Below are 57,671 nucleotides of genomic sequence, written 5' to 3' on the forward strand. Positions count from 1 at the left end.
TGGGGGCGAGTACCCAGCATCCGCTGGCGTCGTCGATGATCACCGATACCCATGAGGCCGGCGGTGGCGTCAAGCAGGCGTTGGCGCAGTACAACTTTTCCGGCGATATCGGCAAGACCCTGATTCCGGGGCTGGTGGGCCTGTTGCTGACGGTGCTCAGTTGGCGCGCCAGTGTGACCCTGATGGGGCTGCTCGGGCTGGCGGCCGCCGGGTTGCTGTGGTGGTTGATTCCGGCGCAGGCGGCGGAGTCGTCCAAGCCTGAGAAGAGCGCCAAGGTAGTCAGCGGAAAAGGCTCGGCCAGCGGGCTGCGGGCACTGATTGTCACCGGCACGCTGGACAGCGCGGTGCGCATGGGTTTCCTGACCTTCTTGCCGTTTCTGCTGAAAGCCAAGGGCGCCGGCACGGCGGGTATCGGCCTGGCGTTGACGATGCTGTTTGTCGGCGGGGCCTTCGGCAAGTTGCTGTGCGGTTACCTGGGCGCGCGCATCGGCATGATGAAAACCGTGTGGCTCACGGAGTTCACCACGGCGCTGTTGATCGTGCTGGCGGTGTACTTGCCCTATCTGGGCCTGATGGTGGTCTTGCCGCTGCTGGGGCTGGCGTTGAACGGCACCTCGTCGGTGCTCTATGGCGCGGTGCCGGACCTGGCGGGGGCGGGCAAGCGCGAGCAGGCGTTCGCGGTCTTCTATACCGGCACCATCGGCGGCGGGGCGCTGGCGCCGGTGCTGTTCGGAAGCCTGGGGGACGTCACTGGCGTCCCCGTCGCGGTGATGGTGCTGGCGGCTACCTTGCTGCTGACGTTGCCGCTGTCCTGGTTCGTGCAGCGCGGCCTGGACGCGGATGCCCGGCTGGCCTGAGCCGGCTCAGGCTTCGCGTCCGTGGGCTGTTGCGGCCAGTTGCTCGGTATCGACCCGCACAAAGATCGAGTCGCCAACCGCCGTCAGCACATCGCCAGCGTAGACCTCGCAGATCACCCGGCTCTTGCGGCCGAGTTCGCCTTCGACCTTGGCGCGCAAGGTCAGGGGTACACCCATCGGCGTCGGCTTGATGAATTTGATGCCGAGGTTGCCGGTCACGCAGTTGATCCGCGGCAGGCTGTCCAGGGCGCGTTTTTCGGCGCGGTAGTGGTAGGCCATGGCGGTCCAGTTCGAGTGGCAGTCCACCAGCATGGCGATCAGGCCGCCGTACACCAGTTCGGGCCAGCCGCAGTATTGGCTGTCCGGCAGGTGCTCGGCCATCACATGCACCCCATCCTCATGCCAGTGGCTCTTGATGTGCAGGCCATGGGGGTTGCTGCTGCCGCAACCAAAACAAACGCCGTCCGGCGCGGTGCTGTCTTGCAGGGAGAGTGGGTGCATGTGTCTTTACCTTTTTTATTGTTGGAGAGGGCCCTGGCGAAGCTCTCAGGCCGCCGCTTGTGCCTGTATCTGCAGCTCGCCGTCGACATCCTTGACCAGCCCGCTGGCCAGCAGCAGCGGCAGCAGGCGCTTGTGCAACTGCGGCTCGACGAACTCCTTGACGGTGTCCAGCGCCAGGTTGCCGCTGGCTTCCAGCTCGGCCTTGGTGTAGGACAACCAGGCCTTCTTCAGCACCAGCAGCACGTCGCTGCCGGCGGTGGTGGCGAAGCGGCGGTGGGTCACCCGGCCGTCGAAGTCGAAGCTGTGCTGGTAGGCATAACCGCTCTCGTCACCCGCGCTGGCGACACAACGACCGCAGGTGCATGCGCCGTCGCCGAAGGCCGTGCGCAGGTAGGTGTTGAAGTCCACCACGGGCTTGAGCCCCAGGCGCTTGTCGACTTCGAACAGATCCCCGGTCATTTTTGCTTCACTGCTCAAGGTCATTTTCCTCATGTTCAGGTGGTGTATTACGTCAGGGGCGCACCTTAACAGCCAGATCGGCGGACGGGTACTTTTCTGCCGCCATCAGGGCCGGATTGCCATCTGCTAGGATTCTCAGCGCGCTGCCCCGGGCGCGCTGCCTGCACCTTGTCCACCGCTGATTCCTGCGAGGAGAAAGTATGTCGATCTATGCCATGACCGTCCCCTGTTTCGCCCAGATGCTGCGGGCGTTGAACAGCTTCTTGAACAAGGGCGAGGAACATGCCCGCGAACGGCACTTCGACCCGCAGGTCCTGCTGCAGGCGCGCCTGGCGCCGGACATGTATGACCTGGCGGCGCAGGTACGCTTTAGCTGCACCCAGGCCCGGGAAGCGGTCCAGCGCCTCAGCGGCCTGCCGGTGACCGGGTTGCCGGCGCCGGCCAGCATGGCCGAGGCCAAGGCACTGATCGAGCAGACCCTGGCGTTCCTCGCCGAGGCGGATCGAGCACTGATCGAGAGCAGCGGCCAGCGCGCCGTGGCCATCGAGCTGCCCAACGCCATCGCCTTCGACATGACCGGCGAAGAATACGCCCGCAACTGGGCGACGCCGCAGTTCTATTTCCACCTGGTCACGGCCTACGACATCCTGCGGCATAACGGTGTGCCGCTGGGCAAGGCCGAGTACGCGCAGCATATGTTTGCCTATCTGCGCCAGCCACAGGGCTAGCGCCGGCTACCGGCCTAGATATCCCTGCCGAGAAAACTGTCGACCGAATATCGCGGCGCTGCACCAGTGGTTGCTGCCCGAGGCCGGCCGCGGCGCGAGCCGTGAACAAGTGGCCATTAAAAGAGCGGCACATTGCCTTCTCCGACACGGCATCGTGCTGGCCCCGCAAGCGCCGAATCACCGCCAAAATCACTTTAATTTCAGGTGGTTAGGTAGATCGAAAAATGCGCAATGTGTGGATGACGCTGACCTCGTTCGCCTTGGTCAGCATGGCTGTCGCGGCCGAGGGCAAGGAGTTGCCGGCCAATGACCGGTATGTGTGCAGTTGGGGCGCGGGGACGGCGGCGCGGGCGCAGGAGCTGAAACTGTCTGGGGTTTCGCTGTATGCCGCGCGGCAGAAGCTGCAGACCTACAAGTTCAGCAAGGGCTGGATGCGCATGCTGGCCCTGGGCATTACCGAACAGACCTACGACAGCCCCTCGCGGGCCAAGCCGGCGACGGTGCGGCAGAGCTTTTACGACGACTGCGTGCGCTACAAGCTGGCGCGCAAATAACCCGAGGGGAAGGCGTGCGGGGTGGCCGGTTGCCCGGGCTGCCATGCTGGTACGGGCGCCGGCGATCCTGGGGCGAGGCACGTCGGCCTTGTCTCATGCCCCCGGAGCTTTGGCCCATGGGCCGACAGAACCCGCCGCCATCTGATCCGTATTTTTCTTCGTCACCTGCGTCTGTATCGGGATCAGATCTGGCCTGACAATAACGCACCCCTCAGGCGCACCGGCCTGCCAGCTGGAGCCTGAGGCGGCGTTCTGCTTTTCGCGTTGGCGAAAACCTATTGTTCAGGAGGCCTTTATGGCGAAGATGGCGATTTTCTTGTTTGGATTCTTGGCGCTGACCATTGCGATTGGTCTGCTGGCGACCATCTCCCCGGTCTGAGGGGATACCTCAGGCCCGCCCAATCTTTTTAAGGGCAGGCCAAACCGCTATTTCGAAAACTTCCTCGCCCCGGCCACACACAAAATCACTGCCACGGTCACTCCCAGCATGCCCAGGCTGACCTGTTCATGCAGCAGGGTGGCGGCCAGGGCCAGGCCAAAGAACGGTTGCAGCAATTGTAACTGGCCGACGGCGGCGATCCCTCCCTGGGCCAGCCCGCGGTACCAGAAGACAAAGCCGATCAGCATGCTGAACAGCGCGACATACGCCAGGCTCAGCCAGGCGGGCAGGGTGATGCCGCTAAACGAAGATGGGGCACGCAACAGCGTCAGCACCGCCATCACCGGCAGCGCCAGCACCAAAGCCCAGGAGATCACCTGCCAACCGCCCAGGGTCCGGGAGAGCTTGGCGCCTTCCGCGTAACCCAGGCCGCAGACCAGAATCGCCAGCAGCATCAGGATGTCTCCGGCCGGCGCGGCGTTCAGCCCCTGGGACAGGGCAAACCCCACCACCAGCAGGCTGCCCAGCACCGAGAACAGCCAGAACACCGGCCGCGGCCGCTCGCCGCCGCGCAGCACGCCGAACACCGCGGTGGCCAGGGGCAGCAGGCCGAGGAAGACGATGGAGTGGGCGGAGGTCACGTACTGCAAGGCCAGCGCGGTCAGCAGCGGAAAGCCCAGAACCACGCCCAGGGCGACTATCGCCAGGGGCCACAGCTGGCTTCTACTCGGGCGCTTTTCCTTGAACAGCAGCAACAGGCACAAGGCCAGGACGCCGGCGATGCTGGCGCGGGCCACGGTCAGGAACAGCGGGTCGAACTCCAGCACGGCCACCCGGGTGGCCGGCAGCGAGCCGCTGAAAATCAGCACGCCGATAAAGCCGTTGAGCCAGCCGCTCGCGGCTTTTTGTGTGCTGGGGTGTGGCAGGGGCGATGTCCGTTCCATTCAGGGGCTCAGCTCTGTTCAAGGGTAGGCGCCGCGCTTCAGGGCGAGATTGCGCCTGGGCTGTTCAGGCCCCATCCTAGGAGTGCCAAGCAATACAATCAAAATATTGTCATGGATACATTGCCCTATGGCCCGTGCCCGCTACAAACAACTGGTCGATGGTTTTGCCGCCGATATTCGTGGCGGTGCATTGCCGCCGGGCACCCGCCTGCCGACCCACCGCGAACTGGCCGCCAGGGAAGGGCTGGCCCTGGTGACCGCCTCACGGGTGTATGCCGAGCTGGAGGCCATGGGCCTGATCAGTGGCGAAACCGGGCGCGGCACTTTTGTCCGCGAGACGGCGTTGCCGCCGGGGCAGGGCGTCGACCAGCAGGCGACCGCGGCGGGCACCCTGGATCTCAATTTCAACTACCCGGCGTTGCCCGGGCAGGCCGAAGTGCTGCGCGGTGGCCTGCGCCAGTTGGCGGCTGCCGGTGACCTGGAGGCGCTGCTGCGCTACCAGCCCCACAGTGGCCGCAGCCACGAGCGGGCCACCGTGGCCGGCATCTGGCGTGTCGCGGGTTGCAGGTGGAAGCGGACCAGGTGTCGATCGTCAGCGGCGCCCAGCACGGCCTGGCGACCACGGTGATGGCGCTGCTCAAGCCCGGCGATGTGGTGGCCACCGATGCCTTGACCTACCCGGGGTTCAAGGTGGTGGCCGAGGCCCACGGCGTGGAACTGGTGTCGATTGCCCTGACCGAGCACGGCCCCGACCTGCAGGCTTTCGAGCGGTTGTGCCGCAGCCGGCGGGTGCGGGCGGTGTATGCCATGCCGACCCTGCACAACCCCATGGGCTGGGTGCTGGACCTGGCGTGGCGCGAGCATTTGGTACGGATCGCCCGGCAGCATCGGCTGCTGATTATCGAGGACGCCGCTTATGCCTTCCTCGCCGAGAATCCACCCGCGCCTCTGGCGGCCCTGGCGCCGGAGCTGACGGTGTATGTGTCGGGGTTTTCCAAGAATGTCGCCACCGGGCTGCGGGTCGGCTTTGTGGTCGCGCCGCTGGCCTGGGTGCCGCCGATCGAACGGGTGATCCGCGCGACCACCTGGAACACTCCCGGGGTGATGACAGCGCTGGTCTGCAACTGGATCGACGACGGCACGGTGCAGCGCCTGGAAGCCGAGAAACGCCAGGACGCGACCGCCCGCCAGGCCCTGGCCAGGGAGGTGCTGGCCGGCCTGGCGTACATCGGGCATCCGGCGTCCTATTTTCTCTGGTTGCCGCTGCCCGAGGAGGTGCGCGCCGATCAGGTGGCGATGGCCTTGCTGCGGGAGAAGGTCTCGGTGTCCACCGCCGAGCCCTTTGTCAGCGCCGCGCCGGTGCCCCACGCCATCCGCCTGGCCCTGGGCTCGGTCGAGCTGGATCAGTTGCGGGTGGCATTGGAAAGGGTGCGGCAGGTGATTGGCCAATACGCCTATTGAAGGCTCCCGCGCGGCAAGGCGCGGGAGCCTGCGGCCGTCAGACCTTGAACTGAGTCACCAGGCCGTTGAGTTCCACCGCCAGGCGTGACAGGTCCTGGCTGGCGGCGTTGCTCTGGTTGGCCCCGGCCGAGGTCTGGGTCGCCAGGTCGCGGATGTTCACCAGGTTGCGGTCGACCTCGCGGGCGACCTGGGCCTGCTCTTCGCTGGCGCTGGCGATCACCAGGTTGCGTTCGTTGATCGAGGTGATGGCCTGGGTGATCTGGTCCAGGGCCAGGCCCGAGGCGCGGGCGGCTTCCAGGGTCAGGTGGGCGCGTTCGTTGCTGTGGCGCATGGCGCTCACCGCACCTTCGGTGCCTTCTTCGATGGTGTTGATCATGCTTTCGATTTCCTGGGTCGACTGCTGGGTGCGATGGGCGAGGGCCCGCACCTCATCGGCGACCACGGCGAAACCGCGTCCGGCATCGCCGGCCCGGGCCGCCTCGATGGCCGCGTTGAGGGCCAGCAGGTTGGTCTGCTCGGCGATCGAGCGGATCACCTCCAGGACCTGGCCGATATTGCGCACATCCACCGCCAGGTGTTCGACCTGCTCGCAGGTGCGGGTCACCTCGTCGGCCAGGTCGCCGATGGAGTCGACGGTGTGTTGCACCTGCTGCCGGCCGTGGTGGGCGGTGGCGTCGGTTTCCCGGGACGCCTCGGAGGTGCTGACGGCGTTGCGCGCCACTTCTTCCACGGCCGCGGTCATCTCGTTGACCGCGGTGGCGGCTTGTTCCAGCTCGTTGCTCTGCTGGTGCAGGGTCTTGCTGGAGTCTTCGGTCACCGCATGCAATTCCTCGGCGGCCGAAGCCAGCTGGCTGGAGGAATCGGCGATCTTCTGCAGGGTGCCGCGCAGGCTGTTCTGCATGCGTTGCAGGGCGTGCAGCAGGCGCGCCGGCTCGTCGTTGCCGGTCACGCTGATGGCATGGCACAGGTCGCCGCTGGCGATGGTCTCGGCGACTTCCACGGCCTGGCCCAGCGGCCGCACGATGCTGCGGGTCAGTACGATGGCCAGGCCGACAGTCAGCACCAGCACGATGGCCAGGATCGCCAGCACCAGGCCGACGGCGCTGTGGAACACTTCGTTGCTGCGCGCGGCCGCCGCTTCACCGCCGTGGGTGTTGACCTCGACCACGGTCAGCAACTCCTTGAGCATGGCGTCGGCATTGGCCAGGAACGGCCCGCCGTCGACGATCGCGATCGCTTCGTCCTTGCGGCCCTGGCGCGCCAGGTCGAGGACGCGCTGCTGGTCCTTGAGGTACAGCGCCTTGACGCCCAGGTAGCGCGCGTACGCGGCCTTTTCCTCGGGGGCGATACTGAGTTTTTCGTAGACCAGCTGCTGGGCCGACAATTGCTCCTCGAGCTGATTGATCCGGTCCAGCAGGGCCTCGACGTCGCTTCTGTCGCGCACCACCAGCTGGCGCAGGGTCAGGGTACGGATCTGGGTGCTGGTCAGGGCCATGGCGTTGGCTGCGACGATCGAGGGCAGCCAGTTCCTGTCGACCTCGAGCGACTGCTCGTTCATGCGGCGCATTTCCAGCAGGGAGAAGGTTCCGAGCGCAACCGCCAGCAGCGCGATCAGGGCAAAACTGAGGCCTGCACGGCGGGAAATGTTCATCGATCGTAAAAGCATGACTGTGTTCCTTGTGGCGGCAAAAGGCACAACCTGCGCGGCATCCGGCAGGTTCGCAGCAAAGCGGCGCGCGCTCGGAAAGGCTCCGGGGCGTCGTCGGTTCTTGCAGGCAAGGCAGGCGGGAGGCGCATCGTGGCGCCTTCTTTATGGGGGCTTCCGGTGTGGACGGGGTTGCACGGGCCCTGGCCGGAAAGGTGGCGATGATATCACAATGATGTCGCTGTTTTGACCGGAGCCCCCCGTGCTCGGCCGATGAAAAAAGGCGAGCTGCGGCTCGCCTTCTATTTTTCAGGTATTTGCGGGGGCTGTCGTCAGTCGTCCTCGGCTTCATCCAGGAGCGAGACGTAGCTCTTGATGTCGAAGCGGCTGTCTCTGTTGAAGGAAAGCCAATTGGAGAGGCTGCACAGAAACGCGAAAACCGCGCTGTCCCCGGATGCCTCGAAGTTTCCAGAGGGTTCAAAGCTGAAAAAGTAAGCGGGTTCCAGGCAGAGGATTCCTGTGGGGTAATGCTGATTTTTCTCTCTGCATTCTTCAAACAGCCACTTGGCAATGGTGTCTTTGTCCGGTCCTTTGAAAGCAATGATGTAGGACGGGACCAGGTATTCATTTCTGAAAATGAACTTCTCTTTCGACTTTTTCCGTTGTAGCTGTTGGACCGCATGGCTTTGTGCGAATGCCTCGACCTTCTGCTTCCGCAGGTCGGACTTCACTTCGATGGCGGCCGCCACGGTATCGGCAAAGTACAGCCGTTGCTTGCCGGAGGTGATGGGCAGGCTGAAGCTTTGCTCGCACTCGAGGACGATATCGATCTGGCCCGTGGTTTTTCCGTAGCCGTCCATGATGACGCCGGAGCCATAGCGGATGTTGTGCGGCAGAACCCGAGCCAGCAGGCTTTCGATGATGAGTTCCCTTTCGTTGCCGATGACCGTCGAAGGGTACTTTTGCGATTGCTTGTGCCCAAGCATCAAGTTTTCTTTCAGTGTCTCGATGCTGTTGAGCAACAGGTCTTTCCCTGACATGACTCACTCCGTCTATGCAATGTATGGGGCAAACAGCCCCGCTTGAGGCCGAGGCTGCCCGACAGTAAGGAAACGGGGCGGGGGTGTAAAGGCGTTTGTGGAGCGCCGCAAGGCCCCTGCAGGCGGCTCCGTAGGCCCGATCTCAGCCGTGCTGGATGCCCGCGCGTTTGAGCAACTGCTTGCAGCGCTCGGACAGGTGCGTCACCCGCAGGTGCTTGCCGGCCTTGCCGTAGCGTTCGCGCAGGGTTTTCAGGGCGGCGATGGCCGAGTAGTCGACGAAGCTCAGGTGGCGGCAGTCGAGGGTCACCTGGGCCGGGTCGCCCGCCGGGTCGAAGTGGTTGAGGAAGGAGGTGGTCGAGGCGAAGAACAGGGTGCCGTGGACCCGGTACAGCTTGCTGCCGTCGGCTTCCTCGTGGCTGTCGGCGTAGAGCTCGCGCGAATGCTGCCAGGCGAAGTTGAGGGCGGCGATGACGATGCCGCACAGCACCGCGATGGCGAGGTCGGTGAAGACCGTAATGATGGTCACCGCGACTATCACCAGCATGTCGTTCAGCGGCACTTTGTGCAGCACCCGCAGCGAGCCCCAGGCGAAGGTCTGCTGGGCCACCACGAACATCACCCCGACCAGCGCCGCCAGCGGAATGCGCTCGATCAAGGGCGAGAGGAACAGCACGAACAGCAGGATCATCGTCCCGGCGACCACCCCGGACAGCCGGCCACGGCCGCCGGAGCTGAGGTTGATCACGGTCTGGCCGATCATCGCGCAACCGCCCATGCCGCCGAACAGGCCGGAGGCGATATTGGCCGCGCCCAGGGCCACGCATTCGCGGTCCGGGAAGCTGCGGCTCTCGGTGATTTCGTCGGTGAGGTTGAGGGTCAGCAGGGTTTCCAGCAGGCCGACCATGGCCATCAGGAAGGCGTAGGGGGCAATGATGCCCAAGGTCTCCAGGTTCCACTGGATATCCGGCAACGCCAGGCGCGGCAGGCCGCCGGCGATATGGGCCATGTCGCCCAGGATGCGGGTCGGCAGGCCCAGCAGGTAGACCAGCAGGCCGACCCCGAGGATCGCCACCAGCGCCGGCGGCACCGCGCGGCTCAGGCGCGGCAGCAGGTAGACGATGGCCATGGTCAGCGCCACCAGCCCGAGCATCAGCCACAGGGACGTACCGCTGAGCCAGCGCTCGTCGGCCTTGAAGTGTTCCAGCTGGGCCAGGGCGATGATGATCGCCAGGCCGTTGACGAAGCCGAGCATCACCGGATACGGCACGATCCGCACCAGCTTGCCCAGGCGCAGCAGGCCGAAGGCGATCATGACCAGGCCGCCCAGCAGCACCGTGGCCAGCAGGTACTGCACGCCGTGTTGCACCACCAGCGCGACGATCACCACCGCCATCGACCCGGCGGCGCCGGAAATCATCCCTGGGCGGCCGCCGAACAGCGCGGTCAGGGTGCAGATGATAAAGGCGCCATACAGGCCCATCAGCGGATTGAGGTGGGCGACCAGGGCGAAGGCGATGCACTCGGGCACCAGCGCGAAAGAGGTGGTGAGTCCGGCCAGGACGTCGGCGCGAAGGCGAGCGGGTTTCATGGTTTACCTGAGAGGGCGGCCAGGAGAGCGGCCGGGGTTGCGAGGGAATGTCGAAAGGCGGCGAATGTTACGGAATAACCTCTGCGCCGGCCACCCGGGGCTTGTATTGCCGGGCGCTGGCGGCAAGACTGCGCAGCCGCACAGCCCCGGCGATCGATGCCGGGCCGCCAAGGAGCCTCCATGCCATCAAGCAAACGCGAGCAGGCGCGTCTCGAACGCCGCCTGGTCGCCAGCCTCACCGACGCCTGCGAAACCGCCAAGGCGGAAATCGTCGGGTTTTCCTGGCTGACCCATGTGGCCGATCACGCGGCGTTTCCCGCCAGCCTGAGGGTGGTCTGGGTCTTCGACACCCAGGCCAGCAAGACCCGGGCCCTGGCCTGCGGGCAGGGCGAACGCATGCTCGAACTGACAGCCATGGCCCTGCATGACGCCGGCCTGGAGTTGCAGGCGCTGGCGGCCCACGTGCGGTACGACAGCGAAGAACAATGCCAGCGCATCAACGGCGGCAACTGGCAAAAGCGCCTGGCACGGCTCGGCTGAGAGCCGCTGGAAAGCGCGGCTAAACGCCGCACCCGACCATGGTCGCACACAACCTGTCATCCATTTGGCAGGAAGCGGGGCGTCGCGTTTTGCTACCATGCGTGGCTTTTACGGATGAGCCGCCCGGCGGGTCGTCTGGATTTTCGGCTCCTCAAAGGGCGGTAACGAATGAGTGTTTTGTTGAGTCGCCGCGAGGTGATTGCAGGTATGGGGGTGTTGGGTCTCGGTCTTCTGGCCGGCTGCGATACCCGGGGCCAGCTGTCGTACAAATATGGCAAGGATCTGAGCGACAAGATCATGGGCCGTACCTTCAAGCTCAAGGACACCGAGGGCAACGTCAGGACGCTCTCAAGCTATAGCGGCCTGATGCCGATGGTGTTCTTCGGTTTCACCCAGTGCCCGGCCATCTGCCCCACGACGCTGGCGCGCGCGGCCCAGGCCAAGAAACTGATGGGCCGCGACGGCGACCGCCTGCAGGTGATCTTCATCACCCTGGATCCCGAGCGGGATACCCCGGAAGTCCTCGACGCCTACGTCAAGGCCTTCGACCCGTCGTTCGTCGCGCTGTACGGCACGCTGGAGCAGACCGCGGCCACGGCCAAGGAATTCGACGTGTTCTACGAGAAGATCCCCAGCGGTTCGACCTACACCCTGTCCCACACCGCCACCAGTTTTGTCTACGACTCCCGGGGCACGTTGCGCCTTGGCTTGTCCCAATCGCTTACCGCGCAAGAGTGCGCGGAAGATCTACTGACCGTCATGGAGGTCTGCTGATGTACCCGGCCCTGAATAAAACCGCTATCGCCCAACGCGCCAAGCGCATGCTGATCGGCCTGTCCCTGCTGGGCCTGGCTGGCCAGGCCGCGGCCCAGACCCAGGTCGATGACGCCTGGGTACGCGCCACCGTCGCCGGGCAGCAAGCGACCGGGGCCTTCATGACCCTGACCGCCAGCGACGACAGCAAGCTGCTCAGCGTCGAGTCGCCAGTGGCCAAGATCGTGCAGATTCACCAGTCGAGCATGCACAACGATGTGATGAGCATGCGCCCGGCGGACTTCGTCGCCTTGCCGGCCGGCAAGGCCGTGGCCCTGGATCCCCATGGTTATCACGTGATGCTGATCGACCTGGTGGCCCAGGTGAAGGAAGGCGACAAGGTGCCGCTGACCCTGGTGGTGGAAAACGCCAAGGGCGAGAAACAGTCGATCAAGGTCGAGGCCCAGGCCCGCGCGCTGAACATGGCCGACCACAGCAAGATGCAGCATTGATGGTTCGCGGCACTTGCGACGACCGGCAGCCAGGCTGAAGCATGGCCAAGGAAATCGACAACCCCTGCATCGCCGTTTGCCAGTTGAGCGGCGACCTGTGCCTGAGTTGCGGGCGCAGCAAGGACGACATCCGCCAATGGAAGCGCATGAAGCGCCCGGAAAAGATGGCGGCGGTGCAGCGGGCGAGCCAGCGCTTGAAGGCGCTGCGCAAGAAAGGCGGCGGTGCCAGCCGCTGATTTTCCCCAGCCGGCCATTGCGTGCCGGCCTTCAGACTCCCGGCGTTTGCGCCGCACACTCCTGCAACCAGGCGATACAGGCCGAGACCCGGCGCGGCAGGGCCTCCAGGGTCGGATGGACGATGTAGTAGTCGTATTCGCCGCTGCGGGTAAACCCGGTGAACGGCAGCACCAGCCGGCCTTGCCCGATGGCCTCGCTGACCAGATGCTCGCGCCCGATCGCCACGCCGGCATGGTGGATGGCGGCGGTGACACACAGGTCCGAGCGATCGAAGGTTACCCCGCGTTTCGGCATGGACACACCACCGCCGTGCTGGCGAATCCACAGCGCCCATTCGGAGTCGAAGGTGGCGTGGTCCCAGGCCAGCGAATCATGCAGCAGGGTGCACTGCTGTAATTGTTCGACTGCCCCGGTCAATCCATGGCGTTCGGCGTATTGCGGGCTGCACACCGGCGCGACCCGTTCCTGCATCAGCTTGTGCGCCACCAGCCCATGGAACTCGCCATTGCCGTAATACAGCGCCAGGTCGATCTGCCGGGTGCGGAAGTCGATGCGGTCGTTGCCTACGCGCAGGTCAAGCCGGACCCCGGGAAAGCGCAGGCCGAACTCGGCCAGGCGCGGCACCAGCCAGGAATGGGCGATGGACGGATGGGCGTAGAGGGTCAGCGGCCCGGCCAGGTCGGCGTCGACCGGCTGGGCCAGGACTTCGGACAGGTCGCCCAGGGTCTGCTGGAGAATCGCAAAAATACGCTCGCCGGCCTCGGTCAGTTCAACCCGCCGGGTCAGCCGGCGGAACAGCTGGATCGACAGCTCCGCCTCCAGCCGGGCGATGCGATGGCTGACCGCGCTGGCGGTCAGGCACAACTCATCGGCGGCCTTGCTGAAGCTCAGGTGACGGGCCGCGACCTGGAAGGTGAACAGGTTCGAGAACTGGCTGCTGTTGAGCTTGGCGTCCAGTCGGGGCGGTAGGTTGTACAAGCCGGCGCTTCTCCTGTCGGTCTGTTATGAGCCTTGCAGCACCCGGGCACCTTGCGCCAGATAAGCCTGCATCTCGGTGTCCGGGACCATGCTGCCGCCCGTGGCCCAGACCAGGTGAGTGGCCCGGGCGTACGCCTCGGCGCTCATGCCGCTGCGCCGCAGGTACTGCTCGCGCTGCGCCTGCACGCGGGCGATGCCCGGGACACCGGCCACCGCCGAGGGCTCCAGGTGCAGCTGTTGGTGCTTGGCCATCAGCCAGACCAGGGCATGCAGTTCGTCGTCGCTGACCGTGTAGTAACCCTCGATCAGCCGCTGCATGGCGCGGCCGACAAACCCCGAGGCGCGGCCGACGGCCAGGCCGTCGGCGGCGGTGAGGTTGTCGATGCCGAAGTCCTGCACCGACACCTCGTCATGCAGCCCGGTGTGCACCCCGAGCAGCATGCACGGCGAATGGGTGGGCTCGGCAAATATACAGTGAACGGCGTCGCCGAACGCCAGCTTCAAGCCGAACGCCACGCCGCCAGGGCCGCCGCCGACGCCGCAGGGCAGGTAGACGAACAGCGGATGCTGGGCATCGACCCGGACCCCGGCCTGTTGCAGTTGCCGGCTCAGGCGCTCGGCGGCCACGGCGTAGCCGAGGAACAGGTCGGTGGAGTTCTCGTCATCGACGAAATGGCAGGCCGGATCGGCGCTGGCCTGCTGGCGCCCCTGGGCCACGGCGATGCTGTAGTCGCTTTCGTACTCCATGACACTCACCCCGTGGGCGCGCAGCTTGTCCTTCTTCCATTGGCGGGCGTCGGCGGACATGTGCACCGTGACCAGGAACCCCAGCCGGGCGCCCATCAGGCCGATGGACAAGCCCAGGTTGCCGGTGGAACCCACGGCGATCCGGTAGTGGCTGAAGAGCGCCCGGGCCTCGGGCGAGTCGAGCACGCTGTAGTCCTGGTCCAGGCGCAGCAGGCCGGCCTCCAGGGCCAGGTGTTCGGCGTGCTTGAGTACTTCATAGATACCGCCGCGCGCCTTGATCGACCCGGAGATCGGCAGGTGGCTGTCCTGCTTGATCCATAGCGCGCCGGGCAGGGCCTGGCCATAGCGGCCGGCCAGCACCGCCTGCAAGGCTGGCAGTGGCTGGATCGGCGATTCGAGAATGCCGTTGTTGGCCAGGGTCTCGGGAAAGGCCACGCGAAAATAGGCGGCGAAACGCTCGAGGCGCGCGCTGGCATCGGCCACGTCGGCGGTGCTCAGCGCCAGGTCGCTCAGGCCATCGGCCAGGGGCGCGCGGGTGGGGGTGAACCAGGTGGTTTCGCGCAACGCCATCAGCTCTTCGAGCAGCGGGTAGCGGCGGGTCCAGGTAGCGAGTGGCTGGCCTGCGATCATGGGGATGACTCCTGTGACAAAGGTTTTAAATGAAATGAGCGAGGCTCAGGGTCAGCAGCAGGGCCACCACTGAGGCCAGGACCGTGGCGCTGGTGAAGGTCTTGAGCGCGTCGGCCAGCGACACCCCGAGGTATTCCTTGACCACCCAGAAGGCCGAGTCGGTGACGTGGGTCCAGCCGATGGCCCCGGCGCCGATGGCGACCACGATGATCTCCTTGCTGTAGCCGGAGTCGACGCCCAGGGTCGGCAGCACGATGGCGGCGGCGCTCATCATGGCCACGGTCGCCGAGCCCACCGCGAAGTGCATCAGGCCCGCCACCAGCCAGGCCAGCACCACCGGGTTGATGTCCAGCCGGGTCAGGGAGTCGGCCAGCACCTTGCCCACGCCACTGTCGATCAGGATGCCGTTGAAGGCGCCGCCGGCACCGATGATCAGCAGGATGCTGGCCAGTGGCGGCAGGCTTTTCTGGGTGTGCCCCAGCAGGTCCAACATCGACAGGCCACGGCGCAGGCCCAGGGACCAGTAGGCGAAGACCACGGCGATCACCAGCGCCACCAGCGGGTTGCCGAAGAACGACAGCAGCACGGACAGGGTCGAGCCGGCGGGCAGGGCGCTGGCGAAGGTCTTGCCGATCATCAGCAGCAGCGGCAGCAAAATGGTCAGCAGGGTCAGCCAGAAGCCCGGCAGCACTCGCGCGCCACGGGCCTGGCAACGCTCCTCGAGGAAGGCTGCTTGCCAGGGTTCGGCCTGGCGGCGCGCCACCAGGCGGATCCATAGCGGCCCGGCGATCATGGCGGTGGGCAGGCCGACGATCAGGCCGTAGAGGATCACCTTGCCGACGTCGGCCCCCAGCAAGTGGGTAATGGCCATGGCCGCGGGGTGGGGCGGCAGCATGCAGTGCACGCACATCAGCGACACCGCCAGCGGCACGCCGAGGTACAGCAGGTTGAGCCGGGTTTCCTTGGCCACCACGTACACCAGCGGAATCAGCAGGATATAGCCGACCTCGAAGAACACCGGGATACCGGCGATGAACCCCACCAGCATCATCACCCAGGACGCGCGCTGCTCGCCCAGGGTGTTGAGCAGGGTCTGGGCGATGCGTTCGGCGCCGCCCGATTCCTCGAGCATCTTGCCCAGGATGCTGCCCAGCCCGATGATCGCGGCGAGAAACCCCAGGGTATCGCCCAGGCCCTTCTGGAAGGATTCGAGCATGCCGTTCAAGGGCATCCCCGAGCCCACTCCGACCAGGCCGCAGGCGGCGATCAGCGCCAGAAAGGCATGCACCCTGAACCTGACAATCAACACCACGATCATCACGATCGCGGCCAACAACACCCACAGCAACGCGCCACTGCTTTGCATCGGCCAACCCTCTTATTGATTTTGTGACGGGGTCCGTCAAAGGACTTCGCGGGGCGAGAGTTAACTATCGGGCGCGCGGGGCTGACAAAAGATCATTGGTCAGCAGATGGGTGATGCTGGGTCAGGCGTGGGCACGGGTGTGGGAATGGGAGGGGCAAGGCCGATCTGTCCGGCCGTGGAAGCCCGGGTCACGGACGCGACCCGGTCGAGGGTTGTGAATCAGCCGGCGGTGCTTTCCGGCAATTTGGCGATGACCTTGATCTCGAAGTCGAAGCCATACAGCCAGGTCACGCCCACGGCGGTCAGCGTCGGGTGCGGTGCTTTCCCCCAGAACTCCGGCACCACCTTCCAGATGGTTTCGAAGCGGGTTTCGGGATCGACGATAAACACGGTGACGTCGATCACCTCGTCGAAGGAGCTGCCGGCGGCGGCCAGGATTGCGTTGAGGTTAGTGAACGCGAGGCGCACCTGGGCCTCAAGGTCCGGCTCGGGCGAGCCATCGGCACTGCTGCCGACCTGGCCCGAAACGAACAGAAAGCCATTGGAGCGGATCGCCGGTGAGTAGCGGTTGCGCTGGTAAAGCGCCTGGCGTCCGGGCGGAAAAACCGCGTCGCGCTGAGTCATGTGTTGCCTCCATCGATAAGGGTCGAAGCCGACCTGGAATGAACGATGAAGCCGACTCTAGGCACTTGCGCCTGGCCGATAAACGAGCAACCGTAGCCATCACTGTTTGTGGAATCCAAACAATCCAATGGTTAGCCGGGGTGGAAATGGACCGTTTTGATGCGATGCAGGCCTTTGCCCGGGTGGTGGAAGCGGGCAGCTTCACCAAGGCCGCCGACACGCTGCACATGAGCAAGACCAGCGTGACGCAACTGGTGCAGCAGCTGGAGGCACGCTTGCGGGTCAAGTTGCTCAACCGCACCACGCGCCGGGTCCACCTGACGGCCGACGGCGCGGTGTATTACGAACGCGTGGTGCGCCTGCTGGCCGACCTCGACGATGCCGAGACCAGCCTGTCCAGTGCCTCGGCGGTGCCCAGGGGACGCTTGCGGGTGGATGTGCCCAGCCCGCTGGCGAGCATGATCCTGGTGCCGGCGCTGCCCGGGTTCCACGCCCGCTACCCGGACATCCAGATCGACCTGGGCGTCAGCGACCGCATCGTCGATGTGCTCGGCGAGAATGTGGATTGCGTGGTGCGCGGTGGCGAGCTGACGGACCAGTCACTGATGGCGCGGCGGATCGGCGATCTCCAGTTGGGGGTGTATGCGGCGCCCAGCTACCTGGAGCGTCTCGGCACCCCCGTGCATCCGCAAGAGCTGGAGGATTCCTTGCATCGCATCGTCGGTTTTCTCTGGGCGCGCACCGGCAAGGCCTTGCCGTATGCCATGCGCAACCACAACGAAAGTCTGCAGATCAAGGGCCGCTACGTGCTGGCGGTCGACGATGGCAATGCCTACCTCGCCGCCGGCCTGGCGGGCCTGGGCATACTCTGGCTGCCGGACTACATGGCCAGGGCGCACCAGGAACGGGGCGAACTGGTGCGTCTGTTCGAGGATTGGCAGCTCGATCCGATGCCGATCTACGTGGCGTTTCCGCCCAACCGGCATATCAGCATCAAGCTGCGGGTGTTTATCGACTGGGTCGCCGAACTGATGGCCCGGCACGCGCCGGTCGCCAGCCGAGCGGGGGCGTGAGGCGGTCGGCTCTATAAATTTCTGCCGGCCCCCCGAAACCCGCCGGAGCAGCTTTACTTGTCCAGGCAAGTCGCGCCTGTAGATGGCCGTTCGGCCGCCGCATTCTGCCCGGGACCGGCATGGCGAGAAGGACACGGAGTGTCGTTCAACCCCGTACACAACCCTTGTCGCCTCCCTGACATGAACGCCTGCTGGAGCCGTCGTTTGCTGGCCAGTACCTCAACGCAGTCTGGTCGCGCCCGCGCCATCGCCGCCCGGGCGCCGCCTCTTTAAAGGAGTAAAGAAATGACTCAGTACGACAAACAACTCAGCAACCCCAAACAGCCTTCGCGGCAGGCGCGCCTGGAAAGCACCGGCGCCGAGCGCCTCACGCTGGCCAACGCCGGACCGATCCAGATGGGCTTCTGGGTGCCCAACCGGGTGTGGGCCACGGCCAGGTTCCTGGTGCCGCTGCGCGACCTGATCGCCGAGAAGAAAAAGGCCGGCACCCTGACGCCGATGCGCGCGGAAATCATCGAGTTCAAGACCTGGGTTACCCACAACAGCGTGTACCGCATGTGGATCAACTCGATGATCGAACAGTCGAACGACTACGTGGCGACCCTGGACGAGGCGACCAAGGAGCAGATCAAGGACTCGGACGGCGATGCGCTGTGGATCGCCGGCTATGACAGCTTCTTCGAGATCCTCAACGAGATCATCAGCACCTCATCGTCGTTCAACGCCACGGCCCAGGTCGGCACGCCGATGAACGCCTTCCTGGCGGTGTCGATGGGCACCGAGGCGGGCGTCGCGCTGTTCCATGACACGACCTTCAACCAGCAGTTCAAGAAGGTGCTCAACGCCTGGAACAGCTTCCTCAAGAGCAGCGCGTCCCTCGACAAGCTGGATATCAACGACCCGGAAAAAGCAGGCTCGTGGATCTCCAAGGCGGCCCACGAGGCCGGGGTCTGGACGCAGATGGAGCATGATCCGAACCTGCCCGGCTACGGCTTCGATTCCTGGAATGCGTTCTTCATCCGCAAGTTCGTGCCTGGCGCGCGGCCGTTCCAGGGCAACGCGCTCACCCAGGTCAATATCGGCTGCGAGACCACGCCCTGGCAGTACGAAAACAACGTGGCGTTCGAGACCGAATTCTGGATCAAGGACGTCAATTATTCGCTGCTCGACCTGTTCGGCGGCCAGGAGCAGTGGGCCGCTCCGTTCCAGGGTGGGCAGGCGTACCAGGGCTTCCTCTCGGCGACCCATTATCACCGCTGGAACGCGCCGCTCGACGGCAAGCTGGTGCGCTCCTGGGTACAGCCGGGCACCTATTTCGCCCAGCGTCCGGCCCAGGGCGAAGGCGAGGGCACCTGGGAGGGCACCGAGTCGCAGCCGTATCTGGGGCATGTCGCCGCCCGGGCGATCTTTGTCTTTGAGCACCCGACCTGCGGGTATGTCGCGCTGATCTGCATCGGCATGGTCGAGGTCTCGACCTGCGTGATCGAACCCCAGTTCATCGTTGACCAAGGCGCCGCCCCGGTGAACATCACCCGCGGCACCGAGATCGGGCATTTCGAGTTCGGCGGTTCGACCCACATGATGATCTTCCAGAAGGACCGGGTGCAGCTGGAAGCCTGGGCGTTGAATGCGGTGCAGCACCAGAACGATCCGCAACCGACGCCCATGGGCACGGTGATCGCCACGGCGTTGCTGAAGGAGTGAGCTGCTGAGTGCAGGCGACGGCGCGCTCGCGCCGTCGTCTTTAAATGCTGTCAGCCGTTGGCCTAAACCAGGTATTTGCGAAACCACGCCAGCGTCCGGTCCCAGGCCAGGGTGGCGGCTGCCTCGTCGTAGCGCGGGGTCGAGTCGTTGTGAAAACCGTGGTTCACCCCGGGATAGATATAAGCCTCGTAAGTCTTGCCCGCGGCTTTCAGCGCCTGCTCGTAGGCCGGCCAGCCTTCGTTGATGCGCGTGTCCAGTTCGGCGTAGTGCAGCAGCAGTGGCGCCTGGATTCGGTCGACCTCCGCGCTGTCCGGCTGGCGTCCGTAAAAGGGCACGGCTGCCGCCAGTTCGGGATAGGCCACGGCCGCGGCATTGGCCACCCCGCCGCCATAGCAGAAGCCGGTGATGCCGACCTTGCCGGTGCTGGCGTCGTGCTCGAGCAGCCACTGGATGGCGGCGAAAAAGTCGTTCATCAGCTTTTCCGGATTGACCTTCTGTTGCAGTTCGCGGCCCTTGTCGTCGTTGCCCGGGTAGCCGCCAACCGACGTCAGGCCGTCGGGGGCCAGGGCGATGAAACCGGCCTTGGCCAGGCGCCGCGCGACGTCCTCGATATAGGGGTTGAGCCCGCGGTTTTCATGGGCCACCACCACCGCCGGCAACTTGCCTTCGGCATTTGCCGGGCGCACCAGGTAACCCCGGACCTGTTCGTGGCCCTTGGGCGAGGGGTAGGTGATGTATTCGGCGACGATCTGCGGGTCGGTGAACGACACCTGTTCGGCCAGGGCGTAGTTCGGCGTCAGGGCGGCGAGGGTGGCGCTGGCGGTCAGCCCGACCAGGGTGAAGGCCGCCGCCCGGTCGAGGAACTCGCGGCGGCTGATCTTGCCGTGGGCGTAGTAGTCGTAGAGTTCGAGCAACTCGGGGGCGAAGTCTTTGGCACTGAGACGTTCCATCGCGCGCTACCTCTTCAATCATGGGGGACGTCCTGGTGCCGCACGGCTTGTAGGCGGGACAGGTTCGACCTGGGATTGAATCAGTAAAGCAAGCCTGGGCCCCGGCGGCCAATGCGCAGGGTGAGCATTGTGTTTGGGCGGGGCCTTGGCTAATCTCGCATAAACACGCAAAAGCAGGCATAAGCATGCAAAACCAGCATTCAGTCGCCGAGCTGCCCCATGTGCGCCGGCAGAAGATCCTGTTGCTGCTCGAGCGCGACGGCAAGGTCATGGCCTCCGAGCTTGGCCAGCATTTCGCGGTCTCGGAGGACACCATCCGCCGCGACCTGGCGGAGCTGGCCGATGCCGGGCTGCTGCAGCGGGTGCATGGCGGCGCGCTGCCACGACCCAAGGACACCGGCAAGGATGTGTTCACCCGCCTGGGCGAAAGCAGCGAGGTCAAGCGCCACCTGGCCAGGCTCGGCGCGCAGCGGGTGCAGGAAGGGCAGATCGTGATGTTCGACTCGGGCTCGACCACGCTGCTGATCGCCCAGTCGCTACCTGCCGATATCGGCATCACCGCGGTCACCGCTTCGCCGCTGATCGCCATCGCCCTGGCCGAGTACCCGCGCAGCCAGGTGATCCTCGCCGGTGGCCGGCTCAACCCGGCGACCCTGTCTTCCGGTGGCCATGAGGCGGTACGCCTGATCCAGGGCATCCGCGCCGATCTGCTGTTCACCGGAGTGTGCGCGATTCATCCGGAAGTCGGCATCACCTCGCTGCACTTCGACGAGGTGCCGGTGAAACAGGCCCTGCTCGACAGCGCATCCCAGGTGGTCGCGGTGACCACCGCCGACAAGCTCGGCGCGGTGGAACCCTTTGCCGTGGCGCCGTGCAATCGCCTGCATACGCTGATCACCGAGCAGCACCTGGCCTCGGGCAGCATCGAGGACTACCGGCGCCTGGGCATCGAGGTGGTGCAGGCGCCGGTGTGACGGCAGCGTGAGGTGCCGGGCTTTATGGCCTGGCATCCGCGCATTCATCACGACGCGGCCCAGGCCTGGGGCGGTGGATTGCGAGTGCGGACTTACGGCAAGTCAGACCTGAGATGCTGCGCGCTTATTCGACCCGGCGGAACACCAGGGCCTTCAGGCCGCTTTCGATATCGGTATCGGGAAACTCCGGCGGGTTGTCCAGGCGTTGTTCGAAGCGCAGTCCCGGGGCTTCGCGGGTAACGCTGTCGATCAGGAAGTCCGAGGCGACGGCCGGGTCGTTCATACAGGCCAGCACGCAGCCGTCGGCGGTGAGCAATTCCGGCAAGCGCCGCAGTACCCGGGCGTAGTCCTTGGTCAGCAGGAAACTGCCTTTCTGGAACGAAGGCGGGTCGATGATCACCAGGTCGTAGGGGCCGGCGTTCTTCACCTTGCTCCAGGACTTGAACAGGTCGTGGCCGAGAAAGGTTACCTGGCTCAGGTCGTGGCTATTGAGCCGGTGATTGTCGCGGCCTCGGCTCAGGGCCGGGCGCGACATGTCGAGGTTGACCACATGGGTCGCGCCGCCTTCGATGGCCGCCACCGAGAAGCCGCAGGTGTAGGCGAACAGGTTCAGCACGCGCTTGCCCCGGGCATTGGCGCGCACCCAGTTGCGACCGTAGCGCATGTCGAGAAACAGGCCGTTGTTCTGCTTCTTGCCCAGGTCCACCCGATACCGCAGGCCTTCCTCGACCAGGGTCCATTCCTCGATAGGTTCGCCCACCAGCCAGTCCACCGGGCTTTGCAGCTGATAGCGGTGTTGCAGCAGCAGGGTATGGGCGCCACAGGCCTGCCACTGCGGCGAGGTGCTGATCGCCAGCAGCAACTGCTTGAGCGCCTCCAGCTGTTCCGGCTCCGGCTCCTTGAACAGCGCCACCAGCACCACGCCCTGCAGCCAGTCGACGGTCACCTGCTCCAGCCCCGGCCAGCAACGACCGCGGCCATGGAACAGGCGCCGGGTTTCCGCGGGAGCGGACGCCAGGGCTGTCAGCAGGTGATGGTGCAGGATGGAGAGGGCTTCGGAGTTCATCGAAGGAGGGCCGGCAATAAAAGGGCGGGCATTTTAAACACAAATGCCACGTGGGGAACGCGGCAAGTCAGTGGCCTGCACCCTTGCCGATGGCCGGGTGCCATGTCGAGCGGGGCTACCGATCAGGTGTGGAACAGGGCGATGGCAAAGGAAACCACGATCATGCAGGCGACCGCAAAATTGATATTCATGACGTACTTGTCCGACGGTATTGAAGGTGGCGCCATTCTGAAGGCATCGGCGGAAAATAAAAAATCCGCTTTCATGATTTGAATGATCGACGGCAGTGATGATTGGCGGCGTCGTGCCCGGCAGGCCGTAAAACGGGGAGCGAGTGGATATCTGCGCGAAGCTGATTATTCAGGCTTCGCGCAATCCAATGAGATCGTCGAGGGCCTGCCTCCAGTTCGCCATGCCATGGCTGTTCAGTTCTGCTGGACGATCTGGATAAGGTTACCGCAGGTGTCGTCGAAGACCGCCAGGGTCACCGGGCCGGCGACCGTCGGCGGTCGGGTGAACTGCACGCCCAGGGCACTCAACCGGGCATATTCGGCGTGTATGTCCTCGACCCCGAAGAAGGTGAAGGGAATGCCATCGCGTTTCAGCGCCGAGGTGAACGGCTTGGCGGCCGGGTGGGCGTCGGGCTCCAGCAGCAACTCGACGCCGTCGGGGTCGCCGGGTGAGGTCAGCGTCAGCCAGCGGTGCTCGCCCATGGCGATGTCGTGCTTGAGCTGAAAACCCAGCACATCCCGGTAGAAGGCCAGGGCCTTGGCCTGGTCGTCGACGACCACGCTGGTGATCACGATCTTCATGGGTTGGTTCTCCGTATTGATGCGCGAATGGCCAGCAGGATATCGAGGGCCTGTCGGCGATAAATGCCTGGCAGGGATAATAGTCGGGCGGCAGCGTCGCCAGCGCCCCGGAGTGTTACAGGCTGCCACCGGGCGAGGAGGGAAGGCCGGGTTTTCCAGCCGATTCCCGCACGACCCGGCGCCGGGGCTGTAAACTGGCGCGCCAAAGCCGTTGCCCAGCAAGGCGCCGGCCATCCTTTATGACCCCCGAACAAGAGAGCCCCATGGCCAACCACGATATCGACTTCATTCCCGATCCCGACGCGGACTCCATCTCTTCCGACGTCGCCGGCTTCGCTGGCATCCTGGTTTCCACCCAGATCCCCACCCGCGCCGACGGCAGCCTGGAACTGGGCGGCATCACCGCGCAGAGCGAGTGCACCCTGCAGGCGCTCAAGGTGGCCCTGGAAAAGGCCGGCAGCTCCATGGACCGGGTCCTGCACCTGACCATCTACCTCACCGACATGGCCGACCGCGCCGCGTTCAACGAGGTCTACCAGCGCTTCTTCGCCAAGCCCTGGCCGGTGCGCGCCGCCGTTGGCGTGGCGTCCCTGGCGGTCGAAGGCATGCGCGTGGAAGTCACCGCGATGGCGGCCAAGGCCTGAGTTCCAGCCTTTGGCCGGTGGCGCCGCTCGGCGAGTGCGCGCCATCGGGCAGTACACGGGTGCCGGTCAGGCGTTTCGCCGCTACAATGCGCGCCTCGACCGTGACAAGCCTGACTAAAAAAATATGTCCTTGCCCAAGCATCACCTGGAATTGCTCAGCCCTGCCCGCGATGTAGCCATCGCCCGCGAGGCCATCCTGCATGGCGCCGACGCCGTGTACATCGGCGGCCCGAGCTTCGGCGCGCGCCACAACGCCTGCAACGAGGTGAGTGAAATCGCCGAGCTGGTGGAGTTCGCCCGGCGCTACCATGCGCGGATTTTCACCACCCTCAACACCATCCTCCACGACAACGAGCTGGAGCCGGCGCGCAAGCTGATCCACCAGCTGTACGACGCCGGCGTCGATGCGTTGATCGTCCAGGACCTGGGCGTGATGGAGCTGGACATTCCGCCGATCGAGCTGCACGCCAGCACCCAGACCGATATCCGCACCCTGGCGCGGGCCAAGTTCCTCGACCAGGCCGGTTTCTCGCAACTGGTCCTGGCCCGTGAGCTGAACTTGCAGGAAATCCGCGCCATCGCCGACGAAACCGACGCGGCGATCGAGTTCTTCATCCACGGCGCGCTGTGCGTGGCCTTCTCCGGCCAGTGCAACATTTCCCACGCGCAGACCGGCCGCAGCGCCAACCGTGGCGACTGCTCCCAGGCCTGCCGCCTGCCGTACACCCTCAAGGATGAAAAGGGCGGCGTGATCGCCTACGAGAAGCACCTGCTGTCGATGAAGGACAACAACCAGAGCGCCAACATCCGCGCCCTGGTGGAAGCCGGCGTGCGCTCGTTCAAGATCGAAGGGCGCTACAAGGACATGGGCTATGTGAAGAACATCACCGCCTACTACCGCCAGCGCCTGGACGACGTGCTCGAAGACCGTATCGACCTGGCCCGCGCCTCCAGCGGCCGCACCGCGCATTTCTTCCTGCCCGATCCGGAAAAGACCTTCCACCGCGGCAGCACCGATTATTTCGTCACCGATCGCAAGATCGACATCGGCGCCTTCGACTCGCCGACCTTCACCGGCCTGCCGGTGGGCGTGGTGGAGAAAGTCGCCAAGCGCGACCTGCAAGTGGTGACCCATGAGCCGCTGTCCAACGGTGACGGCCTCAACGTGCTGGTCAAGCGTGAAGTGGTGGGTTTCCGCGCCAACATCGCCGAGCCCAAGGGCGAGTTCGAAGAGGACGGCGAGAAACGCTATCGCTATCGCGTCGAGCCCAACGAGATGCCGGAAGGCCTTTACAAGCTGCGGCCGAACCACCCGCTGAACCGCAACCTCGATCACAACTGGCAACAGGCCCTGCAGAAGACTTCCGCCGAACGTCGCGTGGCCCTGAGCTGGGTCGCGCGCCTGCGTGAAGAGCAACTGGAAGTGACCGCGACCAGTGAAGAAGGGATCAGCGCCAGCGTGACCCTGAACGGCCCGTTCGGCGTCGCCAACAAGCCGGAACAGGCGCTGGAGCAACTGCAGGACCTGCTCGGCCAGCTCGGCACCACGCAGTACCACGCCATCGACATCAAGCTCGATGCGCCGCAGGCTTACTTCATCCCCAACTCGCAGCTCAAGGCGTTGCGCCGGGAAGTGATCGAAGCCTTGACCGCCGCGCGGATCGCCGCCCACCCGCGTGGCAGCCGCAAGGCCGAGACCACGCCGCCGCCGGTGTACCCGGAATCGCACCTGTCGTTCCTGGCCAACGTCTACAACCAGAAGGCCCGCGACTTCTATCACCGCCATGGCGTGAAGCTGATCGATGCGGCCTACGAGGCCCACGAAGAGGCCGGCGAAGTGCCGGTGATGATCACCAAGCACTGCCTGCGTTTCTCCTTCAACCTGTGCCCGAAACAGGCCAAGGGTGTGACCGGCGTGCGTACCAAGGTGGCGCCGATGCAGCTGATTCACGGTGACGAAGTGCTGACCCTGAAGTTCGACTGCAAGCCGTGCGAGATGCACATCATCGGCAAGATGAAAGGCCACATCCTCAACATGCCGCAACCGGGCAGCGTGGTCGGCCATATCAGCCCCGAAGACCTGCTCAAGACCATCCCCCGCGCTCCGCACTGAGTGAGTGGGCGGGCGCGTCGCTCGCTCACTCGGTCAAACGCTGGCTGTCGCGCATCAACGCCATTGTCGACCTGGGTCGGCAATGGCGTTGTTGTCTCAGCGACCTGCCTCAACGCGCCGGGTTTTCTTCTGCGCGCAGTTGCACGCTCATGTCATCGCAGCTTTGCGACCAGTCTTTCAGCCACTGTGGCAACTCGGGCGACAGCTCCAGGCCCAGTTCATGGACGAACTCACCGGGGGCGATCGTGCCTTTGGCCGAGCGGAACAGCCCGCGCATCACCACCACGCCGGTGACCCGGCCCTTGCTGACGAAGCGGTGTTCCATAAAGCTCCATTTTTCGTCCCAGCCGAGGATCCGGCTGTGGACCTCGAAGGCTTCGAACAGCTTCAGTTCACGGCGGAACTTGCCCCACACATCACCGACGATCGGCACCGCCCTGTGGCGCAGGGCCACGCGGTAGGCACCGCTGCGCAGGACGAAATCCATGCGCCCGAGGTCGGCCAGGGTGAAGTAGCGGCCGTTGGTGACGTGCAGGTTGAGGTCGAGGTCGAGCGGCCAGACGCGCATGTGCACGACGGTGGTGGCCAGGCCTTCGACCGGCTTGCGCCACGGACGACGAAACAGCATGAGCAGCATGCGGAACCAGAGATTCATGAATACACCGATGATTGAAAGGATGGCCGCACTTTAGGCAAGGGGGATCGGCTAAGCTAGGTGCGCAAATGACTTTTTTCATGCGAAAAGCGCAACGGAATCCACTATGCACGTCACCTTGCTCCTGGCCGATCACTGTTCCGCCGCCAGCGCCACCCTGGCCCTGGAAGTGCTGAGCGCCGCCAACCTGTTCGCCGACACCGCCAACGCGCCGTTCGAGGTGGTGGTCGCCTCGCTGGATGGCGCCGATATCAGCGCCTGGGGCGGGCAAGCGCTGCGGGTGCAACAGTCCGTGGCCGAGATCGCCCGGACCGACCTGGTGCTGATCCCCGGTTTTCTCTTCACCTTGAAGGAGGCCTTGCCGGCATTTGCCGGCTATGGGCCCTGGCTGCGACAACAGCACGCCCGGGGCGCGGTGCTGGCCTCGATGTGCACGGCCACCTTCCTGCTGGCCGAAGCCGGCCTGCTGAAGGGCGCCCGCGTCACCACCCACTGGGCTTTCGCCGAGCTGTTCCGGCGGCGTTATGCCGGGGTCGAGCTGGACGAGGGGCAGCTTCTCTGCGAGGACCGGGGCCTGATCACCAGCGGCGGCGCGAGCGCCGCCATGGACTTGCTGCTGCACTTGGTGCGGCGCTTCGCTTCCCTGGAGCTGGCGCAGAAATGCGGCAAGTACCTGCTGATCGACAAGGTGCGCAGCGAGCAGTCGGTGTATGTCATGTGGTCATTGCCCAAGAGCCATGGCGATGGCGAGATCCTGCGGGTGCAGGACTGGCTGGAGGAACACTTCGACCAGCCGCTGCTGATCGACGACACGGCCCGGCGCTTCGGCTTCGGCGTGAGGAACTTCAAGCGGCGCTTCAAGGAGGCCACCGGCTACACGCCGCTGGCCTATCTGCAGACCCTGCGCCTGGAAAAGGCCAAGGAGCTGCTGGAGTCCACGCGCATGACCCTGGACAGCATCACCTACAAGGTGGGCTACGAAGACAGCAACTCGTTTCGCCGGCTGTTCCAGCAACGGGTCGGCCTGCTGCCGGCGGCTTACCGCAAGAAGTTCCAGGGCAGCGCGAGCTGATTCGGAGGGGAGTGGGGGAAGGCGTTGAAGCGCGCGTCGTAGCGATCAGGTGAACTGGAAAGAAAGGGGGAAGCTACACAGGTACAACGCGCAGGGCTGCCAAACCCTCTGCCGCCTGGATGGATGTCCGCCTAATCAGGCAAGGTAATGAAGGTCGATGTTCTTGTTAATTGCATCATGGGTTGGTCTGAGCGCACAAAGGTGGCTTTAGGGATTTTCCGATAGGTTCTGTTTACTGGCATCCCTAACCTTGGATGCATGAACTACAAACAGTTTCTTCAACCACTGGACAAAAACTTTTCCTCGCCCAAGGCGGTTGGCAAGCTCCTTCAGCTGTTGGCCTGGGTGCTCTTGGTGTGCCTGTTCTGCGGTCTCTGCTTCTATTGGGTGTCCAGCTTAAATAACGAAATCTCCAAGCATCGCCGAGTGATGAACGATGAAGTGTTCAAAGTTCAAGAGTCGTTGTTTCAGCGTGAAGCCCTGTTGCTGCATTTCAGCCGTTCGGTTCATTTGAATGCGCCAGATGTAGTCTCTCCTCCCGAGGCGCTGGAGGTTCCTCTGGGCCAGGACCAACGCAAGAGAGTCCTGCTGGGCAACTACGATTCCCCCTGGAGCCTGACTCTGTCCGGGCGCGATATCCGCGAGCTGGAAGCGTTTCAGCTCGGTCTCGTGTACGTAGCCAACAATGCAGAGCACACCATCAGCCGCATCTATGATCGCAGCTTCGATCATTACGTCCTGCCGAACAATGTGCTCAATGCGCTGGCTACGACGACGATGGCAAGCAATCAGCAGTTTATCTGGTTGAACGATCCTGGTGATCCGCTCACCCGAATCTACATCTTTCGACGCATTTCCAATGAGAAGGATGCTGGGTGGCTCGGGCTGGAAATGGTCGGCAAAGAGTTGGCGGCGGGGCTGATCGGTCAAGGTTCGGATGGTTATCTGTTGTTGAACAAGGCGCGCCAGCAAGTGTTGAGCAGTACGCCTGACAATGACTTGAGTGCCTATTTCTCCAGGGTCTGGTCCAAAGACAGTTTTGGTTTTACTGGTCGCGGCCTGAACCTCGGTTATCTGTCTCTGACCAAAAGCATCGGTGGTTCAAAGTGGGTGTTGATTTACTACGTGCCATTCAAGGCGCTGTTGACGCCGCTGTGGCGAGACTCCGTGTTGGCCCTGCTGGTATTCGGCCTGATGGCCATGGGCGTTCAGCGTTTGGTGCTGCGGATCAATCGGCGGTTGGTCAACCCGGCTCTGCACCGCTTGGAAGCCTTGATCGAAAGTGAAGAGTTCAGCCGTACGGTCATCGACACGGCTCCGGTAGCCCTGTGTGTGTTGCGGCGCCTTGATGGCCAGGTGGTACTGGAAAATCGTCTGTGCGTGCAATGGCTAGGTGGAGATGCACAGCGCATTGCTCTGGAGCAGGACTGGATACGACGCGCATTCGACGACAATACGCCCGTCTGCGAAGAGTTGGAGACTTCCAGTGGCCATCATTTGTACCTGAGCTCGGTGCCTACCCGCTACAAGGGGGAGGACGTGCTGTTCTGTGCCTTCAGCGATATCAGTGCGCGCAAGCAGATGGAGCTGGCATTGGCTCGGGCCAAGCAGCATTCCGATGCTACCAACGAGGCTAAAAGCGTCTTTCTCGCGACCATCAGCCACGAAATTCGCACGCCTCTTTATGGGTTGCTCGGCACACTGGAGTTGCTTGGCCTGACGAAGCTCGAACCGCAGCAGACGAACTATCTGGATGCCATGCAGCGCTCGGCGTCGACCTTGGGGCACTTGATCAACGATGTACTGGATGTCTCCAAGATCGAAGCTGGTCAGTTGGTGCTCGAGCCCGATGACTTCAACCCCTGCGAATTGGTGCAGGAGTTGATCCAGGTGTTTTCCGCGGCAGCACAACGCAAGGGATTGATCCTGCAAGCGTTCTGCGACCCGAAACTGCCGACGATGATGCGCGGGGATGTAGCGCGGATTCGGCAGATTCTCAGCAATCTGCTGGGCAATGCCTTGAAGTTCACTGACTCCGGTCGCGTGGTGTTGCGTGTCAGGATCGAAAGTCGCGATTGCGAACGGTTGAACCTGCTTTGGCAAGTGACCGACACCGGTTGCGGTATTCGCGTGGAAGAACAAAGTCGTCTGTTCGAACCCTTCTATCAGGCTGGGGACCGTCAGAGCCGAGCCGGCGGTACGGGGTTGGGCTTATCTATTTGTCAGCGTCTGGCCGAGTTGATGAATGGTGATATCCGTCTGGTCAGTGCCTACGGGCTGGGTAGCAGTTTCACCTTGTCGTTGCCGCTGGAGCAGGGACGCCCGGAGAGCATGGGCGAGCAGGGCATCCGCCTGGCATCGTTACCGGTTTTCGTCAGCTCTCCTCTGCAGGAAGCGGCAGAGAACGTATGCGGTTGGTTGAACCGTTGGGGGGCGTCCGCGCAGATCCTCAACAGTACCGAGTTGCAACTGCCGCCCAAGGCGACATTGGTGGAACTGATCGTTGAGAACGACGCCGCCAGACCGCTGCTATTACCCAGCAGTTCGCGGGTACGGGCTTACCTTGGGGCACCAGGACAACCCGTACTGACGGACACCGCCTGGGAGGTCAACCTCAACAATATTCACGCTATCGGCCAGGCGGTCAGCCTGGCTCAAGGCAGTAGCCGGACTCATGCCGAGGCCAGCGCCGAACCCTTTCGTCAATTGTTGCAACGGGTGTTAGTGATCGAAGACAACCCCATCAATCAGTTGGTGCTCAAGGAACAACTCGAAGTACTGGGCTGTGAGGTGACGCTGGCCAGCGACGGACGCGAAGCGCTGATGCAGTGGGCATGCGGCACCTTCGATCTGGTGCTGACCGACATCAACATGCCTGGCATGGATGGCCATCAATTGGCGCGGCAAATGCGCCGCATCGGTTGCACCGTGCCGATCGTGGGCGCGACCGCCAACACTGACCCCGAAGAGGCCGCGCGCTGTCTCGATTCGGGCATGAACCTGTGTTTGACAAAGCCCGTGGATCTTCTGTCCCTGTTCAACAGTTTGAACGCATTAACGCCGGAGAAAATTGTATGTGCGCCATGAGTGTATTGATCGTCGAAGATCACCATTTTCAACGCGAATATCTGAAATCGCTGTTCAAGGCTGAGGGCGTGCATCGTATCGAGATTGCCGCTGACGGACACGAAGCCCTGCAATGGCTGGACAAGCGAGACTTCGATCTGGTGCTCAGTGATCTGATGATGCCGGAGCTCGATGGCGTGCAGTTCATCCAGCAGCTGTCGTTGTCGAAGAGGCCGCCTCGCCTGGCACTGATGAGCTCGTCCTCACGGCGCATGCTGGGGAGTGCCTGTACCGTGGCTGAAATGCTGGGAATCGAAGTGATCGATACGATTTCCAAGCCTGCCATGCCGGCCTCGATCAGGAGCTTGATCAAGAAGTGTGCCGCTCCTCAGCCGATCTCCGAAAATGCGCCGGCTCCGGTGTTGGTATTCCATCGACAGCAGTTGGAAGAGGCCTTGGAGCAGGGGCAATTCAAAGCGTGGTTCCAGCCGAAGAAGGCGTTGCGAAGTGGCAAGATCGCTTCGGCCGAAGCGCTGGTGCGTTGGGAGCATCCGACCTTGGGTATTTTGTTGCCAGGGCAGTTTCTATCTCAGATGGTTGATGCCGGGCTGGAAGAGGCATTGTTGTTCTGCATGATCGAACAAACCGTTGAGGCTCAGTTCAACTGGCAGAATGGTGGCTTTCGAGTTCCGGTGTCGATCAACCTGCCGACACACTTGTTGAATGACCCCACCTTGCCCGATCGGCTTCACGAATGTGTTCTACGCTTGAACGGCATGCCATCCAAGCTGTGTTTCGAACTGACCGAATGCAGCATGACTGAGTTGCTCAGTCACTACATTGCCGGGGTATGCCGGTTGCGCATGAAAGGTTTCGGACTGGCCCAGGATGACTTCGGGCAAGGGTTCAGTTCTTTTTACAACCTGGTCAAAACACCCTTTACCGAGTTGAAAATCGACCGGGCTCTGATCGCCAACTGCGAACATGAAGAAAGTACTGCGGTAGCGCTCAAAAGTATTATTGCACTGGGGCAGCATCTGGGGCTTGAAGTCGTTGCAGAGGGTGTTGAGAATCACGCGCAGCTGGCGTTATTGCGCCAGTTCGAGTGTGACGCGGTACAGGGCTTTTTGATTTCCAAAGCCGTCTCGAAAGAATCGTTTTCGGCTTTGCTACAACAGGAGGGTCGATGATGAAACTGTCGATCCTCTAGGCTTCTCACTGGGTTGAATCAGCCGGATGGTTTATGGGAAACGATAATCTAATTAAAAATTTTGCCCGTACCTCCTTGCGATTGAACATGCTATTGATCGTAGCGGTTTCGCTGGCAATTCTGTTGTTCGCCATGACCTACTGGGCTGCGGCGCGTCTGGTCCAGGAGCAACTGTTCAAGATCGAATTTCACTTCTCGCGCTTGATGGGCAATATCCATGAGCAGGAAGAGTTCTTGCTGCGTGTTGCCAGGCATAGCGATGAGGTGACACAAAAACGGGATCAGGCAGTCATTCCGTTTCAGCATCGCTTGCTCAAGGAAGCACGCGACTCCTGGATCTACGAAGGACGCGAATTCTCCTTTTCCATGCCGTTCACTCTGGCTGTGCCCACTGAGATGGCTTCGCAGGGTGAAGATCAAGTTGCCGGTATTGGGAAGTTTGGGGTGCTGATTTCCAACTTGTACGGCTCGTACTGGAGTATTTCTTCTTATGCTGCGCCGCAAACGCTTCTGCTGGATCTTGATAGCTCAATCAGCATCGGTGTTCCGGCAGCCACTGCCTCAAGGGAAAATGGACAGGTCGGTAAGAACGACTACCTGGAGCTGAGTGAAAACCTGAAAAAGCAAATTTTGAAGTTCCGTCCGGCACAATCGGATAATGCCGTGATGTGGGCGCCGGCCAATCATGTCCAGGGTGACGGGTCGTCTATCAAGTTCATTACCTACATGTACACCGACACGCCACAAAACCTGTTGGCCCACGATCAATCGAAGCGTCAACTGGTCATCGCCTCGTTGCTGGATCTGCGTTCAATTACCGACTCTTCTCGCCTCAGCGATTGGACGGTGTTCGATGCCATGGAGCTCATAACCCCCGATGGATTGTTGCTGACGGGCAAGATACCCAGCTTCGATGATGCTCAAGAAGGGTTGCAATTGACCAGTGCCGGGTTCCTGGTCAAGACCACCAGCAAAGACGGCTGGCGTGGTTACTATCACCTTGATTACCGAAGTTTTTTTCAATATGCCAAGTGGCAGTTACTGGTGTTGCTGGCGGTGTGCCTGGCGTTTGTTGTCGTAGGTTATTTCTTGTTGCGCTGGTATGCCATGAGGGTGGTCGTACCGGCTCGCCGGGCCCATGACCGGGTTGTAGAGAGTGACTCGTTCAGCCGCGCGATCATTCAGAGCGCCCCGGTGGCGTTGTGTGTGCTGGCGCGCAAAGATCGCAAAGTGGTGATGGAAAACGAGCTGGCGCTGCAATGGCTGGGAGACACACAAACCATCAGTCAGCTCAGCCGCGGCTGGCCTTCCGTAGCCGAATCGGCTGGAGCCGTCAGGGACAAGCATCTATCGATCACAATCAACGACCGACAGTTGGAAGTCAGTTTTTCGCCGTCGCGCTATCAAGGCGAAGACGTGGTGCTTTGTGCATTCAGTGACATCAGTGCTTACAAGCTGGCGGAGCGAGCACTGGCTGAAGCCAAGCAATCGGCGGACGCCTCGAATGAGGCCAAGACTGTATTCCTGGCGACCATGAGCCATGAAATTCGCACACCGCTGTATGGTGTGCTCGGCACCCTGGAGCTCCTGACCCTGTCACCGCTCAATGCCCTGCAACGTTCGCAAGTGCAAACCATGCAACGTTCCTCCTCGATTCTCTTGCAGGTGATCAGCGACATTCTGGACGTGTCGAAAATCGAAGCCGGGCAACTGGCGATCGAACACGTCGAGTTCAGTCCATTGGAAATGATCGAGGATGTCCTGCAGGCCTATTCGGCTGCTGCGGGCGCCAAAGGTCTGCACCTCTATGCCTGCGTGGAAGTCGAGCTACCGCGAAGAGTCAGAGGCGACGCAGCCAGAATCCGGCAGATACTCAACAATTTGCTTAGCAATGCCATCAAGTTCACCGATGTCGGACGGATCGCCTTGAGGGTCAAAAGCGAGCAGGTCGAGGGCAGGTGGCAGTTTCAGTGGCAGGTCACCGATACCGGCTGTGGCATTTCCAGCGAGCATCAGGTCCGCCTGTTCGAACCCTTCTATCAGGCGCATAGCCAGCAGCACACCGTCGGTGGTACCGGGCTTGGCCTGTCGATTTGCTGGCGCTTGACGCAATTGATGGGCGGCAACCTGGCGATCGTCAGTGACACAGGACTGGGCAGCAGTTTCACCTTGAGCTTACCGCTCACGGTTGTGCCTGGCGAACATCCGCTCCTGCCTGGATTCACCCTGAAGAACGAGGCCGTTGCAGTACGTGCTCCGATCAAGGAGTTGGCCATCAGCGTCTGTAGCTGGCTGTCGCATTTCGGCGCGCTGGCGGTGACCGGTAGTGAGGTATCCGATGACCGTTATCCTGGCGCGGTGCTTGTCGATGTGATCCCGGAACTTTTGCCGGAGCTGGAATGGAGTGGTGAGCGGGTACGTTGCTCGGAAGAGGGATTGATCAAGCCACAACGTACCTCCGACGGATATATCGTCAGTCTGCACAGCCTCAAGGGCTTGTTGCGGGCGGTGGCTCTGGCCCAGGGCGAACCGCTGGCTGCGAGTGAAAGCGCCGAGGCGGTACAGAGTTGGTGTCGGTTCAGTCTGCATGTGCTCGTAGCCGAAGATAACCCTATCAATCAGACTTTGCTCAAGGAACAACTCCAGCAATTGGGGTGCAGCGTGGCATTGGCGTCCAACGGCGTGGAAGCGCTGCGACTCTGGGATCATGATGCTTTCGATGTCGTGCTGACTGACGTCAACATGCCGGAAATGAATGGGTATGAGTTGACCGCGGCGCTACGTCGAGCCGATAGCAACACTCCCATTGTCGGCGTGACCGCCAATGCTTTACGCGAGGAAGAGGAGCGCTGTATCGGCGTGGGCATGAATGCTTGTGTGGTCAAGCCGATGTCATTGCAAACCCTGAACAATGTGCTGTTGAAGCTCTGCGGACACCTGGATGGCGCAATACTGTCCGAGGAAGAGGCGTCGGAAGAGAAAAGTGTCATGCAAGTGTCCAGTCAATTGCGTGATGTATTCATTCAGACGTTCAAGGAGGACCTGGCCAAAACTCGTGCAGCAGTGCGGGACAAGGATGCCAAGGCCGTGGGCTCCATGTTGCACCGGATACGCGGTGGGTTGTCGGTGGTTCAGGCACAGGATCTGCTCGATCGTTGCGTGGCTATTGAAGCGCAACTGGATGCACAGGGTTGGGTGGAGGAAAGACGGCGTGAAGTAGAGGATGTCCTCGAGCAAATTACGCAGGAGATGGAAAAGTTATGAACGCTATGGAAAGTGGCAGGAGCGGTTTGATCATTTCTTTTTCAAGGGCAGTCTTAGCATGAATAAAATAAAAGTGGTGCTGGCCGATGATCACCCCATTGTCTTGGCTGGGGTGAAGGAAACCATCGAAAGTGATGGCATGTATGAGGTCATGAGTGTAGCCAAGACGTCCGGCGAGTTGATGGATGCCATCAAGGAACACTCGCCAGATATCGTGATCACCGACTTTTACATGCCAGGGGATGAGCACTATGGCGATGGCATGCGCCTGGTCAGCTATCTGGTGCGTAATTTTCCCCAGGTGCGTTTTCTGGTACTGACCATGCTGAACAATCGTTCGATTCTGGGGAGTCTTTACGATTGCGGAGTGTCCGGCGTGCTGCAGAAAAGCATCAACCTTGATGAAATAAATGTGGCGCTGCGCACTATCTCCAAGGGAGGCATCTACAAAGGTAACTTCACTCTTGAGCCTGACAGTGTGATGGCCTCTACGTCGTCAGTCAGTGAGCGTATCGCGAGTATTTCAATCAAAGAGGCAGAAGTGCTGCGGCTGTTTTTGGCGGGTGAGCGGCTCAAGGATATCGCTACCAGTCTCCAACGTAGCGCAAAGACCGTCAGTACTCAGAAGACTTCGGTAATGCGCAAATTATGTGTCCACTCCGACCAGGAGCTGTTCGCATTCTGTCAGGAACATCAGGTCGTCTGAAAGACCCTGGATTCAACTACTGACTGACCTTCTGCGCCCCATTGTTCGTGTTGCTGACCACCTTGGGTGGTCATGTCTCCAGCATTGATCCAATCGGATTGCTGCTCGTATTTTGATTTCTACCTTCTTTCCTTTCTCGCTCGCGCCTCGACTCTGTTCGGATCGGCGCGTTTTAGGTTTTTCCCTAAATACCCCTCCAGGGGCGCTCCTTACCATTTGATTAATTCCAAGCATTGGCTCCGCCCATTGTGAAACGGTCCTGAGAGAACGCTGTTCCCAAGGACCGGTATTGGAAGGAGGTACGACAGTACGAAACCGCCATTGAGTAGCCGTTTCGCTCTGTGCAGGACTTGAATTGAATGTTTAACGGAGTGGTTATGTTACCGATCAAGATCATCGCAAAAGACACTGGGCATCCTCTGGATGTCACGGGCAATAATCTGCTGACAATCAATCGGCCGGCGGTCATCAAGATGTCCACGGCAGCCGAGGATATTCAGTCGGTCAGTCGTGAAGGCGAACGTCTTGTTATCAAGCTCAAGAGCGGGGAAACCCTCTCCATCGATGGTTTTTTCGAGGTGGTCGATGGCGTAAAAAGTGATCTGGTGTTCGAAGATCCCAAGACCGGCGAGCTGCTGATCGCCGATTACTCGGTCCCTTGGACTGGTGTGTCACTGATGCCGCTTGAGTCTATCGACTCGCTGCTGGCCGTGGCTGAAGTCGAGTCCACGGGTTGGCTGGCGCCCTTGCTGGGCCTGGCCGCCGTGGGCGGCGCAGTGGCGATTGCCAGCCATCACGGCGGTGGCGGTGGTGGCGGTAGCAGTTCCGATGCGGCGAATGCCGATCAGGGGCTGACCACACCGTCGACGCCGAGCGTACTGTTCAACAACATGCATGGCCTGACCGGCAAGGCTGATGCCGGGGCGACCATTTCCCTGACCCTGGCCGACGGTTCCGTCGTCACGACGCTGGCCGATGGTACCGGGCTCTGGCATTTCAACCCCAATCCGCTGGCCGATGGCGAGCAGGGCACGCTGCAAGCAAGCCTGAATGGCGTGCAAAGCGCCGCTATCGGCTCTGGCGTGGCCGATGTCACCGCGCCCGCCGAGCCGGTAGTGACCCAGAACAACCAGGATGGCCTGGCCGGTACTGCCGAGCCGGGCAGTACCATTACCGTCAGTCTTGCCGATGGCAGTACCGTCATTGCGACCGTGGGGGCAGACGGTCAGTGGAATGTCACCCCGAACCCGCTGACCCCGGGCGTTAGCGGATCGATCGTCGTCACCGATGCCGCCGGTAACTCCAGTGCGAGCGTCGACACCGGAATCATCAATTCCACGCAACCGATACCTCCCACTGTTGACCAGAACAACGCCGATGGCCTGAGCGGCACCGGCGAGCCAGGCAGCACCGTGACCGTCGAACTGCCAGACGGCAGTACCGTGACAACTATCGTCGACGAAGACGGTAATTGGTCGTTCGTGCCGAACCCGTTGCAACCGGGTGAAGAAGGCTCGGTCACCATCACCGATCCAGATGGCAACACCAGCACTGGCGTCGACACGGGTTCCAGCGATCAGACTCCACCTGCAGCCCCGACCGTTGACCAGAACAATGGCGATGGCCTGAACGGCACCGGCGAGCCGGGCAGCACCGTGGTCGTTGAACTGCCGGATGGCAGCACCGTGACCACCGTTATCGATGAGAACGGCAACTGGTCGTTTGTGCCGAACCCGCTGCAACCGGGTGAAGAAGGCTCGATCACCGTCATCGATCCGGCGGGTAACACCAGCGAAGGGGTGAACACGGGTACCAATGACCAGCCGCCATCACCAGCTCCCGCTGACCAGAATCCTCCTGCTGCTCCCACTATTGACCAGAACAATGGCGATGGTCTGAGCGGCACCGGCGAGCCGGGTAGCACCGTGGTCGTCGAACTGCCGGATGGCAGCACCGTGACCACCGTTATCGATGAAAACGGCAACTGGTCGTTCGTGCCGAACCCACTGCAGCCAGGTGAAGAGGGCTCGATCACTGTCATCGATTCATCGGGCAACGCCAGCGAAGGGGTAAACACCGGTTCCAGCGACCAGACTCCGCCGGCGGCTCCGACTATTGACCAGAACAATGAAGCAGGCCTGAACGGTACCGGCGAGCCGGGCAGCACCGTGGTTGTTGAGCTGCCGGATGGCAGCACCGTGACCACCGTTATCGATGAAGACGGCAACTGGTCGTTCGTGCCGAATCCAATACCAGAGGGCGAGCAGGGCTCGATCACCGTCATCGATCCGGCGGGCAACGCCAGCGAAGCGGTGAACACCGGCTCCAGCGACCAGACTCCGCCGGCGGCGCCGACTGTTGATCAGAACAATGCTTCGGGTATTAGCGGCACTGGCGAACCAGGCAGCACCGTAGTGGTTGAGCTGCCGGACGGCAGCACTGTGACCACCGTTATCGATGAAGACGGCAACTGGTCGTTTGTGCCGAATCCAATACCAGAGGGCGAGCAGGGCTCGATCACCGTCATCGATCCGGCGGGCAACGCCAGCGAAGCAGTAAACACCGGTACCAGCGACCAGACCCCACCGGCGGCGCCGACTATCGACCAGAACAATGCCAATGGCATCAGCGGCACCGGTGAGCCGGGTAGCACCGTGGTCGTCGAACTGCCGGACGGCAGCACTGTGACCACCGTTATCGATGAAGACGGCAACTGGTCGTTCGTGCCGAATCCAGTACCAGAGGGCGAGCAGGGCTCGATCACCGTCATCGATCCGGCGGGTAACGCCAGCGAAGCGATGAACACCGGTTCCAGCGACCAGACTCCACCTGTGGCGCCTACCGTTGACCAGAACAATGGCACGGGCCTGAGTGGTACTGGCGAAGCCGGCGGCACTGTGACCGTTGAACTGGCCGATGGCAGCACCGTCACCACCGTTATCAATGAAGACGGCCACTGGTCGTTCGAACCGAACCCGCTGCAACCGGGTGAAGCAGGTTCGATCACCGTTACTGACATAGCTGGCAATATCAGTGAGGCCACTCAGACCGCTCCAAGCGATCAGACCGCGCCGGTCATCGAGGAAAGCTCGCTGGATCTGCTCGATAACGTCGGCACTATCACTGGCACCATTGCTCGTGGCGACGTTACTGACGATGCACAACCCCAGTTCACCGGCGCGTTCGCTCCTGGCGACGCGGCGTTGGTCAATGTCTATGACAACGGCGTGTTGATCGGCAGTGCAACCGTGGATGCTTCCGGTAACTGGAGTTTCGTACCGACACTGCCGTTGACCGCGGGTGAGCACAGTTTTGTGGCTGAGGCTGTGGATGCTGCGGGTAATGTCAGTGACAAGACGGCGGCCTGGGACTTCACCCTGGCAGGAGACGCTCCGGCGGCACCGGCCATCATTCAAGTGCTGGATGATGTCGGTACGGTCACCGGCGCCTTGCAGAAAGGCGACACCACCGACGATAACGCCTTGACCATCACCGGTACCGGCGCGGCAGAAACGCTGGTCACTGTGTTCGTCAACGGTGCTGTTGTCGGCTCTGTCGTGGTCGACGCCAGTGGCAATTGGAGCCTGACCACTGCGGATATGGGTGCGGACGGTGTGAAAAACATCACGGCGCAGGCCTCCGATGCAGCCGGGCAATTGAGCCCGATGACCGGCGAATATTCGGTCACCCTGGACACTCAGGCACCGACTCAGCCTGTCCGGGTCGTCGCGACCGACGATCAAGGCGCACAAGTAGGCCCGATTGCCCAGAACGGCGTCACCGACGATGCCATCCCGACCTTCAGTGGCAGCGGTGCGGAGAGCGGTGCGCTGGTCAAGCTCTACGACAACGGTGTCGTCATCGGTTCGACCACGGTCGATGCCAGCGGCAACTGGAGTTACACCGCATCCACCGCATTGGCCGGTGGCGCCCATGCCATCACCGCGACCCTCACGGACAAGGCGGGTAATACCAGCGTTGCCAGCGAGGCACTCAACTTCAGCGTCGAAACCGGTGAAGTGGTGGTCAGCATCGTCAAGGCCATCGACAACGTCGGCAGTATCCAAGGTGATGTCGCCAGCCGTGGTCTGACCGACGACGCCACACCGACGCTGGTCGGTACTGCGACCGCCGGTGCTCTGGTCACCGTCAGCGAGGCTGGCAAGGTCCTGGGCAGCGTGACGGCCGATGCTTCCGGCAACTGGAGCCTGGAACTGTCGACGCAGACCGAAGGCCTGCACACCTATACCGCCGTAGCGCGCAATGGCGCCGGTACCGAAGGCTCGGCCGATTTCATGCTGGACATCGACCTGACCGCGCCATCCGTACCCGGGGTATCCGGTGCGTTCGATGACGTGGGCGTGTACCAGGGGCAACTGGCGCAGAACGGTTTCACCGATGACACCACCCCGACCCTGACGGGCAGCGGCAATGCCGGCGACACGATCAAGGTCTACGACAACGGCACCTTGCTGGGCAGCGTGACGGTGTCCGCCGAGGGCGCCTGGAGCTTCACCCCATCGACGCCACTGGCCCAGGGCGCTCATAGCCTGACCGCCACCCAGTCCGATGCGGCCGGTAATGAAAGCGTGGCCAGCGCTGCGGTTTCGTTCACTGTCGATACGACGGCGCCAACCGCCACGGTGCAGATCACCGCCATCGACCAGGACACCGACGTACCGGGTGATTTCATCACCTCCGATACTTCCCTGAGCCTGTTCGGCACGCTGTCCACGGCGCTGGGCGCTAACGAGAAGGTGCAGATCAGCATCAACGACGGTAGCACCTGGTTCGATGTGGTCGTGAGCGACCTCAACTGGCGTTATGACGATGCCCGGGTGCTGACCGATGGCCTGCACAACTATCAGGTGCGCGTCATTGACGCGGCTGGCAACGTCGGCTCGCAAGCCTCGCAAGCGGTGGTCATCGATACCGGTATCGGCATTGGCCTGAACATCACCGATATCACTCCGGATTCGGGTGTGTTGGGTGACTTCATCACCAGCGCCACCAGCATTGCCGTCAAGGGCACGCTGAGCCAGGAGCTGCCAAGCGGTGCACGGGTACAAGTGTCCAGCGATGGTGGCCTGACCTGGGCCAATGCCGCCACCACCGGTACTAGCTGGATTTTCGAAGATCCGACCGTACACGGCGATTCCGTTGTGGTTTATCAGGCGCGTGTGGTCGCGGCCGGCGGCGCAGTGGTAGATAGCACCAGCCAGGAAGTCACCTTCGACACCTCGGCGCCTGCGGCTTCGGCTCTGATCGAATCGATCACCGAAGACCGCGGCGCCAGTCCGAGCGACTTCATCACCAACGACAATCGCCTGGTGATCAACGGCTCTCTGAGCGATGCCGCCGAGGCTACCGATCGCGTCGAAGTCAGCCTCAACGGTGGCAACACCTGGGAAATGGCCGCTTTCGAAGACGGAAAGTGGAGCCTGGACATGACCGACCGCGAGCTGGCCGATGGCACTTACATCGTCCAGGCGCGTGTGGTGGATGCGGCGGGTAACCGTGGCACCATCAGCAGCCAGGTTCTGGTCATCGATACTGTCGGCCTGGGCGCCAACGGCATGACGTCGAGCTTCACCGTCGCCACCGACACCGCGGTCGGTATCAGCAACGGTCATAGCACTGCCGAAACTGCCACCAACAGCGACCTGATTACCCGTGATACCACGGTCACTGTATCTGGCACCCTGAACACCGCACTGCAAACGGCGCAGCACTTGCAAATCTCGTTCGACAACGGCCAGAGCTGGGTCACCGTGTTGTCGTCCAGTGGTTCGCTGTGGACCTACACGCTGCCTGAGTTCGCCCAAAGCCAGACACTGAACGTGAAGATGCAGTTGGTGGACACCGCCGGTAACGTCGCCACGGGCACCAGTTTCAACGACTACACCGTGGTCGTGGACCTGGATGCGCCGGAGCCCGTCACTGTCGCTCCGGTCGTGGCTGCGGCCGTTACCACCGGTGCTGCGTTGTCGTTCGCCAGCGATGTCCATGGTCGCGTCGAGTCCGGTGCGCTCATTGCGCTGGTCGAAGACAGCAACAAGGACGGTGTCTACAGCGAAGGTGTCGACAAGATCCTGGGTTACGCAACGGCGGATGCCCAGGGCGACTGGCGCATTGATGCCGCGTTGAGCAAGGGCAACCACTCGATCGGCTTCGTGGTCTGGGATGCTGCCGGTAACCGCTCCAATCTCAGCGATCTGGTGCAAGTGACTGCCAGCGATGCGACAACCGCCGGCAGCCGTGTGCTCCAGACAACCTGGGGTGGCACCGCCAGTGGCGCGCAGAATGGCTTGAACGCCGCTGCGGTGACCGTCAACGAAGACGGTACCTGGTCGTTCTTCCAGAGTTCGATGTCGCAGAGCGGCGGTGCAATGGCCAACGCAGGTTACGTCTATAGTGGTGACGACAACCAAACTTACACTTCTACGTATCTGGCAGAGCCCACTGGGGTCTCGGAGCACTGGGAGGGGGGTGTCATCAGCCAGGCAGTCTTTGCGGACTACAACCGTGATGGCTTGCAGGACGTCATGAGCCAGACCAGCAGCAGTACCCGCAACACTGCCCTGTGGACCAAAAATAGTGACGGTACCTATACGGGCACATCGCTGGCCCTGGGTTGGGGTGGCATTGCGGGGATTGGTGCCAATGGTACTGAAACCCATGTCGGCGGCGTGGTGGCCTACGACGCTCAAGGCGACGGTTACCTGGACTTCGCATTTGCCGGCTCCAACGACAGTGCATACGTCAAGGTCACCAACGACAAGGGGACGCTGAACTACACGATGGAAAACGGCGGCACCAATTTCGCTCACGAAATCAGCGCGGTCGACGTCAACAACAACGGTACCGTGGAGCTGGCCGGTCACTCGGGCTACGACTGGACCAAAGGCCTGTCGGTCCAGCTGAGCAACGCAGACGGCAGCATCGCCTCCACCTATAACCAGGGTGGCGTGTTCCGTCGTGACAGCACCGTCGACAACAGTAACCTGCCAATCTCCATGACCTGGGCGGACTTCAACGGCGACGGCTACCTGGACCTGTTCATCAGCCGCAGCCTGGGTGACGACCGTGCAACCGATACTGACGAAAGCCGCATCTACCTCAACCTTGGCAACGATGCCAACGGTAACTGGCTGGGGATGAGTCAGAACGAGCAGTCGCTGAAGTTTGGCGACAGCATGGATGGCGGTGCGTCGTTCGCCGTGGACTGGAACCACGATGGGCAGATCGACGTTATCGAGGTGCCACGTCGCAATGCGTCCAACAGCTCCGCGCAGACAGGCTCGCCTACGGTGTACCTGAACCAGGGCGACAACGTCTGGAGCGGTACCGGGCAGTCCCTCAGTGGTATCACGACCTACGACAACATCACCGGTGCGACAGCAGTGGACTATGACTGGGACGGCGCGGTCGACCTGATCATGTACCGTGCCGGCAGCACCAGTGCCGGCCTGCATGCGGATACCGCCACCTCGATCCTGGTCAGGAACGAAAACGTGGTGGCCGACGGCACCAGCCTGCATGTCCGTATCCTGGACAAGAACGGTCTGAACGTGTTCTACGGCAACACTGTCAAGCTGTACAACTCGGCAGGGGACCTGGTCGCAACCCAGATCATCAACCCACAGTCCTCGGCATCGAGCAACAGCCAGGGCCTGGTGAACTTCTACGGCCTGGACGCCAGTGAGACGTACTCGGTGCAGTTGTTGCGCACCGAGAACAGCACCATCAACCATATGGGTGCCTCGACCTATCAGCAGAACTATGTCAATGGCACGGTGAACCTGAACTGGGGCGGGCTGACGACCGGTGCGGCGCACGATGCCTATGTGCTGACGGCGGAGTCGACCGCTGCGGTCAACGACACCATCGGTGAGTCGGGGATGGTCGGGACCGGTTACAACGACACTTTCTTCGGTTCCGAAGGCAACGACACCATCACTGGTGGTGGCGGCTGGAACACCGCCATGGACGGTACCCAGACCTGGAGCGCGACGCAGGGCATGGACGTGGTCGACTACAGTCGTGCCACCCTGGCCATGCAGATCAACCTGAAGTCGGGTGTGGCGATCGGCATGGGGACCGACACCCTGATCAGCATCGAAGGCATCGTCGGTAGTGCGTTCTCCGACAGCATCACTGACAGTTCGGCTAACAACCGGATCGAAGGTGGCGCTGGCAACGATGTGATCTACCTCACCAATGGCGGCAATGACACGCTGCTGTACAAGGTGTTGGACGCCAGCAATGCCACCGGTGGCAATGGTAGCGATCAGATCTACAGCTTCCACGTAGGCAATGTGCTCACCGACGGTAATGCCGATGTCATCGATGTCAGCGAACTGCTGGGCTACAAAGGCACGGCGGGGCTGTATCAGGACCAGGGCGTGACCAAACTGGACAGCGCCTCCAGCGAGTTGCTGGACTACCTGAAAGTGCAGGTCGTGGGTAACGATACGGTGATCAGCGTTGACCGTGACGGTACTGGGGCCGAGTTTGGCTTCAGCTCCATCGCCACGCTTGTCGATGTCAAGACCGACCTGTTGACCCTGCTGCAAAACCACCAGTTGGTGGTGTGATGTAAAGACCCTTTCCCGGCCGACGGATCGGCCGGGGAAGGTTTGGCATGAGAAAAACGCAGACAATCGTCTGCGTTTTTTTGTTTTCGCCCATCCAAAAACCTGACCTGAGGCAACGGTGCCGATCGCAAGCCTGGCCCGGGTTTTCCGTAGCGGACATTGCGCCTTATCAGGTTGCTTGCGCTTTAGGGTTTACCCTACAGATCCCGCCGTGTGGGGTTCTTACCATGGAGACCTTGCTTCATGGAGGTCTACCACAATGCGTTACAAATATTGGAAAGCAGGCCTGATCACTGTCGTATCGTCGATCGCCTTGCTGGGTTTTTCCGAACAGGTGATTGCCGATACAACACCTCGTCCCCAGGCGCAGAAGCACATCGTCTGCAATCCGCAATGTGCACAGGTAAGCGCTTCTCCAGCGCCAGCCCCACAGCCGGCTCAATCGGTACCTGCACAGCCTGTATACAAGCAGTCGGGCACCACGGGTAAACGTAATCCGTTCTCCTATGACCGTTTGCCGGCAATGGACGGCAAGGCCGCACGCGCGCCGTTCGCTTCGGCAAACCAGGCACCGGTGCAAGCGGATGATTTATGGCAAGTCGTCTCGCTGGCGGTCAGTCATTACCCATCGATTCGTGATGCGGCGTCGGTCCTTGAGGAGCAACGTGAAGGCGTCGATGTTGCACGCGCCGGTTACCTGCCAAAAGTGGACGTGGGTATCAGTTCCGGTCGGCAGAGTTTCGGCAGCAACGGTCAGGCCCTGTCGCTCACGGCCAGCCAGATGCTGTATGACTTCGGCAAGGTGGGCGGTGCTGTCAGCGAGGCCGAATCCAACGTCGTGCTGCAACAAGTGAAATGGCAGGGCGAGATCGACGACATTGCCCTGCAGGCCGCCGAGGCGGTGATCGAGGTTCGTCGCTACGAAGCGCTGGTCAATGCCGCGCAATCGCAAAAAGAACAACTGAAAAAACTGCAGCAATTGGCTGCGCGCCGGGTCAGTGAAGGGGCCAGCACCCAGGCCGACCTGATCCAGGCGCAATCGCGGGTCGAGGCGGCCGAAGCGTCGCTGCTCGCCAGCCAGACTCAACTGAGCCAGCAACGCAGCAAGCTGCGCACCCTGATCGGCCAGGAGCCGCTCAACAAGATTGCGGTGCCCGAGAATCGTTTGGTCCAGGCCCTGGCAACCATTGATCCCAATGTGGAAATGACCATTGGGGTGCAGCAGGCCGAAGCCGAATGGAGTGTCGCCCAGGCGCAAGTCAGCCAGGCCCGAGCCAACGCCAAGCCGACCGTATCCCTGGATGCGGGCGTCGATAAGTACCTGGGAAATGTCCCCACCGGTCGGGACGAGTACGCCTACACCCTGACTGTCAGCGTCAAGCACAGTCTGTTTGACGGCGGGGCGCCATCGGCGCGGATTCGCGGGGCGGGCCAGGCAGCCCGTGCCGCCGAAGAGCGCATCCATACCCGCAAGCTCGAAGCCCAGAATTCCTGGTTCCGCCTGCAAGAACAAATGGCCGGGCTGTCGAGCCGGATCAAGGTGCTGGGTGACCGCTACAAAAGCATGGTCGATACCCGTGCGCTGTACGAACAGCAATACCTGGCGCTGGGTACGCGGTCCTTGCTCGATCTGTTGAACGCCGAACAGGAAATCTTCCAGGCCCAGACCGACCAGGAAAACTCCCGGCACGACCTTTGGCTGGCCCAGGTGAACTACATCAATGCCACCGGCCATATGCGTAACGTATTCGCCCTGATGGGAGCCTCATCATGACTACTATCCCCAAAGCCGATTCCTCGACCGTTGTGACGGATGTGGCAAATCCCTGGTTGGACGCCATGCTGCAAGTGGCCCGGCATTACCGGTTGGAGACCTCGGCAGAGCGCGTGCGCGTCATGCTCGACTGGCAAGCCGAGCATCCGGCCGATGTACAGCTCAAACAGATGGCCCGCGACATGGGCATGTCGCTGTGCTTCGAAAAGCTCGACAAAGGCATCCTGGACCCTTGGCGCCTGCCGGTGGTGGCTGAGTTCGACAACGGGCAGGTCGGCGTCATTGAAAGTGTCGACAACGGCCAGTTCGCCGGTGTGCGCTTGAGTGGTGAGCAGGGTGTGCTGCAGGCCTTGCCGGTAGACGAAGTCTGCGCGCGAGTGCAACGGGTTCTGCTGTTGCGTCCTGAAGTGTCGGCGCCGGATGCCCGGGTCGACGACTACATCAAGCCTTATGAAGCCAACTGGTTCTGGAAACTGGCGCTGCACGACTGGCGGCGGTACTCCGATGTGATGCTGGCCTCGCTGATCGCCAACGTCCTGGCCCTGGCCGCCATGCTGTTTTCGATGCAGATCTACGATCGGGTGATTCCGGCCCAGTCCGAGCCGACCCTGTGGGTGCTGTTCGGCGGGGTGGTCATAGCGATCGTCTTCGAGTTCTGCATGCGTCTGTCGCGCACCCATCTGACCGACAAGATCGGCAAGCGCGCCGACCTGCGGATTTCCGATCGGGTCTTCGGTCATGCGTTGCGCATTCGTACCCAGGACCAGTCGAAGTCCACCGGCTCCTTCATCTCGCAGATCCGCGAGCTGGAGCAGGTGCGTGAGTTGATCACGTCCACCACCGTGAATGCCTTGGCGGACCTGCCGTTCTTTTTCCTGTTCCTCGGTGTGCTGTGGTACGTCGGCGGGATGATGGCCCTGGTGCCGCTGGCGATCCTGCCGCTGCTGATCATTCCCGGCCTGCTGGCCCAGCGCTGGTTGGCCAAATATTCCAAGGAAGGCATGCGCGAAGCGTCGTTGCGCAATGCGATCCTGATCGAGGCGGTCCAAGGCAACGAAGACATCAAGCTGCTGCGCGCCGAGCAGCGCTTCCAGACTCAGTGGAACCACCTCAATCAGGTCTCGGCCGACATCAGCATGCGCCAGCGCTTCATCACCGGTGCCTTGATGACCTGGACCCAGGAGCTGCAATCGCTGGTGTATGTGCTGGTGATTCTGGTGGGCTGCTTCATGGTCATCAGTGGCGACCTGACCACGGGCGCCTTGATCGGCACCTCGATCCTGTCGTCGCGGATGATTGCGCCCCTGGCTCAGCTGTCCGGTGTCATGTCGCGCTGGCAGCAGGCCAAGGTCGCGCGTGAAGGCCTGGATGAATTGATGAAGCGCCCGGTCGACCAGCCCCTGCATAGCAAGATGTTGCACCGTCCGGTGATCCAGGGCGACTACCGCTTCGAGGGCGTGAAGTTCCGCTACGAGCAGCAGCAGAAGCAGCCATCGCTGGAAATCCCGGGCTTGACGATCAAGGCCGGCGAGAAAGTGGCGATCCTGGGCCGCAACGGCGCAGGCAAGTCGACCTTGCTGCATCTGTTGTCCGGCTTGCAGGCCCCCCAGGAAGGAAACGTACTGCTGGACTCATTGAACCTGTCGATGATCGACCCTTATGACGTGCGCCGTGATGTGGGCTTTCTCAGCCAGCAGGCCTCGCTGTTCTTCGGCTCGCTACGGGACAACATCATCATGGGTAAACCCATGGCCACTGACGACGAGATCATTCAGGCCCTGACCTTGAGTGGCGCGCTGTCCCTGGTGCAGTCGCTGCCCGATGGCCTGGATCACCAGATCCGTGAAGGTGGCAAGGGCCTGTCCGGCGGCCAGCGGCAAATGCTCTTGCTGGCTCGTACGTTGATCCGCAACCCCCGCGTGCTGCTGCTGGACGAGCCGACCGCCTGGCTCGACGAACTCAGCGAACAGCACCTGATTGAAAAGCTGCTGCCGTGGCTCGAAGGTCGCACGCTGATCGTCGCCACACACCGGCCGGCCGTCCTCAAGTGGGTGGACCGCATCATCGCGGTCGACAAGGGCCGAGTGGTTCTGGACGACACCAAACACATCGTCATCGGCCAGATGAGCAAGCCGCGCGCATCCGCTGCCTGATCGCCGAACGGGAGAGATTATGAACATCAAATTACCTTCATCCGATCGCTTGAACCCGATCAATTTCAGCCTGACCCGTCCGGACCTGTTCGAAGCTCACAGCCGTCTTCCGCGGGCATCCTGGTTCATCTGGCTGACCTTCGCCGGCCTCGCCTTGCTGTTGGTCTGGGCGTACTGCTTTACCCTCGACGAGGTCTCCAGCGGCACCGGGAAAGTGATTCCCAGCTCACGGGAACAGGTCATTCAATCCCTCGAAGGCGGGATTGTGGCGCAACTCAACGTCAAGGAAGGCGATGTGGTCCAGGCCGGGCAAGTGCTTGCGCAACTGGACCGCACACGTTCCGAGTCGTCGGTGGACGAAAGTTCTTCCCGGGCTCGTGCCGCCCTGGCAACGGCCACCCGCTTGCGGGCGGAGGTCGAGGGGAGCGACCTGACGTTTCCCGACTATGTCATGGAGGATCCGGCCCTGGTGCGTTCGGAAACGGCGTTGTTCAAGTCGCGTAAAGACAGCCTGGCCAAGAGCCTGGCGGGCATTCAGGAAGCGCTGACCCTGGTCAGGCGCGAGCTGGTGATGACCGAGCGCCTGGCCAAGATGGGCGCGGCCAGCAACGTTGAAGTCCTGCGCCTCAAGCGCCAGGCCAACGAACTGGAAATGAAGGCCAACGATACGCGCACCCAGTACCTGGTGCGTTCGCGTGAAGAACTGGCCAAGGCCAACGGCGAAGTCGAGGCCCAGCAATCGGTGACCCGTGGGCGTGCCGACATGCTGTCGCGCCTGACCGTGATGTCGCCGGTGCGCGGCGTGGTGAAAGACATCGAGGTCAACACCGTGGGCGGTGTCGTCCCGCCGAACGGCCGGCTGATGGTGATCGTGCCGATCGAGGATCAATTGTTGGTGGAGGCGCGGATCTCGCCGCGGGACGTCGCCTTCCTGCATCCGGGCCAGCGGGCCACGGTAAAGATCAGCGCCTATGACTACGCCATTTACGGTGGCCTGGAAGGTGAAGTGGTGACTATCTCGCCAGACACCATCCAAGACGATGTCAAACGCGATGTCTATTACTACCGGGTCTTTGTCCGTACCCAAAGCGACTCGCTGTTCAACAAAAGTGGCGAAGCCTTCCCGATCTTTCCCGGGATGATCTCCACCGTGGACATTCACACCGGCAGCAAAACGGTTTGGGAATACCTGGTCAAACCGCTCAACAGGGCTCGCGAAGCCTTGCGCGAACGTTAAGCATCACCTGCTCCATACAACATCATTTGCACGCTGGGTTGGCCTTCGGGCGGCCCAGCGAGGACCTTGTCATGGCTAAAAAAGCTCGAAAATCCGGTATTCCGGCAATCCGCAATTCGGCGCAGTTATTGGTCGAAACCGCTGGCAAGCGCGCCAAGGCTCTGCATCAGCAAGGGCGCTACGAAGAGGCGCTCAATGTATGCCTGCAGGCAATCCGCATGAGCCCCGGACTGACGCAAGCCTGGACCGATGCGGCGATCAATTGCCTGAAGCTCGAGCGTTGGCAGCAGGCTGTGGGCTATGCCGAACAGGCGCTGGCGCGTGGAGGACGCAGTTTTGCCTTGTTCGACGCCTTGTCCCATGGTCATGGTGCTTTGCGGCAATGGGAGGACGTCAGGAAGTACGGTTTGATGGCCTTGCAACTGCGGGATCAGCGTTTCGGCGTGACGCCAGCGACGCCCCATGCGCCACCGGAAATGCCGCCTTTGCCTTCCATGCAAACCCGGGATAAGAACATCATCGCGTTCTCGTTATTCGGTGCCGACTCCAAGTATTGCGAAACGGCAGTGCTCAACGTGATTGAGCAACCGATGATCTATTCGCATTGGACATGCCGTTTTTATATCGACGACAGCGTGCCATCGAGCGTGGTCGAAAGACTGATCGCAGCGGGAGCGCAAGTCATACAGGTCGATGAACAGGACCTCGGCTGGCCCGGCCCGATGTGGCGGTTCCTCGCGTTGCAGGACCTGCACTTGCACCGAGTGCTGTTCCGGGACGCTGACTCGGTGATTTCGACCCGAGAGGCCGAGGCGGTCGAGGAGTGGTTGCACAGTGATTGCAGGTTCCACTGCATGCGCGATTGCGGCACTCATACCGAGTTGATGCTGGCGGGGTTGTGGGGCGTGGTGGCCGGTGCTCTACCGCCATTGGAGCAGTTGACGCAATCGTTCTTCAGCGCCGGTGTCGAGTCGCCGCATTTTGCAGATCAGTATTTCCTGCGCCAGTACGTCTGGCCTTATGCACGACAGAGCCTCCTGCAGCATGATTCGATGTTCGGTTTCATGCAGGCGCGGACTTTTCCGGGTGGCCCCATGCCGACTGATTTTCATGTCGGCTATGCCGAAGGATCACCGCTGTTCAAGGCCCGGACGGAATGGGCTGATGGCACCCCGGTGCAATGGACACTACTGCTCAAACAAGCGGAGCAAGAGGTCGTGCTCTGTCGCTATCCTGGGGTGGTGAAGGAGGGGCTGGTAACCGCGCATATCCCGGCGCGATTTGCCAGGATGATCAGTAGCACGGAGGCGGAGGTCAGGTTGACACGGTCCGTTGAAAGGCATGGAGGCATATAGCTTCTGCAGGAGCGAGGGAGGGAACGGGTCCTGGTGCGCGATGAACGATAACTCGGTGGTGAAGATGCACAAGGCGTTCAATGGCGAAGTGGAGGAGCCGCAGCCAGCCCCTGACAGCACGCCGCCAGCGAAAGGGGCAGGCACCTTGCTGCCCGGCCTCGAGAAGGCCTCCCGGGCCTAACGTTCGGGCCGCCTACAAAACCTTGCTCATAAAGACCCGGCTGCTGCCTTCGGGGTCGCAGGGGATTTCGCCGAAGCGTTGCCAGCCGTGTTTTTCGTAGAAGGACGGCGCCTGGAAGCTCAGGGTGTAGAGCACGGCCGAGCGGCAGCCGCGGCGCCGGCCTTCGTCTTCGCACGCCTGCAGCAGCTGGGCGCCGAGGCCCGCGCCGCGCAGGCTGTCGGGCAGGTAGAACAGGTCGATGAACAGCAGGCCCAGGGAGGTGCGGCCGCTGATGCCGCCCAGGACCTGGCCGGTCTCCGGGTCCTTGAGTTCCACGGCCAGGGGCTGCCGATCGTGGTAGCCGGTCATCTGCGCATTGAAGGTGGCGAGGCCGTTGCCGAGCAGGGTTTCGAAGCTGCTGTCGAGGGTGTCGCTGATGACGATCGTGGGGCTGGCCGTGACGGCGGGTTTCATAGGGGGCATTCCAGTTCAGGCGTCGCGCAACAGGTCGTGGGCGTCGAGCAGGCGGTAGGCGATTTCCGGGTTCTTCTCCAGGCCACGGCGGATCGCGGCGGGGATCGATTGGCGGGTCTTGCGGCACAGGCCCGGCAGCTCGTCGAGCTGGATGGCGATGCCGCGCATGCTGCGCACTTCGTTGAAGCTGGGGGCAATCTGCACGCGGATGCCCAGCAATTCGTACATCCGCCGCTGCATGTGTTCGAGGTCGCTCAGGCTTTGCAGGTTCTCCAGCCGGTCGAGCAGGCGCTTTTCCTCCTGGCGGGTCAGGCCGAGGATGCGCAGGTCGGTGCCAGGGGTTTGCAGCAGGCGCTCGCGGTCGCAGTTGCAGGCGCCGGGCGGGCAGGGCTGGCGGATCTGGAAATCGGGCATCTATGGACTCCACTCGAAGCGATCGCGGATCGCCGTTGCCCACGGGGTTGCCTGGAAATATACACAGACGGGGCAGGCTGTGGCGCGGGATTCGCCAGCCACACCGTCGGTTTTTTCAGGGCTGCCGGCGCCGCCACCACAGCCGGCCGTAGACCAGGACGTTGATCAGCAGCACCAGCGCGCCGAGGACCAGCTGGATCTGCGGTGTCAGCCCGGCCGGGTAGATCAGCGGGATCAGGTAGTGCTCGATGAAACCGTCGCCATAACCCTGCTGGCCGGCGCCGTGGCGCAGGCGGTTTTCCCAGTCGGTCAGGGGGCAGGGCAGGTGGAAGACTTCGACCGCCACGCCCCAGGTCGCGGCGGGCAGGTGCAGCCAGGCCAGGCGCGGCCACTTGAGCACCAGCAGGCCGCCGAAGAGTACGAACAGGATGAAGGTCAGGTGCAGCGAAACCAGGGTGTCGGCGGCGAAGCGGTAGAGCATGTCGAGTCTCGTTGCGGTCAGGGGTACGGCAGGGGTTCAGGTTCGCGCGCGGTCGAACCAGCCCAGCGCGGTGCGCCAGATGCAGATGCCGAGGAAGTACGCCGACATCGCCAGCCACAAGCCCATCACCCAGGGACCATTGTAGGGATGGTTGACCACCAATGACAGGCTGCACAGCAGCCAGATGGCGGTCACCGCGATGTTCACCGGCATGAAGCGGCGCACGCGGAAGGGGTGGAGGAATTTCATCCGGGTCAGGGTCAGCAGCGCCAGGACCACGATGCTCGAAAGGCTCAGCCAGGGTGTCGGGGCAAGGATGTACAGCGCCAGCGCCACCACGTTCCAGGCCGCGGGAAAGCCGACGAAATAGTTGTCCTTGCTCTTCATGTTGACGTTGCAGAAGCAGAACAGCGACGACACCAGGATCACCGAGGTCGCCAGCAGCGCGCTGTAGTCCGGCAGCGGGATGTAGCGATAGATGAACAGCGCCGGGATGAACACATAGGTCAGGTAGTCGATCACCAGGTCCAGCACCGAGCCGTCGAAATGTGGCAGCACCGACTGCACATTGACCTTGCGCGCCAGCGAGCCGTCGACCCCATCGACGATCAGCGCCACGCCCAGCCACAGCAGGCAGGCCTTGGGCTGGTTGTCGAACAGCGCCAGGGTGGCGAGGAAGGCCGTGACCACGCCGGTCGCGGTGAAACCATGGGCGCCCCAGGCTTTGAGACTGGCGATGTGTCGGGTCGTTATCACGGGTGTTCTCCAGGAAATGAAACCAGCCGTACGACGCCCCATTGGAAGAAACGGGGGCTTATCGCCAAACCTGGCCAGACTGCATCTATCGACCGGGCCGGCGGCGATAAGGTTCACCGCTGCCCGCGTCTTTGTCAGGCCACTCATGGACTTGTCGGCGTGCAGCATGGCGCCCAAGCCCGTGGCGGCTCCTAAGACTGTAGCCACAGTTTGGCGAGGACGGGCCCTGGCGAACGCGAATTTCTTCACGGCGCTGGGGGAGGCAGGGCGCCCACCGTGGCATTCACTTCCGGTGTCGCGGTGCTACATCCCGTTGGCGAAGGGCACGGCGCGGATATCGATGCGCGAGCGCAGGTGCTTCATCGCACCGGCGTACTCGGCCAGGACCTCCAGGGTCCAGTCGGCACGAGCGCGCAGGTGGCGTTCTTCGGGCGTGGGCTCGGCATGCGCATTGAATGCGCCTTCCACCTGGCGAACGATCAGCTGCTCCGGCAAGTAGCAGATCCGGCAGTTCTTGTAGCTGGAGACGCGCAGCTCGGCGAGCGGATAGGCACCACCGAGGCCGGCCGAGACCCCGACCAGCAACGCCGGCTTGTGCCCCAGCTCGGTGTGGCCGGCATACACGAAGAAGTTCTTGATGGCCGGGCAGGCCATGCCGTTCCACTCCGGTGTCACCACCACCAGCGCGTCGGCCTGGCGCAAGGTGGCCGAGTATTGGCTCCAGGCATCGTTCGAGTCCGGGCTTGGCCAGAGCGGCAAGGGCGAGCGCCCGAGGTCGAGCAGCGTGACCTGCTCGCAGAGTTTCAGCTGTTGCAGGCGTTGGCCCAGGTAATGGGCGACCTTGGCCGACTGGCTGTCGGGCTGGCTGGAGCCGGCGAGCAGCGCGATATGCAGGCTCATTGCACCACCTCCTGCTTGGCTTCGGGCCGCGCCACGGGTTTGGGCGAGCGCACCAGCGGCCAGAACAGTTCCTGCTGCCAGCTGATGGGGCGCAAATCCTCGATGCCATAGGCGCTGGGCCGGCGGCGGGTGATTTTCGCGGTGCCGAACAGCACGTCCCAGAAGAACAGCAGATTGCCGAAATTACCCTTGTAGTGGGTCACCCCGTCATGGGCGCTGAGGCCGTGGTGGGCGGAGTGGGTGGAAGGGGTCGAAATGGTCCGCTCCAGCAACCACATCAGTGGGCGCAGGGCCGGGATGCGATAGAGCCGGTCGTCCCAGGCGACGCTGCTGTGGGCGGCGAAGATCACCGTCATCTTGACGATCAGGTAGCCGTAGTAGACCGGCGCCAGGCCCATGTAGATCAGCAGGCCAGAGAGCCAGATGCCCGGCATCAGCAGGTAATAGAAACTGTTGTTGCGGTAGACGATGCGGATGCTCATGTACGGCGCCGAATGGTGCGCGCGGTGCAGCGCGTAGAGGAACGGCAGGCGGTGGGTCAGGCGATGCCACCAGTACTGGGTCATGTCATCGAGCAGCAGGAACAGCGCCGCGCCCGCCACCCAGTGCAGGTCGCCCAGGCTGTTCTTCAGCGACGGCGCGAAGGTGTCCAGCAGCAGGGTGCTGAGGAACATCACCAGGGGGAAGGTGAGGCCCAGCAACAGCGAGGAACCGATGATCTCGATCAGCACATCGCGGCGCTGGCCCTTGGGTTGGCGAAAGCAGGTACAGGCGATTTCCAGGAGGATGAAACCGAGGAAAATCCCGGCCACGACCAGGATTGGATTGTTGGCGAGCATTGTTGTATTCATGGCAATCTCGAGTCAGGCCCGACATGGGCATTGCCCGAACAATAAGAAACCAAGAGCCGCCCGGACCCTATGCGCGAACTGGACAAAAACACTGGCGAAGAGGCCAATCAGCCGCTCCGCCGTTTTCACCGGGGCCAGCTCGGCCGGGTGCTGGAACGGGTGCTGCAACGCCAGACCCGCGGCGACCGCCAGGATTACAACCTGCTCGAGCTCGAACAACTGTGGCGCCTGGCGGCAGAGCGCGACCCGGCCATCGGCCTGCACCTGTTCGGCGAATTCACCCCCCAGGACCTGCACGTACTGGCCTACATCTGCCTGTACTGCCCGGACGTACGCGGCGCCATGCAATGCTGGGCCGACTACGCCGCGCTGGCCTCGGACATGGACAGCCTGAGGCTGGTCAGCGACGGCGACCTGCTCGGCGTCGAACTGTGCATCGACGCGCCCGCCAGGCTGACCCGCTACGTGGTGGAGCATTACGGCGTCATGGCCCTGACCCAGATCCGCCACGGCACCGGGCAAGCTGTGCGCCCGGTGCGCGCCTGCTTCAGCCATTCGCGACCGGCTTACCACGAGGAATATCGCCAGTGGTTCGGCGATAACCTCGAGTTCGATTGCCCGCGCAACTGCCTGTACTACGACCAGGCCACCCTGCGCCTGCCGCTGCTGACGCGCCACGCCGGCATGCAGGCGTTGCTGCGCAGCGAGCTGGACCGGCGCCTGGCCCAGCGCGTGCAACTGGGTGGCTGGACCGGCAAGGTCGCGGCCAGCATGCGCGACAGCCTGGCCCGTGGCGTGGTGCCGAGCCTGGAGAACCAGGCCGAGACGCTGTACCAGAGCCCGCGGACCCTGCGCCGGCGCCTGGAAGAGCAGGGCATGACCTTTCGCCAGTTGCTCGATCAGGTCCGCGCCGAGCTGGAGCAGCAGCTGGAGTTTCTCGGCGAGAGCCGCGCCCAGATGGCGGCCCAGCTGGGTTACAGCGACCTCGCGGCGTACCTGCATGCCCGCAAACGCTGGAAGCGCGACTGAATCCAGCACGCGCGCGACATCACAGCAGGTGTTGTGCGGATTCCTGAAAGGAATCCACTCTATAAAAAACATGAATTTTATTTATCGAATTCGAGCCTGTAGCGTGGCCCCGTCCCTGACCGATGGAGCGCCCTCATGTCCACCCCGCAGCCGCCGTCTCCCGCCGAACGCTACTGGCAGCGCAACCTCGCGGTATGCGCCCTGGGGGCGTTCACCACCATTGTCGCGATGACCCTGCTGTTGCCGTTCCTGCCGTTGTACGTCGAGCAACTGGGCGTCAGCGATCCGGCGGCCATCGTCCAGTGGTCCGGCGTGGCCTTTGGCGCGACCTTCCTGTCGGCGGCGATCACCGCGCCCTTGTGGGGCCGCCTGGGCGATCGCTACGGGCGCAAGCTGATGCTGATCCGCGCCAGCCTCGGCATGGCGCTGGCCATGTCGCTGATCGGCCTGGCGGAGAACGTCTGGCAACTGGTGCTGCTGCGCCTGCTGGCGGGCTTGCTCGGCGGTTATGCCTCGGGGGCGACCATCCTGGTCGCCACGCAAACCCCCAAGGCGCGCTCCGGCTGGGCGTTGGGCGTGCTGTCTTCGGGGATCATGGCCGGCAGCCTGGCCGGGCCCCTGATAGGCGGTCTGCTGCCGCCGCTGATTGGTATCCGCAACACCTTCTTCATCGCCGGCGCGGTGATCTTCGTGACCTTCCTGGCCACCACTTTTTTGTTGAAAGAGGCGCCGCGCGAGCCACGCACGGCCACGCAAAAGGGCCAGGCGCCGGAGCATTCCTGGGCGTCGGTGACGGACAAGAAACCGCTGCTGAGCATGTTCGCGGTGGCCTGCCTGCTGATGTTCGCGACCATGTCCATCGAGCCGATCATCACCGTGTATCTGCAGGAGCTGCGGGCGGAAAACGTCACCCTGATGGCGGGGCTGGTGATGTCCGCCGCGGCCCTGGGCAGCATCATTTCCGCGTCGCAGCTGGGCAAGCTGGCCGACCATATCGGCCATTGGCGGGTGCTCACTGTGTGCCTGGCCGCGGCGGCGCTGTTGTTGATTCCCCAGGCGCTGGTCAGCGCGCCCTGGCAACTGGTGCTGCTGCGTTTTCTCATGGGCCTGGCCCTGGGCGGGCTGTTGCCTTGCATCTCCAGCATCATTCGCCATTCGGTACCGGAAAACATCGCCGGGCGGATGCTCGGCTACTCGACCTCCAGCCAGTACGTCGGACAGGTGCTCGGCCCCCTGGCCGGGGGCTTTCTCGGCGGGCACTTCGGCATGCGCACGGTGTTTGTCGGCACCTGCGGCGTCATGGCCCTGTGTGCCCTTGTCACCTGGTGGTTCGGCTCGATGAAACCTGCCGTGCCGGTGGCAGGCGAAGCCGGTTAGACCGGGCCGGCACCACGCCGCACGCTGCGTTCGACCATGGCGACAATGGTCTCGAACAGCTCGTCGCGGGCTTGCTCGCGGCTGATTTCTCCGGTGGCAGCGGCATGGGACAGGGCCTCGGCGGCCCCGAGCATCGCCCGCAGGCCAGCCGTGGCTACGGTCCCGGGCGCCGCGAAGGGGGCGAGGGCGGCGCGGCATTTTTCCAGGAAGATCAGCTCGTACTCCTCCTTGATCCGCGCCAGTTCCGGCGTACTGGCCAGG

The 57,671-nt window shown here is 62.6% G+C and carries 47 protein-coding genes and 2 pseudogenes (1 of these 49 running past the window's edge); 27 read left to right on the forward strand and 22 right to left on the reverse strand.

Translation table 11 applies throughout. From position 1 onward, the window contains the following. Positions 1 to 857, forward strand: an 857-nt coding sequence (locus J4D28_RS13440; protein ID WP_207246424.1) for an MFS transporter, incomplete at its 5' end; no start/stop codon positions are given. Between the two features lie 6 nt (positions 858 to 863). On the opposite strand, the gene J4D28_RS13445 is transcribed toward J4D28_RS13440, so the two are convergent. Beyond that, positions 864 to 1,358: a PaaI family thioesterase gene (locus J4D28_RS13445; protein ID WP_009048310.1), complete on the reverse strand. Its 495-nt coding sequence runs from the start codon at positions 1,356 to 1,358 to the stop codon at positions 864 to 866. Between the two features lie 45 nt (positions 1,359 to 1,403). After that, positions 1,404 to 1,841 carry a hypothetical protein gene (locus J4D28_RS13450; RefSeq protein WP_101282165.1) on the reverse strand — a complete coding sequence of 146 codons (438 nt, stop codon included), beginning with the start codon at positions 1,839 to 1,841 and terminating at the stop codon, positions 1,404 to 1,406. A 176-nt stretch (positions 1,842 to 2,017) separates the two neighbouring features. Here J4D28_RS13450 and J4D28_RS13455 point away from each other — a divergent pair, with 176 nt between their 5' ends. Both J4D28_RS13455 and J4D28_RS13460 read left to right on the forward strand, forming a co-directional pair. Next, complete coding sequence (locus J4D28_RS13455) at positions 2,018 to 2,545, forward strand: DUF1993 family protein (RefSeq protein ID WP_103331076.1); 528 nt, start codon at positions 2,018 to 2,020, stop codon at positions 2,543 to 2,545. Between the two features lie 224 nt (positions 2,546 to 2,769). Then, positions 2,770 to 3,099 carry a hypothetical protein gene (locus tag J4D28_RS13460; protein WP_009048313.1) on the forward strand — a complete coding sequence of 110 codons (330 nt, stop codon included), beginning with the start codon at positions 2,770 to 2,772 and terminating at the stop codon, positions 3,097 to 3,099. Positions 3,100 to 3,525: 426 nt separating this feature from the next. Here J4D28_RS13460 and J4D28_RS13465 read toward each other — a convergent pair whose 3' ends face one another. Further along, on the reverse strand, positions 3,526 to 4,422 hold the full coding sequence (locus J4D28_RS13465) for a DMT family transporter (protein WP_103331075.1): 897 nt from the start codon (positions 4,420 to 4,422) through the stop codon (positions 3,526 to 3,528). A 127-nt stretch (positions 4,423 to 4,549) separates the two neighbouring features. Here J4D28_RS13465 and J4D28_RS13470 point away from each other — a divergent pair. Continuing rightward, positions 4,550 to 5,883 (forward strand): annotated as a pseudogene (locus tag J4D28_RS13470) (PLP-dependent aminotransferase family protein). 37 nt (positions 5,884 to 5,920) lie between these two features. Here the strand turns inward: J4D28_RS13470 and J4D28_RS30695 are convergent. From J4D28_RS30695 to J4D28_RS13485, 4 genes and pseudogenes are all read right to left on the reverse strand, one after another. Beyond that, complete coding sequence (locus J4D28_RS30695; RefSeq protein WP_371356844.1) at positions 5,921 to 6,784, reverse strand: methyl-accepting chemotaxis protein; 864 nt, start codon at positions 6,782 to 6,784, stop codon at positions 5,921 to 5,923. Beyond that, positions 6,779 to 7,549, reverse strand: a pseudogene (locus J4D28_RS30700) (MCP four helix bundle domain-containing protein); the annotation flags it as partial. The gene J4D28_RS30695 and the pseudogene J4D28_RS30700, both read right to left, overlap by 6 nt. A gap of 311 nt (positions 7,550 to 7,860) precedes the next feature. Beyond that, positions 7,861 to 8,568 carry a DUF6602 domain-containing protein gene (locus J4D28_RS13480; RefSeq protein ID WP_009048317.1) on the reverse strand — a complete coding sequence of 236 codons (708 nt, stop codon included), beginning with the start codon at positions 8,566 to 8,568 and terminating at the stop codon, positions 7,861 to 7,863. A gap of 142 nt (positions 8,569 to 8,710) precedes the next feature. Continuing rightward, positions 8,711 to 10,156: a SulP family inorganic anion transporter gene (locus J4D28_RS13485; RefSeq protein ID WP_103331074.1), complete on the reverse strand. Its 1,446-nt coding sequence runs from the start codon at positions 10,154 to 10,156 to the stop codon at positions 8,711 to 8,713. 180 nt (positions 10,157 to 10,336) lie between these two features. On the opposite strand from J4D28_RS13485, the gene J4D28_RS13490 reads away from it, so the two are divergent. The 4 genes from J4D28_RS13490 (at position 10,337) to J4D28_RS13505 (ending at position 12,197) form a co-directional block, all read left to right on the forward strand. Next, positions 10,337 to 10,696, forward strand: a complete 360-nt coding sequence (locus J4D28_RS13490) for a hypothetical protein (RefSeq protein ID WP_041986859.1) — start codon at positions 10,337 to 10,339, stop codon at positions 10,694 to 10,696. Between the two features lie 168 nt (positions 10,697 to 10,864). Continuing rightward, entirely contained in the window at positions 10,865 to 11,470 is a 606-nt protein-coding gene (locus J4D28_RS13495) for an SCO family protein (protein WP_007924889.1), read from the forward strand. Then, positions 11,470 to 11,961, forward strand: coding sequence for a copper chaperone PCu(A)C (locus J4D28_RS13500; RefSeq protein ID WP_009048321.1), 492 nt, complete (start codon positions 11,470 to 11,472; stop codon positions 11,959 to 11,961). The genes J4D28_RS13495 and J4D28_RS13500 overlap by 1 nt, the downstream gene beginning before the upstream one ends. A 41-nt stretch (positions 11,962 to 12,002) precedes the next feature. Beyond that, positions 12,003 to 12,197 carry a DUF1289 domain-containing protein gene (locus J4D28_RS13505; RefSeq protein ID WP_007924891.1) on the forward strand — a complete coding sequence of 65 codons (195 nt, stop codon included), beginning with the start codon at positions 12,003 to 12,005 and terminating at the stop codon, positions 12,195 to 12,197. 31 nt (positions 12,198 to 12,228) lie between these two features. Here the strand turns inward: J4D28_RS13505 and dsdC are convergent, their stop codons facing one another. From dsdC to J4D28_RS13525, 4 genes are all read right to left on the reverse strand, one after another. After that, positions 12,229 to 13,176 (reverse strand): DNA-binding transcriptional regulator DsdC, encoded by a 948-nt coding sequence (dsdC, locus tag J4D28_RS13510; protein ID WP_053268709.1) that lies wholly within the window; start codon positions 13,174 to 13,176, stop codon positions 12,229 to 12,231. 24 nt (positions 13,177 to 13,200) lie between these two features. Then, positions 13,201 to 14,553, reverse strand: coding sequence for a D-serine ammonia-lyase (locus J4D28_RS13515; RefSeq protein WP_103331073.1), 1,353 nt, complete (start codon positions 14,551 to 14,553; stop codon positions 13,201 to 13,203). A 25-nt stretch (positions 14,554 to 14,578) separates the two neighbouring features. Then, complete coding sequence (locus J4D28_RS13520) at positions 14,579 to 15,919, reverse strand: gluconate:H+ symporter (protein ID WP_009048325.1); 1,341 nt, start codon at positions 15,917 to 15,919, stop codon at positions 14,579 to 14,581. A 219-nt stretch (positions 15,920 to 16,138) separates the two neighbouring features. Next, positions 16,139 to 16,543: a RidA family protein gene (locus J4D28_RS13525; protein WP_009048326.1), complete on the reverse strand. Its 405-nt coding sequence runs from the start codon at positions 16,541 to 16,543 to the stop codon at positions 16,139 to 16,141. A 146-nt stretch (positions 16,544 to 16,689) separates the two neighbouring features. Here J4D28_RS13525 and J4D28_RS13530 point away from each other — a divergent pair, with 146 nt between their 5' ends. Both J4D28_RS13530 and J4D28_RS13535 read left to right on the forward strand, forming a co-directional pair. Beyond that, positions 16,690 to 17,616: a LysR family transcriptional regulator gene (locus tag J4D28_RS13530; protein WP_009048327.1), complete on the forward strand. Its 927-nt coding sequence runs from the start codon at positions 16,690 to 16,692 to the stop codon at positions 17,614 to 17,616. A 285-nt stretch (positions 17,617 to 17,901) separates the two neighbouring features. After that, positions 17,902 to 19,320 (forward strand): phosphatidylserine decarboxylase family protein, encoded by a 1,419-nt coding sequence (locus tag J4D28_RS13535; RefSeq protein WP_103331072.1) that lies wholly within the window; start codon positions 17,902 to 17,904, stop codon positions 19,318 to 19,320. A gap of 62 nt (positions 19,321 to 19,382) precedes the next feature. On the opposite strand, the gene yghX is transcribed toward J4D28_RS13535, so the two are convergent. Further along, complete coding sequence (gene yghX / locus J4D28_RS13540; RefSeq protein WP_103331071.1) at positions 19,383 to 20,270, reverse strand: YghX family hydrolase; 888 nt, start codon at positions 20,268 to 20,270, stop codon at positions 19,383 to 19,385. Positions 20,271 to 20,455: 185 nt separating this feature from the next. On the opposite strand from yghX, the gene J4D28_RS13545 reads away from it, so the two are divergent. Next, the gene (locus tag J4D28_RS13545; protein WP_009048330.1) at positions 20,456 to 21,244 is read left to right on the forward strand and encodes a DeoR/GlpR family DNA-binding transcription regulator; all 789 of its coding nucleotides are present in this window, start codon (positions 20,456 to 20,458) and stop codon (positions 21,242 to 21,244) included. 124 nt (positions 21,245 to 21,368) lie between these two features. Here the strand turns inward: J4D28_RS13545 and J4D28_RS13550 are convergent, their stop codons facing one another. Further along, on the reverse strand, positions 21,369 to 22,310 hold the full coding sequence (locus J4D28_RS13550; RefSeq protein ID WP_009048331.1) for a class I SAM-dependent methyltransferase: 942 nt from the start codon (positions 22,308 to 22,310) through the stop codon (positions 21,369 to 21,371). A 141-nt stretch (positions 22,311 to 22,451) separates the two neighbouring features. Between J4D28_RS13550 and J4D28_RS30440 the strand changes: the two genes are divergently transcribed. Then, positions 22,452 to 22,583: a hypothetical protein gene (locus J4D28_RS30440; protein WP_016702842.1), complete on the forward strand. Its 132-nt coding sequence runs from the start codon at positions 22,452 to 22,454 to the stop codon at positions 22,581 to 22,583. 152 nt (positions 22,584 to 22,735) lie between these two features. Here J4D28_RS30440 and J4D28_RS13555 read toward each other — a convergent pair whose 3' ends face one another. Further along, complete coding sequence (locus J4D28_RS13555) at positions 22,736 to 23,122, reverse strand: VOC family protein (RefSeq protein ID WP_009048333.1); 387 nt, start codon at positions 23,120 to 23,122, stop codon at positions 22,736 to 22,738. A gap of 263 nt (positions 23,123 to 23,385) precedes the next feature. Between J4D28_RS13555 and J4D28_RS13560 the strand changes: the two genes are divergently transcribed. Together J4D28_RS13560 and J4D28_RS13565 are read left to right on the forward strand one after the other, a co-directional pair. Then, positions 23,386 to 23,766, forward strand: a complete 381-nt coding sequence (locus J4D28_RS13560; RefSeq protein WP_009048334.1) for a RidA family protein — start codon at positions 23,386 to 23,388, stop codon at positions 23,764 to 23,766. Positions 23,767 to 23,890: 124 nt separating this feature from the next. Next, complete coding sequence (locus J4D28_RS13565; RefSeq protein WP_016702839.1) at positions 23,891 to 25,879, forward strand: U32 family peptidase; 1,989 nt, start codon at positions 23,891 to 23,893, stop codon at positions 25,877 to 25,879. Positions 25,880 to 25,988: 109 nt separating this feature from the next. On the opposite strand, the gene J4D28_RS13570 is transcribed toward J4D28_RS13565, so the two are convergent. Beyond that, positions 25,989 to 26,534, reverse strand: coding sequence for a thioesterase family protein (locus J4D28_RS13570; RefSeq protein WP_009048336.1), 546 nt, complete (start codon positions 26,532 to 26,534; stop codon positions 25,989 to 25,991). A 106-nt stretch (positions 26,535 to 26,640) separates the two neighbouring features. Between J4D28_RS13570 and J4D28_RS13575 the strand changes: the two genes are divergently transcribed. The 11 genes from J4D28_RS13575 to J4D28_RS13625 all read left to right on the forward strand — a co-directional run bounded on the left by J4D28_RS13575 (position 26,641) and on the right by J4D28_RS13625 (position 51,149). Then, the gene (locus tag J4D28_RS13575) at positions 26,641 to 27,606 is read left to right on the forward strand and encodes a GlxA family transcriptional regulator (RefSeq protein WP_009048337.1); all 966 of its coding nucleotides are present in this window, start codon (positions 26,641 to 26,643) and stop codon (positions 27,604 to 27,606) included. A gap of 258 nt (positions 27,607 to 27,864) precedes the next feature. Continuing rightward, on the forward strand, positions 27,865 to 30,693 hold the full coding sequence (locus J4D28_RS13580; RefSeq protein WP_009048338.1) for an ATP-binding protein: 2,829 nt from the start codon (positions 27,865 to 27,867) through the stop codon (positions 30,691 to 30,693). Further along, on the forward strand, positions 30,681 to 31,862 hold the full coding sequence (locus J4D28_RS13585) for an EAL domain-containing protein (RefSeq protein ID WP_009048339.1): 1,182 nt from the start codon (positions 30,681 to 30,683) through the stop codon (positions 31,860 to 31,862). Before J4D28_RS13580 ends, J4D28_RS13585 begins: the two co-directional genes overlap by 13 nt. 53 nt (positions 31,863 to 31,915) lie before the next feature. After that, entirely contained in the window at positions 31,916 to 35,146 is a 3,231-nt protein-coding gene (locus tag J4D28_RS13590) for a hybrid sensor histidine kinase/response regulator (RefSeq protein WP_009048340.1), read from the forward strand. 58 nt (positions 35,147 to 35,204) lie between these two features. Next, positions 35,205 to 35,852 (forward strand): response regulator transcription factor, encoded by a 648-nt coding sequence (locus J4D28_RS13595; RefSeq protein ID WP_009048341.1) that lies wholly within the window; start codon positions 35,205 to 35,207, stop codon positions 35,850 to 35,852. A 377-nt stretch (positions 35,853 to 36,229) separates the two neighbouring features. Then, on the forward strand, positions 36,230 to 44,449 hold the full coding sequence (locus J4D28_RS13600) for an Ig-like domain-containing protein (RefSeq protein WP_207246425.1): 8,220 nt from the start codon (positions 36,230 to 36,232) through the stop codon (positions 44,447 to 44,449). A gap of 259 nt (positions 44,450 to 44,708) precedes the next feature. Continuing rightward, the gene (locus J4D28_RS13605) at positions 44,709 to 46,223 is read left to right on the forward strand and encodes a TolC family outer membrane protein (protein WP_009048343.1); all 1,515 of its coding nucleotides are present in this window, start codon (positions 44,709 to 44,711) and stop codon (positions 46,221 to 46,223) included. Further along, positions 46,220 to 48,376, forward strand: coding sequence for a type I secretion system permease/ATPase (locus J4D28_RS13610; RefSeq protein WP_009048344.1), 2,157 nt, complete (start codon positions 46,220 to 46,222; stop codon positions 48,374 to 48,376). The genes J4D28_RS13605 and J4D28_RS13610 overlap by 4 nt, the downstream gene beginning before the upstream one ends. Positions 48,377 to 48,395: 19 nt before the next feature. Further along, a complete protein-coding gene (locus tag J4D28_RS13615; RefSeq protein ID WP_009048345.1) occupies positions 48,396 to 49,613 on the forward strand; it encodes an HlyD family efflux transporter periplasmic adaptor subunit in 1,218 nt (405 codons plus the stop codon). 71 nt (positions 49,614 to 49,684) lie between these two features. After that, entirely contained in the window at positions 49,685 to 50,968 is a 1,284-nt protein-coding gene (locus tag J4D28_RS13620) for a tetratricopeptide repeat protein (RefSeq protein WP_009048346.1), read from the forward strand. Positions 50,969 to 51,008: 40 nt separating this feature from the next. After that, a complete protein-coding gene (locus J4D28_RS13625; protein WP_009048347.1) occupies positions 51,009 to 51,149 on the forward strand; it encodes a hypothetical protein in 141 nt (46 codons plus the stop codon). Positions 51,150 to 51,161: 12 nt separating this feature from the next. Here J4D28_RS13625 and J4D28_RS13630 read toward each other — a convergent pair whose 3' ends face one another. The 6 genes from J4D28_RS13630 to J4D28_RS13655 form a co-directional block, all read right to left on the reverse strand. Further along, a complete protein-coding gene (locus tag J4D28_RS13630; RefSeq protein WP_009048348.1) occupies positions 51,162 to 51,602 on the reverse strand; it encodes a GNAT family N-acetyltransferase in 441 nt (146 codons plus the stop codon). Between the two features lie 15 nt (positions 51,603 to 51,617). Next, positions 51,618 to 52,016, reverse strand: coding sequence for a hypothetical protein (locus J4D28_RS13635; protein WP_009048349.1), 399 nt, complete (start codon positions 52,014 to 52,016; stop codon positions 51,618 to 51,620). A 115-nt stretch (positions 52,017 to 52,131) separates the two neighbouring features. After that, positions 52,132 to 52,497, reverse strand: coding sequence for a DUF2784 domain-containing protein (locus tag J4D28_RS13640; protein ID WP_009048350.1), 366 nt, complete (start codon positions 52,495 to 52,497; stop codon positions 52,132 to 52,134). 36 nt (positions 52,498 to 52,533) lie between these two features. Further along, positions 52,534 to 53,253, reverse strand: coding sequence for a phosphatidylcholine synthase (gene pcsA, locus J4D28_RS13645; protein ID WP_009048351.1), 720 nt, complete (start codon positions 53,251 to 53,253; stop codon positions 52,534 to 52,536). Between the two features lie 303 nt (positions 53,254 to 53,556). Further along, positions 53,557 to 54,153 (reverse strand): NADPH-dependent FMN reductase, encoded by a 597-nt coding sequence (locus tag J4D28_RS13650; RefSeq protein ID WP_009048352.1) that lies wholly within the window; start codon positions 54,151 to 54,153, stop codon positions 53,557 to 53,559. Continuing rightward, entirely contained in the window at positions 54,150 to 55,004 is an 855-nt protein-coding gene (locus J4D28_RS13655; protein WP_009048353.1) for a sterol desaturase family protein, read from the reverse strand. Before J4D28_RS13655 ends, J4D28_RS13650 begins: the two co-directional genes overlap by 4 nt. 69 nt (positions 55,005 to 55,073) lie before the next feature. Between J4D28_RS13655 and J4D28_RS13660 the strand changes: the two genes are divergently transcribed. Continuing rightward, positions 55,074 to 56,033: an AraC family transcriptional regulator ligand-binding domain-containing protein gene (locus J4D28_RS13660; RefSeq protein WP_016702832.1), complete on the forward strand. Its 960-nt coding sequence runs from the start codon at positions 55,074 to 55,076 to the stop codon at positions 56,031 to 56,033. Between the two features lie 135 nt (positions 56,034 to 56,168). Further along, positions 56,169 to 57,410, forward strand: a complete 1,242-nt coding sequence (locus J4D28_RS13665) for an MFS transporter (RefSeq protein ID WP_028682650.1) — start codon at positions 56,169 to 56,171, stop codon at positions 57,408 to 57,410. On the opposite strand, the gene J4D28_RS13670 is transcribed toward J4D28_RS13665, so the two are convergent. Next, on the reverse strand, positions 57,407 to 57,671 hold the 3' portion of the coding sequence (locus J4D28_RS13670) for a TetR/AcrR family transcriptional regulator (RefSeq protein ID WP_016702830.1). Its footprint extends 362 nt past the window's final position; the window shows 265 of its 627 coding nt (coding positions 363–627); the start codon falls outside the window, past its right edge; the stop codon is at positions 57,407 to 57,409. The two genes, J4D28_RS13665 and J4D28_RS13670, sit on opposite strands and share 4 nt — an antisense overlap.

Source organism: Pseudomonas sp. GW531-T4 (genome assembly GCF_017349615.1).
Taxonomy (GTDB): Bacteria; Pseudomonadota; Gammaproteobacteria; order Pseudomonadales; family Pseudomonadaceae; genus Aquipseudomonas; species Aquipseudomonas chlororaphis_I.

Coding starts and splice junctions, on each gene's coding strand:
- J4D28_RS13445 (WP_009048310.1), bottom strand. CDS start 1,358: ATGCACCCACTCTCCCTGCAAGACAGCACCGCGCCGGACGGCGTTTGT.
- J4D28_RS13450 (WP_101282165.1), bottom strand. CDS start 1,841: ATGACCTTGAGCAGTGAAGCAAAAATGACCGGGGATCTGTTCGAAGTC.
- J4D28_RS13455 (WP_103331076.1), top strand. CDS start 2,018: ATGTCGATCTATGCCATGACCGTCCCCTGTTTCGCCCAGATGCTGCGG.
- J4D28_RS13460 (WP_009048313.1), top strand. CDS start 2,770: ATGCGCAATGTGTGGATGACGCTGACCTCGTTCGCCTTGGTCAGCATG.
- J4D28_RS13465 (WP_103331075.1), bottom strand. CDS start 4,422: ATGGAACGGACATCGCCCCTGCCACACCCCAGCACACAAAAAGCCGCG.
- J4D28_RS30695 (WP_371356844.1), bottom strand. CDS start 6,784: ATGCAGAACAGCCTGCGCGGCACCCTGCAGAAGATCGCCGATTCCTCC.
- J4D28_RS13480 (WP_009048317.1), bottom strand. CDS start 8,568: ATGTCAGGGAAAGACCTGTTGCTCAACAGCATCGAGACACTGAAAGAA.
- J4D28_RS13485 (WP_103331074.1), bottom strand. CDS start 10,156: ATGAAACCCGCTCGCCTTCGCGCCGACGTCCTGGCCGGACTCACCACC.
- J4D28_RS13490 (WP_041986859.1), top strand. CDS start 10,337: ATGCCATCAAGCAAACGCGAGCAGGCGCGTCTCGAACGCCGCCTGGTC.
- J4D28_RS13495 (WP_007924889.1), top strand. CDS start 10,865: ATGAGTGTTTTGTTGAGTCGCCGCGAGGTGATTGCAGGTATGGGGGTG.
- J4D28_RS13500 (WP_009048321.1), top strand. CDS start 11,470: ATGTACCCGGCCCTGAATAAAACCGCTATCGCCCAACGCGCCAAGCGC.
- J4D28_RS13505 (WP_007924891.1), top strand. CDS start 12,003: ATGGCCAAGGAAATCGACAACCCCTGCATCGCCGTTTGCCAGTTGAGC.
- J4D28_RS13515 (WP_103331073.1), bottom strand. CDS start 14,553: ATGATCGCAGGCCAGCCACTCGCTACCTGGACCCGCCGCTACCCGCTG.
- J4D28_RS13520 (WP_009048325.1), bottom strand. CDS start 15,919: ATGCAAAGCAGTGGCGCGTTGCTGTGGGTGTTGTTGGCCGCGATCGTG.
- J4D28_RS13525 (WP_009048326.1), bottom strand. CDS start 16,543: ATGACTCAGCGCGACGCGGTTTTTCCGCCCGGACGCCAGGCGCTTTAC.
- J4D28_RS13530 (WP_009048327.1), top strand. CDS start 16,690: ATGGACCGTTTTGATGCGATGCAGGCCTTTGCCCGGGTGGTGGAAGCG.
- J4D28_RS13535 (WP_103331072.1), top strand. CDS start 17,902: ATGACTCAGTACGACAAACAACTCAGCAACCCCAAACAGCCTTCGCGG.
- yghX (WP_103331071.1), bottom strand. CDS start 20,270: ATGGAACGTCTCAGTGCCAAAGACTTCGCCCCCGAGTTGCTCGAACTC.
- J4D28_RS13545 (WP_009048330.1), top strand. CDS start 20,456: ATGCAAAACCAGCATTCAGTCGCCGAGCTGCCCCATGTGCGCCGGCAG.
- J4D28_RS13550 (WP_009048331.1), bottom strand. CDS start 22,310: ATGAACTCCGAAGCCCTCTCCATCCTGCACCATCACCTGCTGACAGCC.
- J4D28_RS30440 (WP_016702842.1), top strand. CDS start 22,452: ATGGCAAAGGAAACCACGATCATGCAGGCGACCGCAAAATTGATATTC.
- J4D28_RS13555 (WP_009048333.1), bottom strand. CDS start 23,122: ATGAAGATCGTGATCACCAGCGTGGTCGTCGACGACCAGGCCAAGGCC.
- J4D28_RS13560 (WP_009048334.1), top strand. CDS start 23,386: ATGGCCAACCACGATATCGACTTCATTCCCGATCCCGACGCGGACTCC.
- J4D28_RS13565 (WP_016702839.1), top strand. CDS start 23,891: ATGTCCTTGCCCAAGCATCACCTGGAATTGCTCAGCCCTGCCCGCGAT.
- J4D28_RS13570 (WP_009048336.1), bottom strand. CDS start 26,534: ATGAATCTCTGGTTCCGCATGCTGCTCATGCTGTTTCGTCGTCCGTGG.
- J4D28_RS13575 (WP_009048337.1), top strand. CDS start 26,641: ATGCACGTCACCTTGCTCCTGGCCGATCACTGTTCCGCCGCCAGCGCC.
- J4D28_RS13580 (WP_009048338.1), top strand. CDS start 27,865: ATGAACTACAAACAGTTTCTTCAACCACTGGACAAAAACTTTTCCTCG.
- J4D28_RS13585 (WP_009048339.1), top strand. CDS start 30,681: ATGTGCGCCATGAGTGTATTGATCGTCGAAGATCACCATTTTCAACGC.
- J4D28_RS13590 (WP_009048340.1), top strand. CDS start 31,916: ATGGGAAACGATAATCTAATTAAAAATTTTGCCCGTACCTCCTTGCGA.
- J4D28_RS13595 (WP_009048341.1), top strand. CDS start 35,205: ATGAATAAAATAAAAGTGGTGCTGGCCGATGATCACCCCATTGTCTTG.
- J4D28_RS13600 (WP_207246425.1), top strand. CDS start 36,230: ATGTTACCGATCAAGATCATCGCAAAAGACACTGGGCATCCTCTGGAT.
- J4D28_RS13605 (WP_009048343.1), top strand. CDS start 44,709: ATGCGTTACAAATATTGGAAAGCAGGCCTGATCACTGTCGTATCGTCG.
- J4D28_RS13610 (WP_009048344.1), top strand. CDS start 46,220: ATGACTACTATCCCCAAAGCCGATTCCTCGACCGTTGTGACGGATGTG.
- J4D28_RS13615 (WP_009048345.1), top strand. CDS start 48,396: ATGAACATCAAATTACCTTCATCCGATCGCTTGAACCCGATCAATTTC.
- J4D28_RS13620 (WP_009048346.1), top strand. CDS start 49,685: ATGGCTAAAAAAGCTCGAAAATCCGGTATTCCGGCAATCCGCAATTCG.
- J4D28_RS13625 (WP_009048347.1), top strand. CDS start 51,009: ATGAACGATAACTCGGTGGTGAAGATGCACAAGGCGTTCAATGGCGAA.
- J4D28_RS13630 (WP_009048348.1), bottom strand. CDS start 51,602: ATGAAACCCGCCGTCACGGCCAGCCCCACGATCGTCATCAGCGACACC.
- J4D28_RS13635 (WP_009048349.1), bottom strand. CDS start 52,016: ATGCCCGATTTCCAGATCCGCCAGCCCTGCCCGCCCGGCGCCTGCAAC.
- J4D28_RS13640 (WP_009048350.1), bottom strand. CDS start 52,497: ATGCTCTACCGCTTCGCCGCCGACACCCTGGTTTCGCTGCACCTGACC.
- J4D28_RS13650 (WP_009048352.1), bottom strand. CDS start 54,153: ATGAGCCTGCATATCGCGCTGCTCGCCGGCTCCAGCCAGCCCGACAGC.
- J4D28_RS13655 (WP_009048353.1), bottom strand. CDS start 55,004: ATGAATACAACAATGCTCGCCAACAATCCAATCCTGGTCGTGGCCGGG.
- J4D28_RS13660 (WP_016702832.1), top strand. CDS start 55,074: ATGCGCGAACTGGACAAAAACACTGGCGAAGAGGCCAATCAGCCGCTC.
- J4D28_RS13665 (WP_028682650.1), top strand. CDS start 56,169: ATGTCCACCCCGCAGCCGCCGTCTCCCGCCGAACGCTACTGGCAGCGC.